The sequence below is a fragment of the Streptomyces mauvecolor genome (genome assembly GCF_039532965.1).
Taxonomy (GTDB): domain Bacteria; phylum Actinomycetota; class Actinomycetes; order Streptomycetales; family Streptomycetaceae; genus Streptomyces; species Streptomyces violascens.
Genome location: NZ_BAAASQ010000014.1, coordinates 230,687 through 275,111, shown reverse-complemented (window position 1 = coordinate 275,111; position 44,425 = coordinate 230,687). Strand labels below are relative to the sequence as shown.

The 44,425-nt window shown below is 70.4% G+C and carries 43 protein-coding genes and 1 tRNA gene (1 of these 44 only partly in view); 35 read left to right on the top strand and 9 right to left on the bottom strand.

Annotation, left to right across the window (positions count from 1 at the left end; genetic code table 11):
• Positions 1-28: 28 nt before the first annotated feature.
• Both ABD346_RS20875 and ABD346_RS20870 read right to left on the bottom strand, forming a co-directional pair.
• Positions 29-367, bottom strand: a complete 339-nt coding sequence (locus ABD346_RS20875; RefSeq protein WP_344376743.1) for a hypothetical protein — start codon at positions 365-367, stop codon at positions 29-31.
• Between the two features lie 480 nt (positions 368-847).
• Positions 848-919: transfer RNA gene (locus tag ABD346_RS20870), tRNA-Arg, on the bottom strand.
• A 166-nt stretch (positions 920-1,085) separates the two neighbouring features.
• Between ABD346_RS20870 and ABD346_RS20865 the strand changes: the two genes are divergently transcribed.
• From ABD346_RS20865 to ABD346_RS20740, 26 genes are all read left to right on the top strand, one after another.
• Positions 1,086-1,511, top strand: a complete 426-nt coding sequence (locus ABD346_RS20865) for a response regulator (RefSeq protein WP_344376742.1) — start codon at positions 1,086-1,088, stop codon at positions 1,509-1,511.
• Between the two features lie 89 nt (positions 1,512-1,600).
• On the top strand, positions 1,601-2,593 hold the full coding sequence (gene nrtL / locus ABD346_RS20860) for an ArgS-related anticodon-binding protein NrtL (RefSeq protein WP_344376740.1): 993 nt from the start codon (positions 1,601-1,603) through the stop codon (positions 2,591-2,593).
• 71 nt (positions 2,594-2,664) lie between these two features.
• On the top strand, positions 2,665-4,056 hold the full coding sequence (gene lysA / locus ABD346_RS20855) for a diaminopimelate decarboxylase (RefSeq protein ID WP_344376739.1): 1,392 nt from the start codon (positions 2,665-2,667) through the stop codon (positions 4,054-4,056).
• 101 nt (positions 4,057-4,157) lie between these two features.
• A complete protein-coding gene (locus ABD346_RS20850) occupies positions 4,158-5,447 on the top strand; it encodes a homoserine dehydrogenase (protein WP_344376753.1) in 1,290 nt (429 codons plus the stop codon).
• Between the two features lie 6 nt (positions 5,448-5,453).
• Complete coding sequence (gene thrC, locus ABD346_RS20845; RefSeq protein ID WP_344376738.1) at positions 5,454-6,512, top strand: threonine synthase; 1,059 nt, start codon at positions 5,454-5,456, stop codon at positions 6,510-6,512.
• 281 nt (positions 6,513-6,793) lie between these two features.
• A complete protein-coding gene (gene thrB / locus ABD346_RS20840) occupies positions 6,794-7,711 on the top strand; it encodes a homoserine kinase (protein ID WP_344376736.1) in 918 nt (305 codons plus the stop codon).
• Positions 7,712-8,114: 403 nt separating this feature from the next.
• Positions 8,115-10,151, top strand: coding sequence for a transcription termination factor Rho (gene rho / locus ABD346_RS20835; protein ID WP_344376735.1), 2,037 nt, complete (start codon positions 8,115-8,117; stop codon positions 10,149-10,151).
• Positions 10,152-10,373: 222 nt separating this feature from the next.
• Positions 10,374-12,128, top strand: a complete 1,755-nt coding sequence (locus ABD346_RS20830) for a trypsin-like serine protease (RefSeq protein WP_344376734.1) — start codon at positions 10,374-10,376, stop codon at positions 12,126-12,128.
• A 242-nt stretch (positions 12,129-12,370) separates the two neighbouring features.
• On the top strand, positions 12,371-13,477 hold the full coding sequence (locus ABD346_RS20825) for an LCP family protein (RefSeq protein WP_344376733.1): 1,107 nt from the start codon (positions 12,371-12,373) through the stop codon (positions 13,475-13,477).
• A 167-nt stretch (positions 13,478-13,644) separates the two neighbouring features.
• A complete protein-coding gene (rpmE, locus tag ABD346_RS20820; RefSeq protein ID WP_189963666.1) occupies positions 13,645-13,869 on the top strand; it encodes a 50S ribosomal protein L31 in 225 nt (74 codons plus the stop codon).
• A 102-nt stretch (positions 13,870-13,971) separates the two neighbouring features.
• On the top strand, positions 13,972-15,051 hold the full coding sequence (prfA, locus tag ABD346_RS20815) for a peptide chain release factor 1 (protein ID WP_344376732.1): 1,080 nt from the start codon (positions 13,972-13,974) through the stop codon (positions 15,049-15,051).
• 31 nt (positions 15,052-15,082) lie between these two features.
• Positions 15,083-15,964, top strand: coding sequence for a peptide chain release factor N(5)-glutamine methyltransferase (gene prmC, locus ABD346_RS20810; protein WP_053726983.1), 882 nt, complete (start codon positions 15,083-15,085; stop codon positions 15,962-15,964).
• A gap of 46 nt (positions 15,965-16,010) precedes the next feature.
• Positions 16,011-16,658, top strand: coding sequence for an L-threonylcarbamoyladenylate synthase (locus ABD346_RS20805; protein ID WP_344376730.1), 648 nt, complete (start codon positions 16,011-16,013; stop codon positions 16,656-16,658).
• Positions 16,655-17,305, top strand: a complete 651-nt coding sequence (locus ABD346_RS20800; protein WP_189963670.1) for an arsenate reductase/protein-tyrosine-phosphatase family protein — start codon at positions 16,655-16,657, stop codon at positions 17,303-17,305. The genes ABD346_RS20805 and ABD346_RS20800 overlap by 4 nt, the downstream gene beginning before the upstream one ends.
• A gap of 51 nt (positions 17,306-17,356) precedes the next feature.
• Positions 17,357-18,595, top strand: coding sequence for a serine hydroxymethyltransferase (locus tag ABD346_RS20795; RefSeq protein WP_344376729.1), 1,239 nt, complete (start codon positions 17,357-17,359; stop codon positions 18,593-18,595).
• Positions 18,596-18,788: 193 nt separating this feature from the next.
• The gene (locus tag ABD346_RS20790; RefSeq protein ID WP_344376728.1) at positions 18,789-20,117 is read left to right on the top strand and encodes an MraY family glycosyltransferase; all 1,329 of its coding nucleotides are present in this window, start codon (positions 18,789-18,791) and stop codon (positions 20,115-20,117) included.
• A 264-nt stretch (positions 20,118-20,381) separates the two neighbouring features.
• Positions 20,382-20,819 carry a Cg1360 family ATP-synthase-associated protein gene (locus ABD346_RS20785; protein ID WP_344376727.1) on the top strand — a complete coding sequence of 146 codons (438 nt, stop codon included), beginning with the start codon at positions 20,382-20,384 and terminating at the stop codon, positions 20,817-20,819.
• 225 nt (positions 20,820-21,044) lie between these two features.
• Positions 21,045-21,869 (top strand): F0F1 ATP synthase subunit A, encoded by an 825-nt coding sequence (gene atpB / locus ABD346_RS20780; RefSeq protein ID WP_344376726.1) that lies wholly within the window; start codon positions 21,045-21,047, stop codon positions 21,867-21,869.
• Positions 21,870-21,945: 76 nt separating this feature from the next.
• On the top strand, positions 21,946-22,179 hold the full coding sequence (gene atpE, locus ABD346_RS20775) for an ATP synthase F0 subunit C (protein WP_053726990.1): 234 nt from the start codon (positions 21,946-21,948) through the stop codon (positions 22,177-22,179).
• 52 nt (positions 22,180-22,231) lie between these two features.
• Positions 22,232-22,768, top strand: coding sequence for a F0F1 ATP synthase subunit B (locus ABD346_RS20770; protein WP_063802014.1), 537 nt, complete (start codon positions 22,232-22,234; stop codon positions 22,766-22,768).
• Positions 22,765-23,580: a F0F1 ATP synthase subunit delta gene (locus tag ABD346_RS20765; protein ID WP_344376725.1), complete on the top strand. Its 816-nt coding sequence runs from the start codon at positions 22,765-22,767 to the stop codon at positions 23,578-23,580. Before ABD346_RS20770 ends, ABD346_RS20765 begins: the two co-directional genes overlap by 4 nt.
• A gap of 139 nt (positions 23,581-23,719) precedes the next feature.
• Complete coding sequence (gene atpA / locus ABD346_RS20760; protein WP_053726993.1) at positions 23,720-25,312, top strand: F0F1 ATP synthase subunit alpha; 1,593 nt, start codon at positions 23,720-23,722, stop codon at positions 25,310-25,312.
• A gap of 23 nt (positions 25,313-25,335) precedes the next feature.
• Positions 25,336-26,253, top strand: coding sequence for a F0F1 ATP synthase subunit gamma (locus tag ABD346_RS20755; protein WP_344376724.1), 918 nt, complete (start codon positions 25,336-25,338; stop codon positions 26,251-26,253).
• Positions 26,253-27,695: a F0F1 ATP synthase subunit beta gene (gene atpD, locus ABD346_RS20750; protein ID WP_344376722.1), complete on the top strand. Its 1,443-nt coding sequence runs from the start codon at positions 26,253-26,255 to the stop codon at positions 27,693-27,695. Before ABD346_RS20755 ends, atpD begins: the two co-directional genes overlap by 1 nt.
• Before the next feature lie 121 nt (positions 27,696-27,816).
• Entirely contained in the window at positions 27,817-28,191 is a 375-nt protein-coding gene (locus ABD346_RS20745; protein ID WP_053726996.1) for a F0F1 ATP synthase subunit epsilon, read from the top strand.
• Between the two features lie 127 nt (positions 28,192-28,318).
• Positions 28,319-28,765 carry a DUF2550 domain-containing protein gene (locus ABD346_RS20740; RefSeq protein WP_053726997.1) on the top strand — a complete coding sequence of 149 codons (447 nt, stop codon included), beginning with the start codon at positions 28,319-28,321 and terminating at the stop codon, positions 28,763-28,765.
• Positions 28,766-29,135: 370 nt separating this feature from the next.
• Here the strand turns inward: ABD346_RS20740 and ABD346_RS20735 are convergent, their stop codons facing one another.
• The 3 genes from ABD346_RS20735 to ABD346_RS20725 form a co-directional block, all read right to left on the bottom strand.
• Positions 29,136-30,980 (bottom strand): glycosyl hydrolase family 18 protein, encoded by a 1,845-nt coding sequence (locus tag ABD346_RS20735; RefSeq protein WP_344376721.1) that lies wholly within the window; start codon positions 30,978-30,980, stop codon positions 29,136-29,138.
• A gap of 157 nt (positions 30,981-31,137) precedes the next feature.
• Positions 31,138-31,782 carry a response regulator gene (locus ABD346_RS20730; RefSeq protein WP_344376720.1) on the bottom strand — a complete coding sequence of 215 codons (645 nt, stop codon included), beginning with the start codon at positions 31,780-31,782 and terminating at the stop codon, positions 31,138-31,140.
• Positions 31,779-32,975, bottom strand: coding sequence for a sensor histidine kinase (locus tag ABD346_RS20725; protein ID WP_344376719.1), 1,197 nt, complete (start codon positions 32,973-32,975; stop codon positions 31,779-31,781). The genes ABD346_RS20730 and ABD346_RS20725 overlap by 4 nt, the downstream gene beginning before the upstream one ends.
• 150 nt (positions 32,976-33,125) lie before the next feature.
• Between ABD346_RS20725 and ABD346_RS20720 the strand changes: the two genes are divergently transcribed.
• From ABD346_RS20720 to ABD346_RS20700, 5 genes are all read left to right on the top strand, one after another.
• Positions 33,126-33,758, top strand: coding sequence for a hypothetical protein (locus ABD346_RS20720; RefSeq protein ID WP_344376718.1), 633 nt, complete (start codon positions 33,126-33,128; stop codon positions 33,756-33,758).
• Positions 33,759-33,781: 23 nt separating this feature from the next.
• A complete protein-coding gene (locus ABD346_RS20715) occupies positions 33,782-34,477 on the top strand; it encodes a response regulator transcription factor (RefSeq protein ID WP_344376717.1) in 696 nt (231 codons plus the stop codon).
• On the top strand, positions 34,474-35,937 hold the full coding sequence (locus ABD346_RS20710; RefSeq protein WP_344376716.1) for a sensor histidine kinase: 1,464 nt from the start codon (positions 34,474-34,476) through the stop codon (positions 35,935-35,937). Before ABD346_RS20715 ends, ABD346_RS20710 begins: the two co-directional genes overlap by 4 nt.
• Before the next feature lie 74 nt (positions 35,938-36,011).
• Positions 36,012-36,428: a hypothetical protein gene (locus ABD346_RS20705; RefSeq protein WP_344376715.1), complete on the top strand. Its 417-nt coding sequence runs from the start codon at positions 36,012-36,014 to the stop codon at positions 36,426-36,428.
• Entirely contained in the window at positions 36,428-36,622 is a 195-nt protein-coding gene (locus tag ABD346_RS20700; protein WP_344376714.1) for a hypothetical protein, read from the top strand. The genes ABD346_RS20705 and ABD346_RS20700 overlap by 1 nt, the downstream gene beginning before the upstream one ends.
• A gap of 414 nt (positions 36,623-37,036) precedes the next feature.
• On the opposite strand, the gene ABD346_RS20695 is transcribed toward ABD346_RS20700, so the two are convergent.
• From ABD346_RS20695 to ABD346_RS20685, 3 genes are read right to left on the bottom strand one after another with little or no spacing between them, the layout of a single operon-like run.
• Positions 37,037-37,609 (bottom strand): cob(I)yrinic acid a,c-diamide adenosyltransferase, encoded by a 573-nt coding sequence (locus tag ABD346_RS20695; RefSeq protein ID WP_344376713.1) that lies wholly within the window; start codon positions 37,607-37,609, stop codon positions 37,037-37,039.
• Between the two features lie 13 nt (positions 37,610-37,622).
• Positions 37,623-38,384, bottom strand: a complete 762-nt coding sequence (locus ABD346_RS20690; RefSeq protein WP_344376712.1) for an ABC transporter permease — start codon at positions 38,382-38,384, stop codon at positions 37,623-37,625.
• Between the two features lie 9 nt (positions 38,385-38,393).
• Positions 38,394-39,176 (bottom strand): ABC transporter ATP-binding protein, encoded by a 783-nt coding sequence (locus ABD346_RS20685; protein WP_344376711.1) that lies wholly within the window; start codon positions 39,174-39,176, stop codon positions 38,394-38,396.
• An 82-nt stretch (positions 39,177-39,258) separates the two neighbouring features.
• On the opposite strand from ABD346_RS20685, the gene ABD346_RS20680 reads away from it, so the two are divergent.
• The 4 genes from ABD346_RS20680 to ABD346_RS20665 all read left to right on the top strand — a co-directional run bounded on the left by ABD346_RS20680 (position 39,259) and on the right by ABD346_RS20665 (position 44,207).
• Positions 39,259-39,900: a TetR/AcrR family transcriptional regulator gene (locus tag ABD346_RS20680; RefSeq protein ID WP_344376710.1), complete on the top strand. Its 642-nt coding sequence runs from the start codon at positions 39,259-39,261 to the stop codon at positions 39,898-39,900.
• Positions 39,901-40,091: 191 nt separating this feature from the next.
• Positions 40,092-40,940 carry a 3-hydroxyacyl-CoA dehydrogenase family protein gene (locus ABD346_RS20675; protein ID WP_344376708.1) on the top strand — a complete coding sequence of 283 codons (849 nt, stop codon included), beginning with the start codon at positions 40,092-40,094 and terminating at the stop codon, positions 40,938-40,940.
• 134 nt (positions 40,941-41,074) lie between these two features.
• Positions 41,075-41,398, top strand: a complete 324-nt coding sequence (locus ABD346_RS20670; protein WP_114038189.1) for an STAS domain-containing protein — start codon at positions 41,075-41,077, stop codon at positions 41,396-41,398.
• Positions 41,399-41,648: 250 nt separating this feature from the next.
• Positions 41,649-44,207, top strand: coding sequence for an ATP-binding protein (locus tag ABD346_RS20665; protein WP_344376707.1), 2,559 nt, complete (start codon positions 41,649-41,651; stop codon positions 44,205-44,207).
• 94 nt (positions 44,208-44,301) lie between these two features.
• On the opposite strand, the gene nucS is transcribed toward ABD346_RS20665, so the two are convergent.
• Positions 44,302-44,425: the final stretch of an endonuclease NucS gene (gene nucS, locus ABD346_RS20660; protein ID WP_344376706.1), read on the bottom strand. The gene runs 548 nt beyond the window's last position; 124 of the gene's 672 nt are visible here — the last part of the coding sequence; the start codon falls outside the window, past its right edge; the stop codon is at positions 44,302-44,304.

Genomic DNA, 44,425 nt, shown 5'->3' with positions numbered 1-44,425 from the left:
GTGGGGAAAGCCCCGCACCAGGTCCGTATCAACGGATCACGGTGCGGGGCTTTTTCGCGTTCTGCGGACGAAGACGCGGGGTTGGGAGCCGGACTGCTATGCGTGAGCTGTCGGCCGTTGAGATGGCCAGGCGCTGTGTGCGGGTCTGCTCGAAGTCGGGTTCGGTCTCGACGCCGAGGTCATGTCGCAGGGCGACCCTCAGCAGGTACACGCCGTCGGACGGTGGTTCGCTGAACCAAGTCCTTGTCCGGCTGTATGCCCTGTCGAGGTCCGGGCTCGCAGGCAACTGCTTCACCACGGCGTAGCCGACTCCCAGGGCCCTGTTGAGCGTTGAGGCCACCTCCAGGACGTCCTTGGGCAGTGCCATCTGCCCGCCTGGGAGTATTCCTCCGCCCAGGCTTCCTTGGTGGCGTCCAGAGCCGCCGGCTCCGCGCTCTCGTGCCGCTCGGCGGCGTGCACGGCGTCCCTGGCGGCGACTCGGTAGGCGCGGGCGTGGTGTTCAGGCGCGGGTAGAGATCGCGTCTGTCCTGGTGTATCCGGTCCGCGCGCTCCTCGGCCCGTTGCCGGTCAGCGTGTTCGTTCTGCTTGCGGTTGGTGCGTTCGCCGAGCATTGCTCCGCCCAGGGTTCCGCCCAGCGTGCCTATGACGCCGATGACCGCCACTGCAAGCGTGCTTACGTCCGACTGGGCCCCCAGCCGAAAGCAGTGAAACCTACTGGAGCAGGCGCAGGTCCACCGTGATCACTGCACGGAAACGACAAAGAGCCGGACCCAGGAGAACTGGGTCCGGCTCTTGAAGTCTGGCACTTCAGAAGGTCAGCGGATTGATCACGCTGTCCTGGCTGGAGTGCCCCCGGCAGGATTCGAACCTGCGCACACGGCTCCGGAGGCCGTTGCTCTATCCCCTGAGCTACGGGGGCGTCCGCCGCGTTCGGCGGCGACGGGTAGAACCCTACCAGCTCTCCCGGGGTGGCTGTGAACAGGTATTTCGGTCCCTCCGGCGGGCTGTGTCCCCCGGGCGGGGTGGAAGTGGGGAAAACCCGGACGCGGCGGCGTCCTCGGACCTAACCTCAAGGTGTGTCAGGCGTGTCCGGCCGGGTTCTTGTTGTCGACGACAACAAGGTCATCCGGCAGCTGATCAGGGTCAACCTTGAGCTGGAGGGCTTCGAGGTCGTGACCGCGGCCGATGGTGCCGAGTGCCTGGAAGTCGTACACCGGGTCAGCCCCGACGTGGTCACCCTCGACGTCGTGATGCCCCGGCTCGACGGACTCCGTACGGCCGAGCGGCTGCGCTCGGACCCCCGTACGAGCCGGCTGCCCGTCGCGATCATCAGTGCCTGCACCCAGTACGAGGTGGAGACCGGGCTCGCCGCCGGGGTCGACGCCTTTCTCGCGAAGCCCTTCGAGCCCGCCGAACTGGTCCGTGTCGTACGGCAGTTGCTGCACCGGGAGGCTCCGCCGTCTGCCGACGGCAGCAGGGAGCCCGGGCGGGCCGGCAGCACCCGGGGCTGACGCCCGCTCCGCCGGCCCCGCGCGCCCACCCTGCCCGTATGGCGAAACCGGTTCGCGGAGGGACCCCCCTTCTCCCATACGCTGGTCCCGTGACCCCCGCAGAGCTCTCCCGTACCGTCGTGCGCGTCGTGCGCAGCGCGGTCGACGAGGGTGCCCTGAGCATGGCGGGCGACGCGGTGCCCGACGCCGTCAAGATCGAGCGGCCCCGGCCCGGGGGCGGCGGCGACTACGCCAGTGGCGTCGCCCTCAAGCTCGCCGCCGCGGCCGGACTGCCGCCCCGCCAGGTCGCCGAAGTGCTGCGGCAGCGGATCGCCGGCCGGCCCGGAATCGCCCTCGTCGAGATCAGCGGGCCCGGATTCCTCAACATCACCCTTGACCGTGGCGGCAGGCACGAGGTCGTACGGGAAATTCTCGACACTCCGGAAGCCGGCATTCCGTACGGATGCGGGGACTCCCTACGCGGCCAGAGTTTTGAATTCGCCGATGTTGCCGAGGAGCGCGGCCGGGTCGTCACCGAGGTCGTCGTGCGGCTGCTCCGGGCCCAGGGGGCCGTCGCCCGCATCGGAGAGACGGGGGAGCACCTTCCTCTGGTCGGCTGTCCCGAGACCCGGCTTTCCGCGCTCGTCGGTGCCGATGCCGCCCGCTGGGCCTTCCTCCGGGCCGCCCGGCACGATCGGCCCCGTACCGATGCAGAGGAACTGCTTGCTCAGCGGGAGAGCAATGCGCTTTTTCGGGTGCGGTACGCGTACGCACGGAGCCGCGCTCTGACTCGCAATGCTCTTGAGCTGGGGTTCGAGGGTGAGGTCGGTCCTGTTCCCGACGGCGAGGTCCTGCTCGGGCTGCTCTCCGATCACCCCGGCGTGCTCGAAAGTGCCGCCCGGCACCGGGCGCCGGACCGGCTTGCGCGGCAGCTCGAAGCCGTGGCCGACGAACTGCTCCGTTTCCAGCACGGCGTACTGCCGCTCGGTGACGAGAAACCCTCGGCCGCCCACCGCAACCGGCTCGCCCTCGCCGAGGCCGCCGGGACGGTGCTGGCCGGCGGCCTGTCCCTGCTCGGCATCGACGCCCCCGAGTTTCTGTGACATGCGCAGACATCGCCCGTCGGGCGCGCACATGACCGCAGACGTGTAGTGAGAGAAGAGACGTAGAGAACATGAGCCGATCCGCGCACCCCGCCGGCCCCCGTCACGCCGATGTGCTGACCGAAGGGCACTACTCCGCGCCGCCCGCCGACCTCAACTCCCTCGACCCGAAGGTCTGGTCGAGCACTGTCACCCGTGACAAGGGCGGCGAGCTGACCGTCGGCGGGCTCGAAGTGTCGCGGCTCGCCGAGGAGTTCGGGACGCCCGCCTACTTCCTCGACGAGACCGACTTCCGCGCCCGGTGCCGGGCCTGGGCGGACGCCTTCGGGCGGGACGCCGATGTGTTCTACGCCGGCAAGGCGTTCCTTTCCCGGGCCGTGGTGCGCTGGCTGCACGAGGAGGGGCTCAACCTCGACGTGTGCTCCGGCACCGAGCTCGCCACCGCGCTGGACGCGGGGATGCCCGCCGAGCGCATCGCCTTCCACGGCAACAACAAGAGCGAGGCCGAGATCCGGCGGGCCGTCGAGGCCGGGGTCGGGCGGATCGTGCTCGACTCGTTCCAGGAGATCGTGCGCGTCGCGCACATCGCCCAGGAGCTCGGAACGGTGCAGAAGGCCTTCATCCGGGTGACCGTCGGCGTCGAGGCGCACACCCACGAGTTCATCGCCACCGCGCACGAGGACCAGAAGTTCGGCATCGCGCTGGCCGGCGGCCAGGCCGCCGAGGCCGTGCGGCGCGCCCTCAAGCTCGACGGGATCGAACTCATCGGGATCCACTCCCACATCGGGTCGCAGATCTTCGACATGGCGGGCTTCGAGGTGTCCGCGCGCCGCGTCGTACAGCTCCTCGCCGAGGTGCGCGACGAGCACGGCGTCGAGCTGCCCGAGATCGACCTCGGCGGCGGCCTCGGCATCGCGTACACCTCCGAGGACGACCCCCGAGAGCCGCACGAGATCGCCAAGGCGCTCAGCGAGATCGTCACGCGTGAGTGCGACGCGGCAGGCCTTCGCGCACCCCGCATCTCCGTCGAGCCGGGCCGCGCGATCGTCGGGCCGACCGCCTTCACGCTGTACGAGGTCGGCACGATCAAGCCGCTCGAAGGGCTGCGGACGTACGTGAGCGTGGACGGCGGCATGTCGGACAACATCCGCACCGCGCTGTACGACGCCGAGTACTCGGTGTCCCTCGTCTCGCGCACCTCGGACGCCGAGCCGATGCTGGTCAGGGTGGTCGGAAAGCACTGCGAAAGCGGTGACATCGTGGTCCGTGACGCATTCCTGCCCGCGGATCTCGCGCCGGGTGATCTGATTGCCGTGCCGGCCACCGGTGCCTACTGCCGCTCGATGGCCAGCAATTACAACCACGCGCTGCGCCCGCCGGTCGTCGCGGTGCGCGACGGATCGGCGCGAGTGATCGTCCGGCGCGAGACGGAGGAAGATCTCCTGCGTCTCGATGTCGGGTAAATGAAATAGTTGTCTCAGGATCCGGACCGGGGGCAGAAACCCCGGTCCGGTGAGTGAGACTGGTTCGCATTCCAGGTTTGAAGAGGAAACGAGGTCGGATGATGCGTACGCGTCCGCTGAAGGTGGCGCTGCTGGGCTGTGGAGTGGTCGGCTCAGAGGTGGCGCGCATCATGACGACGCACGCCGACGACCTCACGGCGCGCATCGGCGCTCCCGTGGAGCTCGCCGGAGTCGCCGTCCGCCGGCCCTCGAAGGTACGCGAGGGCATCGACCCCGCCCTGGTCACCACCGACGCCACCGCCCTGGTCAAACGCGGTGACATCGACGTCGTCGTCGAGGTCATCGGCGGCATCGAGCCCGCCCGGGCGCTCATCACCACCGCCTTCGAGCACGGCGCCTCCGTCGTCTCCGCGAACAAGGCGCTGCTCGCCCAGGACGGCGCGGCGCTCCACGCGGCCGCCGTCGAGCACGGCCGGGACCTGTACTACGAGGCCGCCGTCGCCGGCGCGATCCCGCTGATCCGCCCGCTGCGCGAGTCGCTCGCGGGCGACAAGGTCAACCGGGTGCTCGGCATCGTCAACGGCACGACGAACTTCATCCTCGACAAGATGGACTCGACGGGCGCCGGCTACCAGGAGGCCCTCGACGAGGCCACCGCGCTCGGCTACGCCGAGGCCGACCCGACCGCCGACGTCGAGGGCTTCGACGCCGCCGCCAAGGCCGCCATCCTCGCCGGGATCGCCTTCCACACCCGGGTCCGCCTCGACGACGTGTACCGCGAGGGCATGACCGAGGTGACCGCCGCCGACTTCGCCTCGGCGAAGGAGATGGGCTGCACCATCAAGCTGCTCGCGATCTGCGAGCGGGCCGCCGACGGGGGCTCGGTGACCGCCCGCGTCCACCCGGCGATGATCCCCCTCGACCACCCGCTGGCGTCCGTGCGCGGCGCGTACAACGCGGTGTTCGTCGAGGCCGAGGCCGCCGGGCAGCTCATGTTCTACGGGCCCGGCGCGGGCGGCGCTCCGACCGCCTCCGCGGTGCTCGGTGACCTGGTCGCGGTCTGCCGCAACAAGCTCGCCGGGGCGACGGGCCCCGGTGAGTCGGCGTACACACAGCTGCCCGTGAGCCCCATGGGCGACGTCGTGACCCGCTACCACATCAGCCTCGACGTGGCCGACAAGCCGGGCGTGCTCGCCCAGGTGGCGACGGTCTTCGCCGAGCACGGGGTGTCCATCGACACTGTCCGCCAGCAGGGGAAGGACGGGGAGGCCTCTCTCGTCGTCGTCACCCACCGCGCGGCCGACGCGGCCCTCACCGGGACCGTGGACGCCCTGCGCAAGCTCGACACCGTGCGTGGTGTCGCCAGCATCATGCGTGTTGAAGGGGAGTAACCAGCAATGACCCACCAGTGGCGCGGAATCATCGAGGAGTACCGGGACCGGCTCCCCGTCTCCGCTACGACGCCGGTCGTCACCCTCCGCGAGGGCGGCACGCCCCTCGTGCCCGCGCAGGTGCTCTCCGAGCGCACGGGCTGCGAGGTGCACCTCAAGGTCGAGGGTGCGAACCCGACCGGGTCCTTCAAGGACCGCGGCATGACGATGGCGATCACCCGGGCGAAGGAGGAGGGCGCGAAGGCCGTCATCTGCGCCTCCACCGGCAACACCTCCGCCTCCGCCGCCGCCTACGCGGTGCGCGCCGGCATGGTGTGCGCGGTGCTCGTGCCGCAGGGCAAGATCGCGCTCGGCAAGATGGGCCAGGCGCTCATCCACGGCGCCAAGATCCTCCAGGTCGACGGAAACTTCGACGACTGCCTCACGCTGGCCCGCTCGCTGTCCGACAACTACCCGGTGGCGCTGGTCAATTCGGTCAACCCGGTACGCATCGAGGGCCAGAAGACGGCCGCGTTCGAGATCGTGGACGCGCTCGGCGACGCCCCCGACATCCACGTCCTGCCCGTGGGCAACGCCGGCAACATCACGGCGTACTGGAAGGGCTACAAGGAGTACGCCGCCGACAAGATCTCGACGCACACCCCGCGCATGTGGGGCTTCCAGGCGTCGGGTTCGGCGCCGATCGTGCGCGGCGAGGTCGTCAAGGACCCCTCGACGATCGCCACCGCGATCCGCATCGGCAACCCGGCCTCGTGGCAGTTCGCACTGGCCGCGCGGGACGAATCCGGCGGTTTCATCGACGAAGTGACGGACCGTGAGATTCTGCGCGCGTACCGGCTGCTCGCCTCGCAGGAGGGCGTCTTCGTCGAGCCCGCCTCGGCCGCTTCGGTGGCCGGCCTTCTCAAGGCCGCCGAGCGCGGACTCGTCGACCCGGGTCAGAAGATCGTGTGCACGGTGACCGGAAACGGCCTCAAGGACCCCGACTGGGCCGTCGCGGGCGCCCCGCAGCCCGTCACCGTCCCCGTGGACGCGGCGGCCGCGGCCGAACGCCTCGGTCTGGCGTAGTTCCCTTACGCATCGCTGTGACGTACGCGTCCTGCATCGCCGGGACGCGTACGTAAAGCCGGACAAGGCCGCACGTAGGGGCACAGGGGGCTCGCGACACGCATCGTGCGCCTCCTGTGCGCCCTATGTCGCCACAGAACCTTCCTTCGATAGGCTGTACTCAACCCGCCCCGCCGCATATGCCGTGGTGCAGTTGCCCACGTGGCCCTCGGGTGTTCCGTACGTCTTCGAAAATCTCGCAGCAGACATCAGCAGCAGCCTCACAAGGAGTCATCAGAGCGATGGCCGGTCCCGCATTCCGCGCCGCCGCCGTACGGGTGCGCGTCCCCGCCACCAGTGCCAACCTCGGCCCGGGCTTCGACTCCCTGGGCCTGTCACTGGGGCTGTACGACGACGTGGTCGTCCGCGTCGCCGACTCCGGCCTGCACATCGACATCGCGGGCGAGGGCGCGGACACGCTGCCCCGCGACGAGAGCCACCTGCTCGTACGGTCCCTGCGCACCGCGTTCGACCTGCTCGGCGGGCAGCCGCGCGGCCTTGAGGTCGTCTGCGCCAACCGCATCCCGCACGGCCGCGGCCTCGGCTCCTCCTCCGCCGCCATCTGCGCGGGCATCGTCGCCGCGCGCGCCGTGACCATAGGCGGTGACGCCCGCCTCGACGACGCGGCCCTGCTGGAGCTCGCGACCGAGATCGAGGGCCACCCCGACAACGTGGCCGCCTGTCTGCTCGGCGGATTCACGCTGTCCTGGATGGACGGCGGAGCGGCCCGCGCGATCAGGATGGACCCTGCGGATTCCGTCGTTCCGGTGGTCTTCGTGCCGGGTAGGCCGGTCCTGACGGAGACGGCCCGCGGCCTGCTTCCGCGCACCATTCCGCACGTCGACGCCGCGGCCAACGCCGGCCGGGCGGCCCTGCTCGTGGAGGCCCTGACCAGGCGTCCCGAGCTGCTGCTCGCGGCCACCGAGGACCGGCTCCACCAGGAGTACCGCGCACCGGCGATGCCGGAGAGCGTGGCACTGGTCAACCGGCTGCGTGCGGACGGCGTCCCCGCAGTCATCTCCGGCGCCGGGCCCACGGTGCTCGCGCTGGTCGAGGACGGTGCGGCCGACAAGGTCGCACGCCTGGCGGGGGAGGGGTGGGCCGCCAACCGGCTCAGTCTCGACGCCGCGGGTGCGAGCGTCCTGCCGCTCGGATCGTAGGTACGGGCGCAGGGAGCACGGCTTGCCGGTGAACGAGAGGGGGAATGTTTGTTGGATCCGGTAGTGTTAACCTCAAGTCTGCATCGGTCGTCTTCGTGGCGCGGTGCTTCGTGTCCCCTTCAGGGACCGCCTTTCTTCCGAGAGCCTCCCCAACTGCCTGTGCAGCCTGCCTGAGCAGTTTCGAGCACGCTCCGGAACCGGCACGACACCCCACGCTTTTTCCCAGCAGGGGCCGAGTAGGGGGACCTCGGGCCGGAACCCACGCACGTTTATCTCTCCGCCGTACGCGGCGGGCCACCGCCCCGGCACGATCCGTGGTCGACAAGATCACAGGCCGCAGCCGGACAGCACAACCGGTCGCCGAGCCAGACAGGCCGACGTCCGCTCCAGGGAAGGACCCTTCGTGAGCGACACCACCGATCTGATGGGCGTGACTGCCGACAGCTCTGTCGACAACGCCGCGCCCGCCGCAGGTGCTGCCTCTGGCACCACCTCACGGCGCCGCCGCTCCGGCACCGGCCTCGACGGCATGGTCCTGGCCGAGCTGCAGCAGGTCGCGTCCGGCCTCGGCATCAGGGGCACCGCGCGCATGCGCAAGAGCCAGCTGATCGAGGTCATCAAGGAGGCGCAGGCCGGAGGCGGTTCCGCGGCTCCGGCCAAGAGTGCGTCCGCCGATGCCGAGGCCAAGCCGAAGCGCCGCGCCACCTCCAAGGCCCGTACGGGCGAGGAGGCCGCCGCGCCCGCCGAGAAGCAGCCCGCGCAGCAGCAGATCGAGATCCCTGGCCAGCCGGCCAGCGACGACCAGCCCGTCGGGGAGCGTCGCCGTCGCCGTGCGACCGCGCCCTCCGGCAGCCCCGAGTCCGCCTCGGCCGCTGTGGAGACCGTCACCAAGACGGAGGCCAAGGCCGAGGTGAAGGCCCCCGAGGCCGACGCCAAGCCCGAGGCGAAGGCCGCCGAGGCGGTCGAGTCCGCCGAGGGCCGCCGGGAGCGCCGTGACCGCGGCGAGCGGGGCGACCGCGGAGACCGCCGGGACCGTCAGCGCGGCGACCGCGGTGAGCGGGGCGAGCGCGGGGACCGTCAGCGCGGCGAGCGCGGCGGCAAGGGCGACGACCAGCAGGGCGGCCAGCGCCAGCAGCGCCAGGGCGGCCAGCAGCAGGCTCAGCAGCAGAACAACGGCCCGCAGGACGACTTCGACGACGACGGCAGCCGCCGTGGCCGGCGCGGACGTTACCGCGACCGCCGTGGCCGCCGTGGTGGCCGCGAGGAGTTCGGCGCCGAGCCGCAGGTCGCCGACGACGACGTCCTGATCCCCGTCGCGGGCATCCTGGACATCCTCGACAACTACGCGTTCATCCGGACGTCCGGCTACCTGCCGGGCCCGAACGACGTGTACGTCTCGCTCGCCCAGGTCCGCAAGAACGGTCTGCGCAAGGGTGACCACGTCACCGGAGCCGTCCGTCAGCCCAAGGACGGCGAGCGCCGCGAGAAGTTCAACGCCCTGGTGCGTCTCGACTCCTCCAACGGCATGGCGGCCGACTCGGGCCGCGGGCGCCCGGAGTTCAACAAGCTGACCCCGCTGTACCCCCAGGACCGGCTCCGTCTGGAGACCGACCCGGGCGTGCTGACCACGCGGATCATCGACCTCGTGTCGCCGATCGGCAAGGGCCAGCGAGGCCTGATCGTGGCCCCGCCGAAGACCGGCAAGACCATGATCATGCAGGCGATCGCCAACGCGATCACCCACAACAACCCCGAGTGCCACCTGATGGTCGTCCTGGTCGACGAGCGTCCGGAAGAGGTCACCGACATGCAGCGGTCGGTGAAGGGCGAGGTCATCTCCTCGACCTTCGACCGTCCCGCCGAGGACCACACCACCGTCGCCGAGCTGGCCATCGAGCGCGCCAAGCGTCTCGTCGAGCTCGGTCACGACGTGGTCGTGCTGCTCGACTCGATCACCCGTCTGGGCCGTGCGTACAACCTGGCGGCCCCGGCCTCCGGCCGCATCCTGTCCGGTGGTGTCGACTCGACCGCGCTCTACCCGCCGAAGCGCTTCTTCGGTGCCGCGCGCAACATCGAGGACGGCGGCTCGCTGACCATCCTCGCCACCGCGCTCGTGGAGACCGGCTCGCGCATGGACGAGGTGATCTTCGAGGAGTTCAAGGGCACCGGCAACATGGAGCTCAAGCTCGACCGCAAGCTCGCCGACAAGCGCATCTTCCCGGCGGTGGACGTGGACGCGTCCGGCACCCGCAAGGAAGAGATCCTGCTCGGCAGCGACGAGCTCGCGGTTGTCTGGAAGCTGCGCCGGGTGCTGCACGCGCTCGACCAGCAGCAGGCCATCGAGCTGCTCCTCGACAAGATGAAGCAGACGAAGTCGAACGCCGAGTTCCTGCTCCAGATCCAGAAGACGACTCCGGGTCCGGGCAACGGCAACGACTAGCAATTCCCGCTCCACCAGGGCCAGTTGAGAGCGCCCCCGTCATTTCGGTGACGGGGGCGTTTTTTGCGCAGTACTATCAGCGGGCCGTAAGTGGGGGGAACGTATTACTGATACGCCACTGAGCTGCTGAGCTCTGCCCTGGGCAACCGCCGGGCAGGGCTTTTCGCTTTTTGGCGCCTGCACTCCCCTGCGCATTTACGGGTCAACCCATGGGGAGATCGAATGACATCTGGCAGGCGGAGGGTGCGCAATGCCCTCCCTGCGGCGACCGCCGTACTCGCACTGGGATCGCTGGCCCTCACGGCCGCACCGGCCCAGGCATCCCAGGCTCCACCGACGCCGGGCAAGCAGAGCGTCCAGGCACCACCGGCCCCGGCCTCCCAAGCAGAACTGAAGGCCCGGCTCAAGAGCGCAACCAGCCATTTCAGGTCGACCGCACAGAGCCCCGCGCAGAGTCCCGCGCCGGGTGCCTCCAAGGCGCCGTCCGGCCAGGACCCGAAGATCATCGGCGGTACGCCCACCGCGGTCGGCGAGGCGCCCTGGATGGTCCAGCTCTTCTACAACGACCCGGCCACCAACCAGGGCACCTTCTGCGGCGGCACCCTGGTCGCCCCCGGCAAGGTGCTCACCGCCGCCCACTGCGTGGCGGGCCGGGACTGGACGAAGAACGGAGTCGTCCTCGGCGGCACCACCGAATACCCGCTGAACGGCGACCTGCACGGCGGCCAGCTCGTCAATGTGGCGCGCCAGTGGTCCAACCCCGCGTACGACGGGGGCGCCCTCACCGGTGACGTGGCCGTCCTGACGCTGGCCGCGCCACTGCCGTACCAGACGCTCCAGCCGGCCGCGGCCGACGAGAGCGTCGCCTACCAGCCGGGCACCCCGGCCACGGTGTACGGCTGGGGCCGCATCAGCTCCACCAACCAGGACGTCTCGATGTCGCTGCTCAAGGCGACGATCCCGGTCCAGGCCGACGCCACCTGCGCCGCGTACTACAACCAGGCGCCCGAGAACTCCTTCGTCGCGGGCCAGATGGCGTGCGCGGGCAACCCGGCGAGCGGCGCCGACACGGGCACCGTCTCGCCCTGCAACGGCGACTCCGGGGGCCCGCTGATCGTCGGCAACCGCATCGTGGGCGTGGTGTCCTGGGGCCGCGAGGACTGCGTGTCGGCCGGCTCGTACAGCGTGTACGCGAAGCTCAGCACCTTCGCCGGGCTCGTCGGTCCCCGCGTCGACGACACCGACCTGAACTTCGACGGGCGCGCCGACCTGTTCGCCCGGAACGACGCCACCGGCGAGGGCTTCGCGTACTACTCGCAGGGCATCACCATCGGCAACCGGTACTCGCTCGGCGACTGGCGCGGCTACGACCTGGTCCGCCAGGCCGACCTCGACCGGGACCAGCGCCAGGACTTCGTGCTGCGCACCAGCGGCGGGCACCTCGACTGGTACCACTACAGCGCGGCTGCCAACGCCTACGTCCACCAGGACCTGGGCGGCGGCTGGGGCGCGATGAAGTCGGTCGTGCTGCCGGGCGACCTCGACGGCGACACCCTGACCGACCTGCTCGCGGTCGACACGAGCGGGCAGCTGTGGTTCTACCCCGGCAAGGGCGACGGCACCTTCGGCATCCGGTCCGCCCTCGGCGGCGGCTGGGGCCCGCTGGTCCTGGTCGGCAAGGGCGACTACAGCGGAGACGGCAGGGCCGACCTGCTGGCCCAGGACACCTCCGGCAAGCTCTGGCTCTACCCGGGCACCGGCCACGGCGCCTTCGGCAACCGCTCGCTCGCGGGCTCGGCGGGCTGGACCTTCCCGGCGTACGCCGCCACCGGCGACGTGGACGGGGACGGCCGGGCGGACCTCTTCGCGCGGGACAGCGCGGGGGTGCTCTGGCTCTACCCGGGCAACGGGCGCGGCGCCTTCGGCAACCGCTACCAGATCGGCGGCGGCTGGGGTGGCTACAGCCTGATCGGCTGAGGCATTCGACACACGCATCACCTTCGCGGCGGCTCCGGGCATGACCCGGGGCCGCCGCGAACGTGCAGGTGAGAGCGGTGGGCCCGAGGCCGGCTTGCGGGCCGGGCCCGATGCGCTCTTATGGCCTTCTTAGAACCCTGTGCAACCCTGCTTGGTGCTTCGGCGTCTGACGAGTGTCGACAAACCGTGCCTGAACACCTGGGCAGGGGGTAACCGGAGGAGCACCGAGAACTGAGGAGACCATGGGCGAGCAAGGCACACGCAGCAGCCGAATACGCGGGGCGGGCAAGCGCCGCAAGCAGCCCAGCACGCGCCGTCGCGCCGCGAAGATAGCCGCGTGGAGCGCGGCGGGCGTCGTCCTCGTCGGCGGCGGGGGACTCGGCTACGTGTACTTCAAGCTCAACGGCAACCTCAAGGGCGTCGACATCAACGCCCAGCTCGGCACCGACCGTCCGCAGAACGTCGACAACGGCTCGATGGACATCCTGGTCCTCGGCTCGGACTCGCGGGCCGGCGCCAACAAGGAGTACGGCACGGACGAGGGCGGCGCCCGGTCCGACACCGCGATGATCATCCACGTCTACCAGGGCCACAAGACCGCGAGCGTCGTCTCCATCCCGCGCGACACCCTGATCACCCGCCCCTCCTGCACCCAGAACGGCAAGACCACGCCGGGTGCCAGGCGCCAGATGTTCAACACGGCGTACGAGGTCGGCGGCCCGGCCTGCGCGGTCAAGACCGTCGAGCAGATGTCCGGCATCCGCATGGACCACTACATCGAGGTCGACTTCACCGGCTTCAAGAAGCTCATCGACCAGCTCGGCGGGGTGCCCGTCACCACCAACAAGCCGATCAAGGACGACAAGAGCCACCTCGACCTGCCGGCCGGCAGACACACCCTCAACGGCGAGCAGGCCCTCGGCCTCGTACGGACCCGGCACGGCGTGGTCGGCGACGGCAGCGACCTCGGCCGCATCCAGCTCCAGCAGGCCTTCATCAAGGCGCTGATCGGCCAGGTCAAGAGCGTGGGCGTGTTCAGCAACCCGACCAAGCTGTACGGGCTCGCGGATGCCGCGACCAAGGCGATCACCACCGACTCGGACCTGAGCTCGATCAACTCCCTGATCGGCTTCGCGAACGGCCTCAAGGGTCTGGACGCGTCCAACGTCAAGATGATCACGCTGCCGGTGCAGTACGACAAGGCCGACCCCAACCGCGTCAGCCCGCTCGCCAAGGAGTCCCAGGAGGTGTGGGACGCCCTTGCCAAGGACCAGCCGATCCCGGCCTCCGCGACCGCCGACTCGGCGGGCGACAAGGGCACCGCGCGCGGCTACGTCGCCGGCCAGTAGCGGCCCGGGCCTTCCCGTAGCGGCTTTCGGACGCTCCGGGAATAGATGCGCATCCACCCCGGTTTTGGGAGATGCGGCCAGTCCTGGCAGACTGGTACGTCGGCCCCGGTTCACGTATGCGCAATCCGCGCCTGCGACCCGGCGCCCTCCCGAACCTAGGAGACACCTTGAAGCGCGACATCCACCCCGAGTACGTCGAGACCCAGGTCAGCTGCACCTGTGGCGCGGCTTTCACCACCCGTAGCACGATCGGCGGCGGCTCCATCCGCGCCGAAATCTGCTCCGAGTGCCACCCGTTCTACACGGGCAAGCAGAAGATCATGGACACCGGCGGCCGTGTGGCCCGCTTCGAGGCCCGCTTCGGCAAGGCTGCCGGCTCCGCCGCGAAGTAGCGAGCCAACTGCGCCGGTCCGCGGCGCCTCCGTTCCGGGGGCGCTGCGACCGGCGCTTTGCCGTCCAGCCCTACTTCTTCGTTTGAAACCCAGGAGCCACCGATGTTCGAAGCGGTCGAGGACCTGATCGGCGAGCACGCCGATCTCGAGACGAAGCTCGCCGACCCTTCGGTCCACGCCGATCAGGCCAATGCGCGCAAGCTGAACAAGCGCTACGCCGAGCTGACGCCGATCGTCGGGACCTATCGCGCCTGGAAGCAGACGGGGGAGGACATCGAGACGGCCCGCGAGCTCGCGGCCGACGACCCCGACTTCGCCGCCGAGGTCAAGGACCTGACCGCGCAGCGCGAAGAGCTCACCGAGAAGCTCCGCCTGCTCCTGGTCCCGCGCGACCCGAGCGACGACAAGGACGTACTCCTGGAGATCAAGGCGGGTGCGGGCGGCGACGAGTCGGCCCTGTTCGCCGGCGACCTCCTGCGCATGTACCTGCGCTACGCCGAGCGGGTCGGCTGGAAGACCGAGATCATCGACTCCACCGAGTCCGACCAGGGCGGCTACAAGGACGTCCAGGTCGCCGTGAAGACCAAGGGCGGCCAGGGTGCGACCGAGCCCGGCCAGGGCGTCTGGGCGCGGATGAAGTACGAGGGCGGCGTGCACCGCGTGCAGCGCGTGCCGGCCACCGAGTCGCAGGGCCGCATCCACACCTCCGCCGCCGGCGTGCTCGTCACGCCCGAGGCCGAGGAGGTCGACGTCGAGATCAACATGAACGACCTCCGCATCGACGTGTACCGCTCCTCGGGCCCCGGCGGCCAGTCCGTCAACACGACCGACTCCGCCGTCCGCATCACGCACATCCCGACCGGCGTCGTCGCCTCCTGCCAGAACGAGAAGAGCCAGCTCCAGAACAAGGAGCAGGCCATGCGCATCCTGCGCTCCCGGCTGCTCGCCGCCGCCCAGGAGGCCGCCGAGCAGGAGGCCGCCGACGCCCGTCGCAGCCAGGTGCGCACCGTCGACCGCTCCGAGAAGATCCGGACGTACAACTTCCCGGAAAACCGCATCTCGGACCACCGGGTCGGCTTCAAGGCGTACAACTTGGACCAGGTCCTCGACGGCGACCTGGACGCGATGATCCAGGCCTGCGTCGACGCGGACTCCGCCGCCAAGCTCGCGGCCGCCCAGTAATCCACCCCCGTACGACTGCCGGAGGACCAGCGTGCAGCAAAACTCTGGGGGGCGACCCCCAGGCCCCCGAAGCGTGCTGCTTGCCGAGGTGGCCCAGGCCACCCAGCGGCTGGCCGACGCCGGCGTGCCCTCCCCGCGCTTCGACGCGGAGGAGCTCGCCGCGCACATCCACGGCTGCAAGCGGGGAGAGCTGCACAACGTCAAGGACGCGGACTTCGACGCGCGCTACTGGGAGGCCATCGCCCGCCGCGAGGCCCGCGAGCCGCTCCAGCACATCACCGGCCGCGCCTTCTTCCGCTACCTCGAACTCCAAGTGGGACCAGGGGTGTTCGTGCCCCGGCCGGAGACCGAGTCCGTGGTCGGGTGGGCCATAGACGCCGTGCGCGCGATGGACGTCGTCGAGCCGCTCATCGTCGACCTGTGCACCGGATCGGGCGCGATCGCGCTCGCCATGGCGCAGGAGGTGCCGCGCTCGCGCGTGCACGCCGTCGAGCTGTCCGAGGACGCCCTGGAGTGGACGCGGAAGAACGTCGAGGGGTCCCGCGTCGTTCTCCACCAGGGCGACGCGCTCACCGCGCTGCCCGAGCTGGACGGCCAGGTCGATCTGGTCATCTCCAACCCGCCGTACATCCCGCTCACCGAGTGGGAGTACGTCGCCCCCGAGGCGCGCGACCACGACCCCGAGCTCGCGCTGTTCTCCGGCGAGGACGGTCTCGACACCATCCGGGGCATCGAACGCACCGCGCACCGCCTCCTGAGGCCCGGCGGGCTCGTCGTCATCGAGCACGCCGACACCCAGGGCGGCCAAGTGCCGTGGATCTTCAACGAGGAGGCCGGCTGGGCGGACGCGGCCGACCACCCCGACCTCAACAACCGCCCGCGCTTCGCCACGGCCCGCAAGGCCACACCGTGATCAGCCGCATCACCCAGACCGTGTACGTGTACGAGGAGGCCCGCTAATGGCTCGGCGATACGACTGCAACGACGCGACCGACCGCACGACCGGTCTGCGCGAAGCCGCATCCGCCGTCCGCCGCGGCGAGCTCGTGGTGCTGCCGACGGACACCGTGTACGGGATCGGCGCCGACGCGTTCAGCTCGCAGGCCGTCATGGACCTGCTCGACGCCAAGGGCCGTGGCCGCAACATGCCCACCCCTGTGCTCATCGGCTCGCCGAACACCCTGCACGGCCTGGTCACCGACTTCACCGAGCAGGCCTGGGAGCTCGTCGACGCGTTCTGGCCGGGTGCCCTGACCCTGGTCGCGCGCCACCAGCCGTCGCTGCAGTGGGACCTCGGCGACACCCGGGGCACCGTCGCGATCCGGATGCCGCTGCACCCGGTCGCCATCGAGCTGCTCACCGAGGTCGGCCCGATGGCCGTGTCCTCCGCCAACCTGACCGGCCACCCGGCGCCCGAGGACTGCGACGCGGCCCAGGGCATGCTCGGCGACTCCGTCTCGGTGTACCTGGACGGCGGCCCGACCCCGGGCATCGTCCCGTCCTCGATCGTGGACGTGACCGGCAAGGTCCCGGTCCTGCTGCGCGCGGGCGCCCTCGACGCGGACGAGCTGCGCAAGGTGGTACCCGACCTCGAGGTGGCCAATTGACCGCCCCTGAGGGGCGTGGCATAGGCACGGTTCACCCTGCGGGGAACTCGTTCCGCATCCTCCACGTCAGCACCGGCAACGTCTGCCGCTCGCCGATCACCGAGCGGCTGACCCGCCATGCCCTGAGCGACCGGCTCGGGGACCCGTTCACGGGCGGCCTCATCGTGGAGAGCGCCGGCACCTGGGGGCACGAGGGCGCTCCGATGGAGGCCAACGCCGCCGCCGTCCTCGCCGACTTCGGCGCGGACGCCACCGGCTTCACCGGGCGCGAGCTCCTCGACGAGCACGTGATCACCGCCGACCTGGTGCTCACCGCCACCCGCGACCACCGCGCCCAGGTCATCTCGATGGGCCACTCGGCGGGCCTGCGCACCTTCACCCTGAAGGAGTTCACCCGTCTCGTACGGGCCATAGACCCCGCCACGCTGCCCGATCCGCTCCAGGAGGGCATGGTGGAGCGGGCGAGGGCCCTGGTGCGGGCCGCGGCCGCGCTGCGCGGCTGGCTGCTCGCCCCGAGCGCCGAGGCCGACGAGGTCAACGACCCCTACGGCGCCCCGATCACGTTCTTCCGCTCCATCGGCGACGAGATCAACCAGGCCCTCGACCCGGTCGTGACGGCCCTGACGGGCGTGCCGACCCACCACTGAGACGCGCCATCACGCCGGGCGCGCGGGGCGGCCGGGACCTACGCTGGACGCATGTCCGTCACCTCCGCAGTTGGCACTGAACTCGCGGGGTTCGACGCCCTCAGGCGGCAGGACCCCGAAATGGCCGACGTGCTGCTCGGCGAGGCCGAGCGGCAGGCCGCCTCGCTGCAGCTGATCGCCGCCGAGAACTTCACCTCGCCGGCCGTGCGAGCTGCCCTGGGCTCGCAGCTGGGCAACAAGTACGCCGAGGGATATCCCGGCGCCCGCCACCACGGCGGCTGCGAAGTCGTCGACGTCGCCGAGCGCATCGCCGTCGACCGCGCCAAAGCCCTGTTCGGGGCCGCCCACGCCAACGTACAGACGCATTCGGGGACTTCGGCGGTACTGGCGGCCTACGCGGCGCTCCTGAAGCCGGGAGACACCGTTCTGGCGATGGGTCTGCCCTTCGGCGGACACCTCACGCACGGCTCTCCGGCGAACTTCTCCGGGCGCTGGTTCGACTTCGTCGGATACGGGGTCGAGCCGGACACCGGGCTCATCGACTACGGCGAGGTGTGGGACCTGGCGGTCGAGCACCGGCCCAAGGCGATCGTGTGCGGCTCGATCGCGTACCCCCGCCACCCGGACTACCAGGCCTTCCGCGAGATCGCCGACGACGTGGGCGCCTACCTCATCGCGGACGCCGCGCACCCCATGGGCCTGATCGCCGGGGGAGCGGCGCCGAGCCCCGTCCCGTACGCCGACGTCGTGTGCGCCACCACCCACAAGGTGCTGCGCGGGCCGCGCGGCGGGCTGATCCTTTGCGGCAGCGACCTGGCCGCCCGCATCGACCGGGCCGTGTTCCCCTTCACACAGGGCGGCGCCCAGATGCACACGATCGCCGCCAAGGCCATCGCCTTCGGCGAGGCGTCCACCCCCGCCTTCACGGCGTACGCCCATCAGGTGGTGGCCAATGCACGCACCCTCGCCGAGGGGCTGCTCGCGGAGGGGTTCGGGGTGGTCACCGGCGGCACCGACACCCACCTCCTGCTCGCCGACCCGGCGCCGTTCGGGATCGACGGGCGCACCGCGCGCGGCCGGCTCGCGGGCGCCGGGCTCGTCCTGGACAGCTGCGCCCTGCCGCACCTGGACGCCCGCGGAATCCGGCTCGGCACCGCCGCCGTCACCACCCAGGGCATGGGGGAGGCGGAGATGGCCAGAATCGCGGTGCTGTTCGCGATGGCGATGCGAGAGGATCCCAAGGCACGGGCGGAGGCAAGGGAACTCGCGGAAAGATTCCCCCCTCCCTGAGCCTCCTTGAGAGGGTCCTGTTTCGAGCGCCTCGGGACCTTTCCACAGGGTTCGCACAAAGGAAGAAATGCGGGCTTATCCCCGCTTCGGCGGGGTACCTGCAACCATTCGCCGGATCCTAATGTCCTCAACCACATGCGCGCGAAGCTAGGGTGTGGGGCTGAGATGGCCAGCGATACCTCTGGGGCAGCCCGTGCGTGAATACCTGCTGACGCTCTGCGTCACGGCCGCGGTGACCTACCTGCTCACCGGGCCGGTGCGGAAGTTCGCCATCGCCGTCGGTGCGATGCCGGAGATCCGCGCGCGTGACGTGCACCGGGAACCGACGCCGAGGCTCGGTGGCATCGCCATGTTCGGCGGCCTGTGCGCGGGCCTGCTCGTGGCCGACCACCTCGACGGCCTCAACCCCGTCTTCCAGTCCAACGAACCGCGGGCGCTGCTCTCGGGCGCCGCGCTGATCTGGCTGATCGGCGTCCTGGACGACAAGTTCGAGATCGACGCCCTGATCAAGCTCGGCGGCCAGATGATCGCCGCGGGCGTCATGGTCATGCAGGGTCTGACCATCCTGTGGCTGCCCATCCCCGGCATCGGCTCGGTCTCGCTGACCTCCTGGCAGGGCACCCTGCTCACGGTCGCGCTCGTCGTGATCACCATCAACGCGGTGAACTTCGTGGACGGCCTCGACGGCCTGGCCGCGGGCATGGTGTGCATCGCGTCCGCGGCGTTCTTCATGTACGCCTACCGGCTCTGGTACGGGTACGGGATCGAGGCGGCCGCCCCGGCCACCCTGTTCGCCGCCGTCCTCATGGGCATGTGCCTGGGCTTCCTGCCGCACAACATGCACCCGGCCAGGATCTTCATGGGCGATTCGGGCTCGATGCTGATCGGCCTGGTGCTCGCGGCGGGCGCGATCTCCATCACGGGCCAGGTCGACCCGGACGCGATGAAGCTCAACTTCGGCGGCACCCGCGATGCCACGCACGCGATGCTGCCGGTCTTCATCCCGCTGCTCATGCCGCTGTCGATCATCGCGATCCCGATGGCCGACCTGGTCCTCGCGATCGTCCGCAGGACCTGGAACGGGCAGTCGCCGTTCGCCGCGGACCGGGGACACCTGCACCACCGGCTCCTGGAGATCGGGCACTCGCACAGCCGGGCGGTGCTGATCATGTACTTCTGGTCGGCGCTCATCGCGTTCGGCGCGGTCGCCTACTCGGTGCACTCGGCGTCGATGTGGATCGTGCTCGTGATCGTCGCGCTGAGCGCGGTCGGGCTCGTCCTGTTGCTGCTGCCGCGGTTCGCGCCGCGCGCCCCGCAGTGGGCCGAGCGGTTCGTGCCGCCGCGCTACCGGCACGCGCGCAGCGAGCCGGAGACGGTGCACTCGCTGGCCTCCGAGGGGGACGAGGAGGTGCGCGGGGAGCGCACTCCTGTGGCTGCCGGGGTCTCCGGCGTCAACGGGGCGACCGCGATCGGCCCCCGTTCGCGTTTCCCCGACCGACGGAAGACCGGTGCGTCGCGCTGACGAATTGCCGCGTCGGCGCCCAATACCAGACATCTCGCCGCCCGTTGCGCACAAACGCGCAGCATCACTCTCAAGTGTGACGGGCGGCACACTTCCATGGTAAAGACCTCATCAAATAGTTTGTGATACGGTTCACGAGACCCGGCGACAGAGCCGAAGGACCGTAGTGCGACGGTCCGTTGGCCCGAGGGACCAACTCGGCCCGGGCTTACGCTCGTCCATGACGACACCACTTTGCCCCCACCAGCAAGCGGAGCTGCCGCCATGCCGTCCAACGACGCACGCACTCTTCTCCAGACCGCCCTACCCACCGCTGCCGCGGGCGCTGTTGCCGCCGTGGTCAGCGGCGTGGTCGCGGGCGGCAAGGGAGCGGTGGGTGCCATCGTCGCGACGCTGGTCGTGATCCTCTTCATGGGCATCGGACTCGTCGTCCTGGAACGCACCGCCAAATCGCTTCCGCATCTGTTCCAGGCCATGGGGCTGATGCTGTACACGGCGCAGTTGCTCCTGCTCTTCATCTTCGTCGCGGTCTTCAAGAACACGACGCTGTTCAACCCGAAATGCTTCGCCGCAACCCTCGTCGCGCTGACCCTCGTCTGGATCGGCGCGCAGGCGCGTGCGCACATGAAGGCGAAGATCCTTTACGTCGAACCGGATACCGCAGAGGGCAACAAGCCCGAAAAGACGGGGCCGTCGTCGTGAACGGTAGGGCCGGAATAAATGCGAGTTCAGGACCCTGCTATCGTCCGGTGCCAACTGCGGCACTGCGGGCGCGGGCATCTGAGCTGACGCCTGCTCATTCGCGAGGCTTGATGCCCGACCGCCGCCCCATCATCCGTAACACCAGTCCAGTGCCGAACCGCGGCTGCGCGCCGCGCCGACACAACGAGGTTGCCGTACCTATGCGCCACGCTGAAGGAGCCCGCGGTGAGTGCTGACCCGACGCAGGTGCTCGCCTTCGATCCGAGCTGCCACATCTTCCAGTCGAACGGCTGTGGCTTCGAGGGTCCCGGCCTGCACTCGTTCCTCTTCGAGCCGCTCTGGGGCGACACCGACGGGGTGTACTTCAACAAGCCGATGCTGCTGGCCCTGCTGGGCTCGCTGATCATCGTCGGCTTCTTCTGGGCCGCCTTCCGCAAGCCGAAGCTCGTTCCCGGCAAGTTCCAGATGGTCGCCGAGGCCGGCTACGACTTCGTACGCCGCGGCATCGTCTACGAGACGATCGGCAAGAAGGAGGGCGAGAAGTGGGTCCCCCTCATGGTCTCGATCTTCTTCTTCGTCTGGATGATGAACCTCTGGTCGATCGTCCCGGTCGCCCAGTTCCCGGTGACGTCGATCATCGCGTACCCCGCGGTTCTCGCGCTGATCGTCTACGTGATCTGGATGACGCTCACGTTCAAGCGTCACGGCTTCGTCGGTGGCTTCAAGAACCTGACCGGCTACGACAAGTCGCTGGGTGGCGTGCTGCCGCTGGTCATGGTCATCGAGTTCTTCTCGAACGTGCTGGTCCGCCCCTTCACGCACGCGGTCCGACTCTTCGCGAACATGTTCGCCGGTCACACCCTGCTGCTGCTGTTCACGATCGCCAGCTGGTACATGCTCAACGGCATCGGCATCGCGTACTCCGGCGTCTCCTTCGTGATGGTCGTCGTGATGACGGCGTTCGAGCTCTTCATCCAGGCCGTCCAGGCGTACGTCTTCGTGCTGCTGGCCTGCGTCTTCATCCAGGGCGCGCTCGCCGAGCACCACTGACCGCCCGCCCCCTCCATACCCCAAGTCGTCCGGTGGCCAACCCCCACCGGTCCGTGAAAGAGAAGGAAGAACTGGCATGTCCCAGATCCTCGCTGCCTCCGATGGCGTCACCGGCTCGCTCAGCTCCATCGGGTACGGCCTCGCCGCGATCGGCCCCGGCGTCGGCGTCGGCATCATCTTCGGTAACGGCACGCAGGCTCTCGCCCGTCAGCCCGAAGCGGCCGGCCTGATCCGCGCCAACCAGATCCTCGGTTTCGCGTTCTGTGAGGCGCTGGCCCTGATCGGCCTCGTCATGCCGTTCGTCTACTAAGACGAACCACGACTAGACCGATCCGACGAAAGGCACTGATGTGAACCTCACCATGGTTCAGCTGGCGGCCGAGGGCAAGGAAAACCCCCTCGTTCCGCCGTGGCCTGAGCTCGTCATCGGCCTCATCGCCTTCGTCATCGTCTTCGGCTTCCTCGCCAAGAAGCTCCTCCCGAACATCAACAAGGTTCTGGACGAGCGTCGCGAGGCCATCGAAGGCGGGATGGAGAAGGCCGAGGCCGCTCAGACCGAGGCCCAGAGCGTCCTTGAGCAGTACAAGGCGCAGCTCGCCGAGGCCCGCCACGAGGCTGCGCGCCTGCGCCAGGAGGCGACCGAGCAGGGCACCGCGCTCATCCAGGAGATGAGGGCGGAAGGCCAGCGGCAGCGTGAGGAGATCATCGCTGCCGGCCACGCCCAGATCGAGGCCGACCGCAAGGCCGCCGCGCACTCGCTCCGCCAGGACGTGGGCAAGCTGGCGACCGACCTGGCCGGCAAGCTGGTCGGCGAGTCCCTCGAGGACCACGCCCGCCAGAGCCGCACCATCGACCGTTTCCTCGGCGAGCTCGAGGAGAAGGCCGAGGCCGTCCGATGAACGGCGCGAGCCGCGAGGCACTGGCCGCCGCACGCGAGCGTCTCGACGCCTTGATGGACAACACGTCCGTCGACGCGGCGAAGCTCGGCGACGAGCTGGCCGCCGTCACCACGCTGCTCGACCGCGAGGTCTCGCTGCGTCGGGTCCTGACCGACCCGGCGCAGGCCGGCGAAGCCCGGGCCGAGCTGGCCGGGCGTCTGTTCGGCGGCCAGGTGGGCGGCGAGACCGCCGACCTGGTGGGCGGCATGGTCCGCTCCCGCTGGTCGCAGTCCCGTGACCTGGTGGACTCGCTGGAAGAACTGGCGGCCACCGCCGACCTCACCGCCGCGCAGCAGTCGGGCGCGCTGGACGACGTCGAGGACGAGCTGTTCCGGTTCGGCCGCATCGTCACCTCCAGCACCGAGCTGCGCTCCGCGCTCACCAGCCGCACCGCCACGGTCGCGGCCAAGAGCGAGCTGCTGCGCAGCCTGCTCGGCGGCAGGGCGAACCCGGTCACCGAGCGTCTGGTCGGCCGTCTTGTGACCCGGCCGCGTGGACGTAGCCTGGAAGCGGGACTCGAGTCCCTCTCCAAGCTCGCCGCGCACCGCCGGGACCGGATGGTCGCCGTCGTCACCTCGGCGGTTCCGCTGACCGATGTCCAGAAGCAGCGCCTCGGTGCGGCTCTGGCGAAGATCTACGGCCGCCGGATGCACCTGAACCTCGACGTGGACCCCGAGGTCCTCGGCGGGATCTCGGTGCGTGTCGGCGACGAGGTCATCGAAGGCACCATCGCGGAGCGCCTCGAAGAGGCGAACCGGCGGCTGGCGCGCTGACCTCACGGTCGGCACAGCAACTGAATTAGCAACACCAGCGGCCCGGTTGGGCCGTGCAGAAATTGCAGAAGATTCCTGGGGGTCGGCCCCCAGACCCCCTTAGAAACTTCGGGCCCAACAAGGAGAGCAGGGAACCCAGATGGCGGAGCTCACGATCCGGCCGGAGGAGATCCGGGACGCGCTGGAGACCTTTGTCCAGTCGTACCAGCCGGACGCGGCCTCGCGCGAGGAGGTCGGTACGGTCAGCGTTGCCGGCGACGGCATCGCGAAGGTCGAGGGTCTTCCCTCGGCCATGGCGAACGAGCTGCTGCGGTTCGAGGACGGAACCCTTGGTCTCGCCCTCAACCTCGAGGAGCGCGAGATCGGTGCGATCGTCCTCGGCGAGTTCAGCGGAATCGAAGAGGGCCAGCCGGTGCAGCGCACCGGTGAGGTGCTCTCGGTCGGCGTCGGCGAGGGCTACCTCGGCCGCGTCGTCGACCCGCTCGGCAACCCGATCGACGGCCTCGGCGAGATCGAGACCGACGGCCGCCGCGCCCTGGAGCTGCAGGCTCCGGGCGTCATGGTCCGTAAGTCGGTGCACGAGCCGATGGCGACCGGTTACAAGGCCGTCGACGCGATGGTGCCGATCGGCCGTGGCCAGCGTCAGCTGATCATTGGTGACCGTCAGACCGGCAAGACCGCTCTGGCCGTCGACACGATCATCAACCAGCGCGACAACTGGCGCTCGGGCGACCCGAAGAAGCAGGTCCGCTGCATCTACGTCGCCATCGGCCAGAAGGGCTCGACCATCGCCTCCGTGCGTGGCGCCCTGGAAGAGGCCGGCGCGCTGGAGTACACGACGATCGTCGCCGCGCCCGCGTCCGACCCGGCCGGCTTCAAGTACCTTGCCCCGTACACCGGTTCGGCCATCGGCCAGCACTGGATGTACGACGGCAAGCACGTCCTCATCATCTTCGACGACCTGTCGAAGCAGGCCGACGCCTACCGCGCCGTGTCGCTGCTCCTGCGCCGCCCGCCGGGCCGCGAGGCCTACCCGGGTGACGTCTTCTACCTGCACTCGCGTCTGCTCGAGCGCTGCGCGAAGCTGTCGGACGACATGGGTGCCGGTTCGATGACGGGTCTGCCGATCGTCGAGACCAAGGCGAACGACGTGTCGGCGTTCATTCCGACCAACGTCATCTCCATCACCGACGGCCAGTGCTTCCTGGAGTCGGACCTGTTCAACGCCGGTCAGCGCCCCGCGCTGAACGTCGGTATCTCCGTCTCCCGAGTCGGTGGTTCCGCGCAGCACAAGGCCATGCGCCAGGTGTCCGGCCGACTGCGTGTCGACCTCGCCCAGTACCGCGAGCTGGAGGCGTTCGCCGCCTTCGGTTCCGACCTGGACGCCGCTTCCAAGGCCTCCCTCGAGCGCGGCAAGCGCATGGTCGAGCTGCTGAAGCAGCCGCAGTACTCGCCGTTCCCGGTCGAGGAGCAGGTCGTCTCCATCTGGGCCGGCACCACCGGCAAGATGGACGACGTCCCGGTCGAGGACATCCGCCGCTTCGAGGCCGAGCTGCTCGAGTACCTGCGCCGCGAGCGCAAGGAGCTCCTCACCTCGATCGCCGAGGGCGCCAAGATGTCGGACGACACCCTGCAGTCGGTGGCCGACGCCATCGCCGGCTTCAAGCGTCAGTTCGAGACCTCGGACGGCAAGCTCCTCGGCGACGACACGCCGGTCAGCACCAGCAAGTGACGACGACGGAAGGGACCTGACTCATGGGAGCGCAGCTCCGGGTCTACAAGCGTCGCATCCGATCCGTCACCGCGACCAAGAAGATCACCAAGGCGATGGAGATGATCGCCGCCTCGCGCATCGTCAAGGCGCAGCGCCAGGTGGCGGCCTCCACGCCGTACGCGACCGAGCTCACCCGTGCGGTGACCGCGGTCGCGACCGGCTCCACCACCAAGCACCCGCTCACCACCGAGGCCGAGGCCCCGGCCCGCGCCGCGGTCCTGCTCATCACGAGCGACCGCGGTCTGGCCGGCGGCTACTCCTCCAACGCCATCAAGGCGGCGGAGCGGCTCTCGGAGCGGCTGCGCGGCGAGGGCAAGGAGGTCGACACGTACATCGTCGGCCGCAAGGGTGTCGCCTACTACGGATTCCGTGAGCGCAAGGTCTCGGGTTCGTGGACGGGCTTCACCGACAGCCCCACCTACGCGGACGCCAAGCAGGTGGCCGCGCCGCTGATCGAGGCCATCCAGACGGAGGCGGCCGAGGGCGGCGCGGACGAACTGCACATCGTCTTCACGGAGTTCGTGTCGATGATGACGCAGACGCCGGTCGACGACCGGATGCTGCCGCTGTCGCTGGAGAAGGCTCAGGAAGAGACGGGCACGAAGGACCAGATCCTTCCGCTCTTCGACTTCGAGCCGTCGGCGGAGGACGTCCTCGACGCCCTGCTGCCGCGCTACGTCGAAAGCCGCATCTACAACGCGCTGCTGCAGTCGGCTGCTTCCGAGCACGCCGCCCGCCGCCGCGCGATGAAGTCGGCCACCGACAACGCCGGAGAGCTCATCAAGAGCCTCTCCCGGCTTGCCAACGCGGCCCGCCAGGCCGAAATCACCCAGGAAATCAGCGAGATCGTCGGTGGCTCCAGTGCGCTGGCCGACGCGACCGCGGGGAGTGACAAGTAATGACGACCACTGTTGAGACGGCCGTTGCCACGGGCCGCGTCGCCCGGGTCATCGGCCCGGTCGTCGACGTGGAGTTCCCCGTCGACGCGATGCCGGAGATCTACAACGCGCTGCACGTCCAGGTGGCCGACCCGGCCGAGGACGGCAAGCTCAAGACGCTGACGCTCGAAGTCGCCCAGCACCTGGGTGACGGCATCGTCCGCGCGATCTCGATGCAGCCCACCGACGGTCTGGTCCGCCAGGCCCCGGTGGTCGACACGGGCGACGGCATCACGGTGCCGGTCGGCGACTTCACCAAGGGCAAGGTGTTCAACACCCTCGGTGAGGTGCTGAACAAGCCCGAGGAGAACGCCAACATCGGCGAGCGCTGGGCGATCCACCGCAAGGCCCCGAACTTCGACCAGCTCGAGTCCAAGACCGAGATGTTCGAGACCGGCGTCAAGGTCATCGACCTGCTCACCCCGTACGTCAAGGGTGGAAAGATCGGTCTGTTCGGTGGTGCCGGTGTCGGCAAGACCGTCCTCATCCAGGAAATGATCTACCGCGTGGCCAACAACCACGACGGTGTGTCGGTGTTCGCCGGTGTCGGCGAGCGCACCCGTGAGGGCAACGACCTCATCGAGGAAATGCAGGACTCGGGCGTCATCGACAAGACCGCCCTGGTCTTCGGCCAGATGGACGAGCCGCCGGGCACGCGTCTTCGGGTCGCCCTGGCCGGTCTGACGATGGCGGAGTACTTCCGTGACGTCCAGAAGCAGGACGTCCTCTTCTTCATCGACAACATCTTCCGGTACACCCAGGCGGGTTCCGAGGTGTCGACCCTGCTCGGCCGTATGCCCTCCGCGGTGGGTTACCAGCCGAACCTGGCCGACGAGATGGGTCTCCTCCAGGAGCGCATCACCTCGACCCGTGGTCACTCGATCACCTCGATGCAGGCGATCTACGTCCCCGCGGACGACCTGACCGACCCGGCCCCGGCCACCACCTTCGCCCACCTGGACGCGACGACGGTTCTCTCCCGTCCGATCTCCGAGAAGGGCATCTACCCGGCCGTGGACCCGCTGGACTCCACGTCCCGGATCCTGGACCCGCGCTACATCGCGCAGGAGCACTACGACGCCGCCATGCGCGTCAAGACGATCCTGCAGAAGTACAAGGACCTCCAGGACATCATCGCCATCCTCGGCATCGACGAGCTCGGCGAAGAGGACAAGCTGGTCGTGCACCGCGCCCGCCGCGTGGAGCGCTTCCTGTCGCAGAACACGCACGTCGCCAAGCAGTTCACCGGCGTCGACGGTTCGGACGTCCCGCTGGACGAGTCGATCACGGCGTTCAACCAGATCTGCGACGGCGAGTACGACCACTTCCCCGAGCAGGCGTTCTTCATGTGCGGTGGCCTGGAAGACCTCAAGGCCAACGCCAAGGAGCTGGGCGTCTCCTGACGCGCCCGACCGCGTGGAGGGGCGGGTGTGTCCCGCCCCTCTGCGTATCGCCACTTGAGAACTGACTAGAATTGTCCCAACACCCGGCCGTTTGGCCGGGTGGTGACCCGAGGAGCCAACCATGGCTACTGAGCTGCACGTCGAGCTCGTCGCCGCGGACCGCAGTGTCTGGTCCGGCGAGGCCACCCTGGTCGTCGCGCGCACCACGTCCGGCGACATCGGCGTCATGCCCGGTCACCAGCCGCTCCTTGGTGTGCTGGAATCGGGCCCGGTGATGATCCGTACGAGCGAGGGCGGCACCGTCGTCGCGGCGGTGCACGGTGGATTCATCTCCTTCGCCGACAACAAGCTTTCGCTGCTCGCGGAGATCGCCGAGCTGGCGGACGAGATCGATGTCCAGCGTGCCGAGCGTGCGCTGGAGAGCGCGAAGTCGGAGTCGGACGCCGCCGCCGAGCGGCGCGCCGATGTACGACTGCGCGCGGTGGCGGTGCGCTAGCACCCCCGCCGGAGATTTCCCTCAGCCGCGGCTCGGTCCGGAATTTTCCGGAGCCGGTCGCGGCTGAGGCGATGCAGGCAGATTTTTCCGTTGCTGGATTACTGGTTGAGCGAGGAGGTCGGTGTAGATGACTCTCGCTCTGCTTGTGTGTGGCCTGGTCGTCGCGCTGGTACTGGTGGGACTCTTCGTCTTCGGTCTGCGCCGGCGGCTGATCCAGCGCTCGGGCGGCACGTTCGACTGCAGTCTGCGCTGGGGTCTTCCGGAGACGCCGGACACCAGCGGCAAGGGCTGGGTGTACGGGGTGGCCCGCTACAACGGTGACCGGATCGAGTGGTTCCGGGTCTTTTCCTACGCGCCTCGGCCGCGGCGCGTTCTTGAGCGGTCGGCCATCGATGTCGTGGCCCGGCGCCTGCCGGAGGGCGAGGAAGAGCTGGCCCTGCTGTCCGACGCGATCATCCTGGGCTGTACGCATCGGGGTACGCGGCTTGAGCTGGCGATGTCCGAGGATGCGCTGACGGGGTTCCTGGCGTGGCTGGAGGCGGCGCCGCCGGGCCAACGGGTGAACGTGGCGTAGCCGGTTCTTCCCCACCCCGCCCCTTCCCGCTGTGACACTCTGCGGCTCCGCCGCGTGGCCTCCGGGGGGAGGGAGAAGGGTGGGGTTTTCTCTTGGGGCTCTGCCCTCAGAGCCCCTGAGGGCAGAGCCCCTCGAACCCCCGCAGGGGGCTCCGCTCCCTGCACCCCCGTTCGCGCCTGAAGGGCGCTCGTCCTCAATCGCCGGACGGGCTGAGGTTGCCAGTGCTGGCCAGCACCAATCCTGCTAGGGGCGCGGGGAACTGCGCGACCAGCCACGCACGGTCCGCGGACGAGCGGCCGGCGGATCCGTGGGGGTCTGGGGGCAGAGCCCCCAGAAGGCGGGGGACGGGCCCGCCTTCCAGGGGCCCCGGTCAGTTCAGGCCGGAGGACATGGCCGAGAGCAGCTCACCATTCGACGTATCTCCGCTGAACTCCCAGAAGAACGCCCCCCTCAGCCCCTGATTCTTCACGTACCCCATCTTTCCGGTGATCGTCGACGGGGTGTCATAGCTCCACCAGTTGGACCCGCAGTGGGCGTACGCCGTGCCCGCGATCGTGCCCGTCACCGGGCAGGCGGTCTTGAGGACCTTGTAGTCCTCGATGCCCTGCTCGTACGTGCCGGGCGCCGGGCCCGTCGCCGTGCCGCCCGGGGCGTCCTGGGTCACGCCCGTCCAGCCCCGGCCGTAGAAGCCGACGCCCAGGTTGAGCTTGCTCGCGGGGACGCCCTTCGACTTGTACTTCTGGATCGCCGCGTCCGTGTTGAAGCCCGCGATCGGGATGCCGTTGTACGAGGTGAGCGGGGAGTGCGGGGCCGTGGGGCCCTGGGCGTCCCACGCGCCGAAGAAGTCGTACGTCATCACGTTGTACCAGTCGACGTAGCTCGCCGCGCCGCCGTAGTCGGCCGCGTCCATCTTGCCGCCCGTCGAGCCGTCGGCGGTGACGGCGGCCGTGACCAGCGCCGAGCTGCCGAACTTCGTACGCAGCGCGGCCAGCAGGTTCTTGAGTGCGGCCGGCCCGCTGGTGTCGCAGGACAGACCGCAGGCGTTCGGGTACTCCCAGTCGATGTCGATGCCGTCGAAGACGTCGGCCCAGCGCGGGTCCTTGACCAGCGAGTAGCAGGAGTTGGCGAATGCCGTCGGGTTGGCCGCGGCCGCGCCGAAGCCGCCGGACCAGGTCCAGCCGCCGAACGACCAGAGGATCTTGATGTTCGGGTACTTCTTCTTCAGCTCGCGGAGCTGGTTGATGTTGCCCGCGACCGGCTGGTCCCAGGTGTCGGCGGTGCCGTCCACGCTGGAGGACGCGTCGTACGTCTTCTGGTAGTCGGCGTAGGCGTCACCGATGGCGCAGGCGCCGTTGGTCACGTTGCCGAACGCGTAGTTGATGTGGGTCAGCTTGCTCGCCGAACCCGAGGTGACGATGTTCTTCACCTGGTAGTTGCGCTGGTAGATGCCCCAGTCGGTGAAGTAGCCGAGCTTGACCGTGGAGCCCGGGTCCGGGTTGCCGCCGCCCCCGGTGGTGGTGACGGTGACCGAGCCCGAGGAGGGGCCGGTCTGGTCGGCGGTGTCGCGCGCGGTCACGCTGTAGGTGTAGGTGGTCCCGGCCGTGAGGCCTGTGTCGGTGTACGTCGTGCCGGTGACGGTCGCGATCTTGGCCGAGCCCCGGTAGACGTCGTAGTTCTTGACGCCCTTGTCGTCGGTCGCGGCCGGCCAGGACAGTGTCGCGCCGGTGTTGGTGATGTTGCTCGCGGTCGGGGTGCCGGGGGCGGACGGCGGGTTGTCGCCCGGGGTCGAACCCCCGTCGCAGGAGCCGCCGTTGAGCTTGCAGCCCGAGGGCGAGCCGGGGCCCGCGCCGTTGAAGCCGAAGCTCACGCTGGCGCCGGGGGCGAGGGTGCCGTTGTACGACTTGTTCTTGGCGGTCCAGTGGGTGCCGGAACTGGTGACGTCCGCGTCCCAGGCCGAGGTCACGGACGTACCCGAGGGGTAGTCCCACTCCACGGTCCAGGAACTCAGCGTGGTGGTGCCGGTGTTCTTGATGGTCCAGCCGGCCCCGAATCCCGTACCCCAGTCCGAGGACTTGGCGTAGGTGGCGGTCGCCGAGGTGGCGGCTTCGGCGGGGGAGGCGAGGCCCACGAGTGCGGCCAGGGGGAGGGCGAGTGCGGTCAGGGCCGCTGCGGCTCTTGATCTGAAGCGCGTACGGAGATGACGTGCGGTTCTCAAGGCTGCTCCCGAATGGTGCGACGGTGGTGGGGGTGGGACCCTGCTCCGTCCGGTGGGTGCGCCTCTGCGACGGCACGCCCACCAGCAGTGTGCGGTGAGCGTAGAAAGGTCTGTACCAACCGTCAAGAGGTCCAGACCTCCGACAGTCGGTCCAGCTCTAGAGGCCCAACTCCTGGGCCAGTACCGCTGCTTGCACCCTGCTGCGCAGCTCCAGCTTGCCGAGGAGTCTACTGACGTGCGTCTTCACCGTCGCCTCCGCCATGTCCAGGCGCGCCGCGATCTCCGCGTTGGACAGGCCACGGCCCAGGCACGAAAGGACCTCGCCCTCGCGGCGGGTCAGGGTGTCGAGCGCGGCGGGGCGCCGGGGGGCGACCTGGCGCGGAGCCGCGGCGAACTCCGCGATGAGGCGGCGGGTCACGGCCGGGGCGATCAGGCCCTCGCCGCGCGCCACCGTCCGCACCGCCTCGATCAGGTCCTTGGCGTCCGTGTTCTTGAGGAGAAAGCCCGAGGCGCCCGCGCGCAGCGCCCCGAAGACGTATGCGTCGAGGTCGAAGGTGGTCAGGACCAGGACGTCGGCGAGCTGCTCGCCGGTCACGGCGGCGGTCGCCGCGACCCCGTCCAGCTTCGGCATCTGCACGTCCATCAGGACCAGGTCGGGGCGCAGCTCGCGGGCGAGCGCGACCGCCCGCTCGCCGTCCGCCGCCTCGCCGACCACCTCGATGTCCGGGGCGCTGGAGAGGATCAGGACGAGCCCGGCCCGCACCGCCGACTGGTCCTCCGCGACCAGGACCCGGATCGTCATGTGCTGAACTTCCCTTCTTCAGCGGGCAGTTGGGCCCGCACCTGCCAGATCTTGGTGCCGTACGGTGCCGGTTCGGGGCCGGCGGCGAAGGACCCGCCGAGCAGTTCGGTCCGCTCGCGCATCCCGATGAGCCCGGCCCCGGAACCCGGCGCGCGCGGGCCGGGACGGTCGCCGTACGGGCTGGTGACGCGCACCGTGAGCAGCCCGTCCAGGCGCGTGAGGACGACCTCGACGGTGCCGGGCGCCGCGTGCTTGAGCGCGTTGGTGAGGGACTCCTGGACGATCCGGTACGCGGCCAGCTCCACCGGCGCGGGCAGCGGCCCGTCCTCGGCGCGGCGGTCGTCGAGCGTGAAGCCGAGCCCGCTGTCGGACCCGTTGGTGCGCGCCTGGGCGAGCAGCGCGTCGAGCCCGGCCAGGGTGGGTGCCGCGGTGGGTTCGTCGCGGCTGCTGGTGTCGCGAAGGAGGCCGATGAGCCGGCGCATCTCGGCGAGCCCGTCCACGCTGTTCTCGCGGATCACCGAAAGTGCCTGCCGGGTGGTGGCCGGGTCGTCGAGCGAGAGCGCGGCCGTGGAGTGGATGGCGATCGCCGAGAGGTGGTTGGCCACCATGTCGTGCAGCTCGCGGGCCATCCGGGCGCGCTCGGCGACCACGGCCTGGCTGCGGTCCATCTCGGCGAGCAGCGCGGTCTGTTCGGCCCGCAGCCGGGCGCTCTCGGCGGCTTCGCGGTGGTTGCGCACGAGGACGCCGGTGGTAGCGGGTACGAACGAGATGAGGCCGGTGACCACGCCGAGGAGCAGCGCCTCCGGCTTGTGGAACCAGGCGTAGAACCCGATCGTCACGCCGACCGTGATCAGCCCGGTGCTGACCGGGATGCGGCGCGCGGCGGAGGGCGAGCCGTACACGACGGCCGCGTACACGAGGTCGGTGAACATCACGACCGTCGCCAGGCTGCCCCTGGTGAACTGGTCCGCCACCAGCGCGCAGGTGCCGAGGGCCAGGGCGGTCTGCGGGGCGGTCCGGCGGAGCAGCTCCAAGCCGGCCATCAGGGCCAGCGGCACCAGCACCCAGGCGTCGGGCAGGGGCCGGTCGTCGCCCTGGGTGTGCAGGCCGACGGCCCACAGGACGAGCCCGCCGAGCAGCCCGGCCCCGGCGATCAGGACGTCGTCGCGGTCTGGTGGGGAGAGCGGCTTCACGGTCCCATCCAACACGGCCGCCGGGCCCCGGGCCTCCCCGCGCCAGGTGATCCGCCGCTACATCGAAGGATGCAGTGCCGTTTCGTCACTGGCGACGACGAAGGGGCGCCGGGCGCGGGCGAGCCTTGAGGAGTACGAGAGGAGAACACCGTGATCGTCACGCTGATCATCGCCTGTGAAGTCGGCTTCTGGGTCCTGCTGGCCGCGGGTCTCGCCCTGCGCTACCTCGCCAGGATGCCAAGGACGAGCGTGGCGGTGCTGCTGTGCGAGCCGCTCCTGGAGGTGGTGCTGCTCGTGGTGACCGCCGTCGACCTGAAGAACGGCGCGCAGCCGGACTGGAAGCACGGCCTCGCCGCCGTCTACATCGGCTTCTCGGCCGGGATGGGCCACCACCTGGTGACCCGCGCCGACGCCTGGGTCGCCTACCGCTTCGCGGGCGGCCCCAGGCCCGCCAAGGCACCCAAGGGGGGCAGCGCCAGGACGGCGTACGAGTGGAAGACGGCGGGCCGCTTCACCGTCGCCTGCCTGATCGCGATCGCCCTGCTCCAGGCCGCGATCTGGTACGTCGGCGGGGACGGCAGCACCGACTCGCTGCGGATGTGGCAGCAGAAGATGCTGTACGTGATCGGCATCAACGTGATCATCGCGCTGAGCTACACGCTGTTCCCGAGGAAGGCGGCGGAGGCGAAGGCGAAGCCCTCGGTGCTCGACCGGCTCCTGAAGCCCGCGTCGGACAGGTCCGGGGCGCACACAGGAGAGGACCGTACGCTGACCCGGCGGTAGCCGGACGAAGTGAGGGAGCGCGGATGAGCGGGCCGAGCCGTCCCGGGGACGTCCTGGTCGTCGACGACGACGATGCGGTGCGCCGCTCGCTCGACCGGGGGCTCAGGCTGAACGGCTTCCGGGTGCGCACCGCCGACGGCGGCCGTGCCGCGCTCGCCGCGATCGGGCAGAGCCCGCCCGATGTGCTCGTCCTGGATGTGTCCATGCCCGGCATGAGCGGCATCGAGGTGTGCCGGACGCTGCGGGAGGCCGGGCACGACCTGCCCGTCCTGATGCTGTCGGCGCTGGACGAGACCGCCGACCGGATCGCCGGTCTCCAGGCGGGCGGTGACGACTACCTCGTCAAACCGTTCGCGCTTCAGGAGCTGGTGCTGCGCCTGCACGCCCTGCTGCGCCGCCGGCCGCCCGCCCCGCACGACGTGGTCCGCGCCTGCGGCCTCGTCATCGACCCGGCGGCCCGCACCGCCGAGCGCGACGGCCGCCCCCTCGACCTCACCCGGCGCGAGTACGAACTCCTCGAAGTCCTGGCCCGCAACGCCGGCCTCGTCCTCAGCCGCGACCAGCTGCTCGAACGCGTCTGGGGGTACGACTTCGACGTACGCACCGACGCCGTCGACACCTTCGTCAGCTATCTGCGCCGCAAGCTGGAGGCGGGCGGTGCGCCCCGGCTCGTCCACACCGTGCGCGGCGTCGGCTTCGTCCTGCGGGAGCAGCCGTGAAGCTCTCCACCCGGATCGCCCTCGCCGTCGGTGTCACCGTGCCGCTCCTGGTCCTGGCCTGCGGCTGGCTGCTCTTCACCCTGGTCGCCCGCGATCTGCACCGCGAGGAGGACAGCCACCTGCGGGCCCGGGCCACCGCGATCGCCCAGGACGCCCGCACGCTGCTGAGGGCCGCCGCCAACGACCAGCCGACCGCGGAGGAGAACCGCCAGCGCCGCCTGTTCAACGCGGCGCTCGACGTCGGCGTACGGCTCATCGGGCCCGACGGTACGTTCAGCGGCGGTCCCCAGCCCGACGCCTCGGTGGCGCTGCCCGCTCCCGGGAAGGGGCCGGTCACCGTCCGCGGCGGGGGCCGCAGCTGGCGGGCGTACGCGCTGCCGGTCAAGGGGGCGCAGGTCTCCGGCACCCTGTGGGTGTTCGCGCCGGACACCGCGAGCCGCGCCCAGCTCGCCCTGGTCCGCAACCGCGTCGTCACCACCGCGCTGCTCGCGGCCCCGCTGTCCGCGCTCCTGGCCTGGGCCATCGCGAGCGGCGCGACCCGCCCGCTGGGCAGGCTGCGCAAGGCGGCGGCCGGGCTCGACCCCCGGACCACCTCGGTACGTCTGGAACACCGGCCCACCCGTGTCGCCGAGGTCGACGACCTGGCCGCCACCCTCCAGACGGTCCTGGCCCGCTACGACGAGCAGGCCGCCCGCACCGCGCAGGCCCTCGACACGGCCAGCTCCTTCTCCGCGGCCGCCTCGCACGAACTGCGCAACCCGCTGATGAGCATGGGCACCAACCTCGACGTCCTGGCCCACCCCGGGCTTCCGGACGCCGAGCGCGCCGAGGTCGTCGAGGATCTGCGCCGGGAGCACGCGCGGCTGCTCGGCATGCTGGTGGCGCTGCGCGAGCTGGGGCGCGGGGACCTGGTCGAGGCCGACGCGTTCCGGGTGCTCGACGTGGCGGAGGTCGCCGACGCCGCCGTGGCCGAGGCCCGCAGGCGCGCCCCGGACGCGGTGATCACGCTCGGCGCGGAGCCCGCGCCGGTGCACGGCTGGGAGCCGGGCATCCGGATCCTGATCGACAACCTCCTCGGCAACGCGCTGGCCCACGGGCGGGACGCGGAGGGCCGGGCCGAGATCGCGGTCGCCGTCGTCCTGGAGGGCGGCCAGGTGCTGGTCACCGTCGACGACCGGGGTCCGGGCATCGCCCCCGCCGACCGCCGGGAGGTGTTCCGCCGCTTCCACCGGGGGCCCGCGAGCACCGGCTCGGGGCTCGGTCTGACCCTGGTCGCCCAGCAGGCGGCGCTGCACGGCGGCACCGTGGAACTCGGCGAGGGGCCGGGCGGGACGGGCACCCGGTGCACGGTGCGGCTGCCTGCCGGGGGGCCGGCCCGGGAGGGCGAACTTCCGGCCCGGCGGGACTGGTTGACGGTCACTGCCGAGCGATCACAGAGTTCCCACAAAGAGCGTTCCTAGCCTCCGGGGCGTACCGGAAATCCGTACACCACGATCCGTACATCACGAATCCGTACGTCACGGAGGCAACAGCCATGCGCAACGCCATCTTCAACCGCCGCCGGGTCGCGGCGGCAGCCCTCGCCGCGACGGCCGTACTGACCGTCACCGCGCCCAGCGCCTTCGCGGACTCGACGCCCTCGCCGGCCGCCACCGCGAAGGCCCCCACCGGCGACGGCGCCAAGAGCATCTGCAAGCGCGAGCCCAAGGCCGAGAAGCGCATCGAACGCGCCCTGAACCGGCTCGGCGGGGGAGCGGACACGCTGGGTTCGGTGGCGCGGATGCAGCAGCGGGAGGACAACGCGAAGAAGGAGGGTCACACCGCGATAGCCACCTACCTCGACCACAAGCTCACGTACCGCAAGGGCTTGGTGACGACCCTCCAGCAGCGCCAGAAGGACCTCAAGGACGTGGCCTCCTGGTGCGCGGCCAACCACAACGGGGCCAAGTGATGCGGGCCCGCGGTGTGGCACTCGCCGTGGCGGCCGCGGCCCTGACGGCCGCGCTCGCCGCGGGCTGCGCGCCCTCGCACTCCCAGAGCCAGTCCGGGTCGTCGTCCGGCACGGAGCAGCAGATGGAGAAGAAGGTGAGCGACGCGGAATCCGCTGCGGCGGCCGCGGACGCGGACACCCGGTCCGACCACTAGCCGACCCGGTGGGGCTCCGCCCCACACCCCGGAGGCCCGCCCCGCCCCACCCCTCCCCGAAACCCTCCGGGGGTTGGAGAGGCGGAAGCCGGTTTTCCTGGGGCTCCGCCCCAGACCCCGTATCGCGCCTGAAGGGCGCTCGTCCTCAATCGCCGGACAGGCTGAAATACCCGGCGCGAGCAGCACGGACGCTGCCAGGGGCGCGGGGAACGGCGCGAGCAACCATGCACGGCCCGCGGCGGAAAACGGGTCGAGGGGCGCGAGGAACTGCGCGAGCAGCCACGTGAGGCCTGCGGTCGAAGGCGGGGTTAAGGGGTGCGGGGAACGGCGCAAAAGGCCTCGGGGAGCCACCCCCCGCACGCACAACCCCGCCGAACCACCGCTCCCCACCCCCGCACGCACAACCCCGCCGAACTACCGCTCACCCCCCGGCACCCACAGCACATCCCCCACCTCCTTGTTCGCCGTGCGGGCCAGGATGAACAGGAGGTCGGAGAGGCGGTTCAGGTAGGTCGCCGTCAGGGGGTTCATGACGGCGCCGTGGACCTCCAGCGCCGCCCACGTCGAGCGCTCCGCGCGCCGCACCACCGTGCACGCCTGGTGCAGCAGCGCCGCGCCGGGCGTGCCGCCGGGCAGGATGAAGCTGCGCAGCTTCTCCAGCTCCTCCAGGAAGCGGTCGCAGTCCGCCTCCAGCTTGTCGACGTAGGACTGCTCGACCCGCAGCGGCGGGTACTCCGGGTTCTCGACGACCGGCGTGGCGAGGTCCGCGCCCACGTCGAACAGGTCGTTCTGGACCCGGAGCAGCACCTTCACGACCTCCTCGGGAAGCTGCCCGAGCGCGACGGCCGTGCCGATGACGGCATTGGCCTCATTGGTGTCGGCGTACGCCGAGATCCGCAGATCGGTCTTGGCGGTCCGGCTCATGTCGCCGAGGGCGGTCGTGCCCTGGTCGCCGGTGCGGGTGTAGATGCGCGTCAGATTGACCATGCGGCCAGAGTAGTTACGCTCCGGCCGTCCGGAAGACGCGTGTGCCCACCGTCACGGCCAGCACCGCGAAACCGACCGCCACCAGGCCCCCGTACAGCATGGTCGTGGTGGCGTACGAGCCGAGGTAGGCCGAGCGCACCGCGTCCACCAGATAGCGGAACGGCATGAAGTGGGACAGCACGTTCAGCCAGGCGGGCGCGAGCGTCATCGGCAGCATCAGGCCGGAGAGCAGCATCGACGGCATGGCGATGGAGTTGATCGCCGGGCCGAACCCCTGCGGGGTGCGCACCTTCATGGCCAGCGCGTACGACAGTGAGGCCAGCGACAGCGTGAGCAGGGCCACGAAGGCGAAGCCGATCAGGATCCCGGCGAGCGGGGCGCGCAGGCCCATCGCCAGGGCGGCGAGGACCAGGAGTACGGCCTGGAAGACGAAGAGGGCGGCGTCCCGCAGGACTCGGCCGAGCAGCAGGGCCAAGCGCGAGACGGGGGTGACGCGCATGCGCTCCACGACGCCCCACCCGTTCTCGATGATGATCGCGAACCCCGCGAACGAGGCGCCGAACAGGCCGAGTTGGAGCAGCAGCCCGGGGACCAGGACCTGCCAGGAGCTGCCGGTCGAGCCCAGCGGCATATCGGTCAGGAGCGGGCCGAAGAAGAGCAGGTAGAGCAGCGGCATCAGCACGCCGAAGAGGATCTGGAACTTCGAGCGCAGGGTCTGGCGGGCATACCTGCCGAAGATCAGCGCGGTGTCGGAGAGCAGCGGTGAGGCGGTCATGGGGGAGTCCTAGACGGCTACGGGGGTGGATTCCTGCGGCGCGGCGCTGCGCCCGGTGATGGCGAGGAAGGCGTCCTGGAGCGAGGCGTCGGGGCCGCCCGCGTGCCGGGTCTTGAGGTCGGCGGGCGTGCCCTCGGCCACGATCACGCCCTTGTCGACGATCACCAGCCGGTCGGCGAGCGCGTCGGCCTCGTCCAGGTAGTGGGTGGTGAGGAAGACGGTGGTGCCGTGGTCGGCGCGGATCCTGCGGACCAGGTCCCACAGGTCGGCCCGGCTGCCCGGGTCGAGGCCGGTGGTCGGCTCGTCGAGGAAGAGCACGGTGGGCCGGTGCATCAAGCCCATCGCGATGTCGAGGCGCCGCCGCTGTCCGCCGGAGAGCGTCGACGTCTTGCGGTCCAGGAGACCGGAGAGGCCGAGGTCTGCCGCCAACTCCCGTGCACGCAGGGTGGATTGGGACTTCGAGAGCCGGTAGAGGCGGCCCTGGGTGACCAGCTCCTCGCGTACGGAGACGGTCGGGTCGACGCCGCCGGACTGGGCCACGTAACCGCAGGCCCGCCGCACCGCGGCGGGGTCGCGCACCAGGTCGTGGCCGGCCACGGTCGCGGCCCCGCCGGTCGGCGGGAGCAGCGTGGTGAGCATCCGCAGCGTGGTGGTCTTGCCCGCGCCGTTGGGGCCGAGGAAGCCGAGGATCTCGCCGGCCCGCACCGTCAGGTCGATGCCGCGCACCGCCTCGACCGGTCCTGCCTTGCTGGGGAAGGTCCGGGCGAGCCCGGCCGTGCTGATGATTGCCATGGGTCAAGAAAAACAGAGGGACTTAAATTTTGCAATGGCCCCAAAAATTAAGGGAGTGCAGGGGATCGCCTACGCTGGAGCCATGGCAGAAGGGCTCAGGGAGCGGAAGAAGCGCGAGACCAGGCAGCGGATCTCGGACCTGGCCACCGGGCTCTTCATGGAGCGCGGCTTCGAGGCGGTCACGATCGCCGAGATCGCCGAGGTGGCCGACGTGTCCGTGAACACCGTCTACAACTACTTCCCCGCCAAGGAGGACCTGTTCCTCGACCGCAGCAAGGGCATCGTCGACCGGCTCTCGCGCTGGGTGCGCGGCCGCGACGAGGGGGAGTCGGCCGCCGAGGCGGTGCTGCGCGAGCTGCGCGCCGAGGTCGAGTCGGTCTCGCCCCGGGTCGGCCTGATGGAGGGCTACAGCCGGTTCATGGCCGTCATCCACGACTCGCCCGCGCTCAAGGCCCGGCTGTGGGCGGTGGGCCAGGAGGTCCTGGACAATCTGGACGCGACCCTGCGCGAGGAGGTCGGCGCGCCGCCCAAGGAGGCGCTGCCCTCACTGGTCGCGGGGCAGATCAACTGGGTCCACACGGCGGCGATGGCCGCCATCAGCCGCGAGATGATGGCCGGCCGCGACCCCAAGGCGGTCTCCCGCGAGGTGCTCGTCCTGATCGACGAGATGGAGGGACTCCTGGGGGACAAGGTGCTCAACTACGCCGTACGGGGCGCCCGCTGAGACCCACCTCACGCCGTCCGGTGTGATGTCCGTCATGAAAATAGGCGCGGGCGGCTCGAAGAGCCTCGTAAAGGGGCGGTGGCCGGGAGACGGGTGGGCGTGACGCGCATCTCTTAGCACTCCCAGAAGGCCGCCCGGCCGATAGCCTCCGCCAAGAAGGCTTGGGTGGAAACCTGTTGAAGGGAAGTGTCGTGGCCAGGAAGCTCGCCGTCATCGGAGCCGGACTCATGGGGTCCGGTATCGCGCAGGTCTCGGCCCAGGCGGGCTGGGACGTCGTCCTGCGCGACGTCACCGACGAAGCCCTCACCCGGGGCACCGACGGCATCAAGGCCTCGTACGACAGGTTCGTGAGCAAGGGCAGGCTGGCCGCCGAGGACGCCGAGGCCGCGCTCGCCCGCATCACCACGACCACCGACCTGGACGCGGCCGCCGACGCCGACATCGTCGTCGAGGCCGTCTTCGAGAAGCTGGAGGTCAAGCACGAGATCTTCCGCACGCTCGACAAGATCGTGCGCGCGGACACCGTGCTCGCCTCCAACACCTCGGCCATCCCGATCACCAAGATCGCGGCGGCCACCGAGCACCCCGAGCGGGTCGTCGGCGTCCACTTCTTCTCGCCGGTCCCGATGATGCAGCTGTGCGAGCTGGTGCGCGGCTACAAGACCAGCGACGAAACCCTCGCCACGGCGCGGGAGTTCGCCGAGTCGGTCGGCAAGACCTGCATCGTGGTCAACCGCGACGTGGCCGGCTTCGTGACCACCCGCCTCATCTCGGCGCTCGTCGTCGAGGCGGCCAAGCTGTACGAATCGGGCGTGGCCACCGCCGAGGACATCGACCTCGCCTGCAAGCTGGGCTTCGGCCACGCGATGGGCCCGCTCGCCACCGCCGACCTCACGGGCGTCGACATCCTGCTGCACGCCACCAGCAACATCTACACGGAGTCCCAGGACGAGAAGTTCGCCCCGCCGGAGCTGATGCGCCGGATGGTGGACGCGGGTGACATCGGCCGCAAGAGCGGGCAGGGCTTCTACAAGCACTGAACCGCCGGCAGCCCGAATCCCTCACTCCACGGGGTGAATTAGGTATCGGTTCGCTCACGGGCGGCAACTTCTGTGGCCGTGGGGCAGTCAGTTGTTGAGTCGGTTGGAAAGCCAGAGCACTCTCGGGAGCGCATATGCACATCAGGGGCGACCACGTCGAGCTGGTCGTCGGGGGCCGCCTCGACGTCCGCAGCGCGGCGGACGCCCGTACGGCCCTGCACTCGGCGGTCGACGACGGGGCCGGAGACCTCGTGCTCGACCTCACCGAACTGGACTCGTGGGACGCCACCGGACTCGGCGTGATCATGGGGGCGCACCGCCGGGCCGGGCGGTGCGGCCGGCGCCTGGTGCTGCGTGGCGTACCGCCCCAGATGCAGCGGCTCCTGGTCGCCACCCGGCTGCACCGCATCCTCGCGATCGAGGGCGGCATCGCCGCCGAGGCCCTGCCCCGCGTGTAGAAACTGGGGAGTTGTCGTGACAGGGGCGAGAGAAACGGACTCCGCGCGCAATCCTCACGAGACTGTGACGTCTTGGGCGGGGCGGCACCCCGCCTGTTCGTAGATACTGTCCGCAGGTCTAGGGTTCGGCTTCCCGCCGATCGACGAACCCACACGGCGGGCACCGGACCAGAAGCGACAGCGAAGAGCGAAGTGCGTAAGGGCCGGGAGGGGCATTCCTTACGCACCACGCATCTGGGGGGCTTTCACCATGGACCCGATGAACCGGGGACCGGAAGAGTTCAACCATGCCGACGACACGGTCGGCGTTGCGGGCGCACACGCGGAACCGGGCGCCGGACCGCAGCGCCCGCCGCGCGACAGGGAGCCCGTCACACCCGAGTTCGGACCCCGCGCGGCAGGACTCGCCCGCACCGTCCAGCTCGTCTCCGGCGACTTCCTGCTCACCGTCAATCCGGTCGACGGCAGCGAGATCGAGAACTGCCCGCCGGGCGCGATACCCGGCCGCGCGGTCCGACGCAGCGCCGCCGAGCGGGCCGAGGGGGAGAGAGCCGCCCGGCCGCCGCTGCCGCCCGGCCTGATGACACCGACGCCCGCCCTCCTCGAACGGCAGGAGGAGCGCGCCAGGCTCGTACGCCTGCTCGGCCGCGGCCGCTCCGTGCGGCTCACCGGGCCCGCGGGCTCCGGGCGCAGCGCGCTGCTCGACGCCGTCGCCGGTGACTGCGCCGAGCTCGCCCCCGACGGCGTCGTACGCCTCTCGGGCCACCGCCGCACCCCCACCGAGCTGCTCTACGAGCTGTACACCACGGTGTTCCACGCGCCCCTGCACCGGCCCGACCGGGCCGCGCTCCTGGAGCGGGTGCACGAGATCGGCGCCGTCGTCGTGCTCGACGACCTCGAATTCGGCGGGGCCACCCTCGAAGAACTGCTCATGGCCACGCCCGAGTGCGCCTATGTCCTGGCCGCCACCCCCGACGTGCCCGCCCCGCAGTCGGACTCGCACGTCGAAGAGGTCTTCCTGTCCGGCCTCGGCCGCAGCGCCTCGCTCGAACTCCTGGAGCAGGCCGTCGACCGGGCGCTGACCGACGAGGAGGCCAACTGGGCGGGCGACCTCTGGTTCGAGTCCGAGGGCCTGCCGCTGCGCTTCGTCCAGGCCGGCGCTCTGCTGCGTCAGCGCGACCACCTGCGCGGCGAGCCCAACTCCCTCGATTCGTACGGCTTTCCGATGGAAGAGCCCGCCGAGGTCTCGGTGTTCTCGGGCGAGGGCCGCGAGATTCCGCTGCCCACGCTCGGCGAGGGCGCGGCCCCCGCGGCCCTGCTCGCCTCCCGGCTGAGCGAGGCCGCCCGGGCCACCCTGCGATTCGCGGTCGCACTCGGTGGCGAGGTGCCGCACCAGGCGCACCTGCCCGCCCTGGTCGGCGACACCCACGCGGACGCCGCCCTCGGAGAACTCCTCGACAGCGGACTCCTGTCCCCGGTGGGCTCCCGCTACCGGCTCGCCGCCGGAGTGCTCACCCAGCTGGAGAGCACCGGGTACGCCACCGACGCCGCCGAGCGGGCCCATGCCGCCGCCCAGCACTACACCTGGTGGACCGGACACCCCTCGGTCACCCCCGAAAGGGCCGCCGTCGAGGCGGACGCGGTGCTCGCCTCGATGAGCGCGCTCGTACCGGGCGAGCAGGGCGAACACCCCGCCACCGCGGTCAGGCTGGCCCGTACCGCCGCGCCCGCCTTCGCCGCCGGGCTCCACTGGGGCGCCTGGGAGCGCAGCCTGCGCGTCGGCTCCGAAGCCGCCCGGCTCACCGGCGAGGTGGCCGAAGAGGCGTACTTCCACCACGAGTTGGGCATCCTCGCGCTCTGCAACGGCGGCCTGGACCGGGCCCGCGCCGAGCTGGAGGCCTCCATCGGCCTGCGCGGCGCCCTCGCCGACAAGCGCGGCACCGTCGCCGGCCGCCGGGCGCTCGCGCTGGTCGAGGACCGCTCCGGCGGGCTTCTCCCGGGCGGGCGCGCCCCCGCCGGGGAAGCGGCGCCGCCGGCCCGCCACCCGGAGCCCAAGGCGCCGTCCGTGGGTGTTCCCTCGGCCGTGGTGACCGCCCAACTCCCGGACCCCGGCGTCACGTTGATCACCCGGCGGGACACCCCGGTCGGTGCCGCCATGCCCAAGGCACGGCGCACGCTGTTCGGCGGTGCCCGGCGCAACCTCATCGCGGCCGGCGCCGGCGCGCTGCTCGCGGCGGTGCTCGGCACGGTCGTCACGCTGGGTGCGACCTCCAACAACGACGGCGACGGCCAGGGCGACCCTGTCAAGCAGCAGCAGTCGGCCAACGAGGACGACGGCAGCGGCGGCCTGAACGCCGACCCCAACGACCCGGGCAGCAGCGCCAAGCCGGGCGACAACAAGGGCGGCGGTCCCGCGAGCCCGAGCAAGCCCGGCGCCAGCAGCAAGCCGGGCGCCTCCGGGCAGCCGGTCCCGGGCACCAGCGGCAGCCCGAGCACCCCGGGCAAGCCGTCGACCGGACCGTCGACACCGTCCAAGCCGTCCACGCCGGGCAAGCCCTCCACCTCGGGGAGGCCGTCGCACCCGACGTCGCCCAGCCCGTCGCCGAGCAAGTCCACCCCGCCGACGCCCACGCCTTCCTCATCGAGCTCGGCGCCGCCTTCGAGCAGCGGGGGGAGCGGCCCGCCGCCACCCTCCACCAAGCCGCCGCCTTCGAGCCCGGCCTCCACCTCCCCGACGTCGAGCGCGCCGGCCGCCTCCGGGCCGCCGACGGCATCGACCGGCCCCACCAAGAGCGCCCCGGCGACCTAGAGAACACCCCCGGTCGCCACCGGGCCCGCGCAAGACCCCGTACAGCACGAGAAGGGGCCCGCAGCACTCTGCGGGCCCCTTCTCGTACGTACGCTCAGAACAGCCGGAGCTTGTCGTCCTCGATGCCGCGCAGGGCGTCGTAGTCCAGCACGACGCAGCCGATGCCGCGGTCGGTGGCGAGCACACGTGCCTGGGGCTTGATCTCCTGGGCCGCGAAG

Bases quoted from the DNA above. Each gene is read 5' to 3' on its own strand.
- ABD346_RS20730 (WP_344376720.1), bottom strand. From the start codon at position 31,782: ATGACGATCCGGGTCCTGGTCGCGGAGGACCAGTCGGCGGTGCGGGCC.
- ABD346_RS20740 (WP_053726997.1), top strand. From the start codon at position 28,319: ATGACTCTCGCTCTGCTTGTGTGTGGCCTGGTCGTCGCGCTGGTACTG.
- ABD346_RS20875 (WP_344376743.1), bottom strand. From the start codon at position 367: ATGGCACTGCCCAAGGACGTCCTGGAGGTGGCCTCAACGCTCAACAGG.
- ABD346_RS20770 (WP_063802014.1), top strand. From the start codon at position 22,232: ATGGTTCAGCTGGCGGCCGAGGGCAAGGAAAACCCCCTCGTTCCGCCG.
- atpD (WP_344376722.1), top strand. From the start codon at position 26,253: ATGACGACCACTGTTGAGACGGCCGTTGCCACGGGCCGCGTCGCCCGG.
- ABD346_RS20745 (WP_053726996.1), top strand. From the start codon at position 27,817: ATGGCTACTGAGCTGCACGTCGAGCTCGTCGCCGCGGACCGCAGTGTC.
- thrC (WP_344376738.1), top strand. From the start codon at position 5,454: ATGACCCACCAGTGGCGCGGAATCATCGAGGAGTACCGGGACCGGCTC.
- prfA (WP_344376732.1), top strand. From the start codon at position 13,972: ATGTTCGAAGCGGTCGAGGACCTGATCGGCGAGCACGCCGATCTCGAG.
- thrB (WP_344376736.1), top strand. From the start codon at position 6,794: ATGGCCGGTCCCGCATTCCGCGCCGCCGCCGTACGGGTGCGCGTCCCC.
- ABD346_RS20755 (WP_344376724.1), top strand. From the start codon at position 25,336: ATGGGAGCGCAGCTCCGGGTCTACAAGCGTCGCATCCGATCCGTCACC.
- ABD346_RS20825 (WP_344376733.1), top strand. From the start codon at position 12,371: ATGGGCGAGCAAGGCACACGCAGCAGCCGAATACGCGGGGCGGGCAAG.
- ABD346_RS20695 (WP_344376713.1), bottom strand. From the start codon at position 37,609: ATGGTCAATCTGACGCGCATCTACACCCGCACCGGCGACCAGGGCACG.
- ABD346_RS20680 (WP_344376710.1), top strand. From the start codon at position 39,259: ATGGCAGAAGGGCTCAGGGAGCGGAAGAAGCGCGAGACCAGGCAGCGG.
- ABD346_RS20795 (WP_344376729.1), top strand. From the start codon at position 17,357: ATGTCCGTCACCTCCGCAGTTGGCACTGAACTCGCGGGGTTCGACGCC.
- ABD346_RS20765 (WP_344376725.1), top strand. From the start codon at position 22,765: ATGAACGGCGCGAGCCGCGAGGCACTGGCCGCCGCACGCGAGCGTCTC.
- ABD346_RS20850 (WP_344376753.1), top strand. From the start codon at position 4,158: ATGCGTACGCGTCCGCTGAAGGTGGCGCTGCTGGGCTGTGGAGTGGTC.
- atpE (WP_053726990.1), top strand. From the start codon at position 21,946: ATGTCCCAGATCCTCGCTGCCTCCGATGGCGTCACCGGCTCGCTCAGC.
- ABD346_RS20830 (WP_344376734.1), top strand. From the start codon at position 10,374: ATGACATCTGGCAGGCGGAGGGTGCGCAATGCCCTCCCTGCGGCGACC.
- ABD346_RS20785 (WP_344376727.1), top strand. From the start codon at position 20,382: ATGCCGTCCAACGACGCACGCACTCTTCTCCAGACCGCCCTACCCACC.
- atpA (WP_053726993.1), top strand. From the start codon at position 23,720: ATGGCGGAGCTCACGATCCGGCCGGAGGAGATCCGGGACGCGCTGGAG.
- ABD346_RS20665 (WP_344376707.1), top strand. From the start codon at position 41,649: ATGGACCCGATGAACCGGGGACCGGAAGAGTTCAACCATGCCGACGAC.
- ABD346_RS20700 (WP_344376714.1), top strand. From the start codon at position 36,428: ATGCGGGCCCGCGGTGTGGCACTCGCCGTGGCGGCCGCGGCCCTGACG.
- ABD346_RS20805 (WP_344376730.1), top strand. From the start codon at position 16,011: ATGGCTCGGCGATACGACTGCAACGACGCGACCGACCGCACGACCGGT.
- lysA (WP_344376739.1), top strand. From the start codon at position 2,665: ATGAGCCGATCCGCGCACCCCGCCGGCCCCCGTCACGCCGATGTGCTG.
- ABD346_RS20705 (WP_344376715.1), top strand. From the start codon at position 36,012: ATGCGCAACGCCATCTTCAACCGCCGCCGGGTCGCGGCGGCAGCCCTC.
- ABD346_RS20715 (WP_344376717.1), top strand. From the start codon at position 33,782: ATGAGCGGGCCGAGCCGTCCCGGGGACGTCCTGGTCGTCGACGACGAC.
- ABD346_RS20670 (WP_114038189.1), top strand. From the start codon at position 41,075: ATGCACATCAGGGGCGACCACGTCGAGCTGGTCGTCGGGGGCCGCCTC.
- ABD346_RS20690 (WP_344376712.1), bottom strand. From the start codon at position 38,384: ATGACCGCCTCACCGCTGCTCTCCGACACCGCGCTGATCTTCGGCAGG.
- ABD346_RS20685 (WP_344376711.1), bottom strand. From the start codon at position 39,176: ATGGCAATCATCAGCACGGCCGGGCTCGCCCGGACCTTCCCCAGCAAG.